Raw genomic sequence first — 57,671 nt, 5'->3', positions numbered from 1 at the left:
TTTTATAAATGAAGTAAGTAATTCATATGTGTATAATGTAGGTATTTCAACAGAATTAGATGCAAAGTTATTTATGAAAGATTCAGAAAGTAAAGGACATCCAGCTCATAGTGGACACCCAGGAGGACATCCAGGTGGACATCCTCATAATTAAAAAGTAAATTCCTAAGTAAATATATAAATCAAGACATAACAAAATGGAGCAGAGTTTTAAACTCTGCTCTATTTAAGTTTAAATGAAAAAATTATAAGAAGACTAGAAAATTATAAGAAGCCTTGATATAATTTTTAGGAAAGTTATAAATTAAAGGAGTTAATAGATGAAATATTACTTAGCACCAATGGAAGGTCTTACAGGCTTTATATATAGAAATGCACATAATAAATACTTTGGAAATATAGATAAATATTTTACCCCATTTATTGTACCTACTAGTAGTAAAAAGCTTAAAACAAAAGAACTTAGAGATGTATTACCAGAAAATAATAAAGATGTAAAAGTAATACCTCAAATTCTTACAAATGATGCAGAAGGATTTATAAACACTGCATATAAATTAAAAGAAATGGGATATGATGAAATAAATTTAAATTTAGGATGTCCATCAGGAACTGTTGTAGCAAAGGGACGAGGTTCGGGATTTCTAGCATTTAGAGAAGAGTTAGATTTATTTTTAGAGAAGGTTTTTACAGAAGTAAAAGATATGAAAATATCTATTAAAACAAGAATTGGAAAAGAAGATGGAAATGAATTTTATGAGTTAATAGAGATATTTAATAAATATAAGTTAGAAGAGTTAATTATTCATCCAAGGACACAAAAGGACTTTTATGGTAATACACCAAATTTAGAAATTTTTGAAGATGGAATAAAATTGAGCACTAATCCTATTTGCTACAATGGAGATATATTTACAGTAGATGATTATAAAGAGTTTACGAAAAGATTTAAGAATATAGATAGAATAATGTTAGGTAGAGGGATTTTAGCAAACCCAGGATTAATAAATGAAATCGAAAAAGAAGAATATATGAATAAAGAGACCTTGAAAAAATTTCATGATGAAATTTTAAATACATATTTAGATGTATTGAAAGATGAAAGAAATACTCTATTTAGAATGAAGGAATTATGGGGATACTTAAATTTCTCCTTTGAAGAAGATAAAAAATATTTGAAAGCTATAAAAAAATCACAAAAAGTCAGAGATTATAATGAAGCTGTAAAAGCTATATTTAGAGAAAAAGAGATATTAAAAGGATCTGGTTTCAATAGATAATAAAATTAAAAAAATCACCTTAGTAAATTTTTAACTAAGGTGATTTTTTTAAGATGAAACTTCACTTACTTCCGAAATTTTATGTGGATGCTTTCCAGAAAATTCTTTTCGGAAAAAGATATACATGCAAGCGCCTAAGATAAATGCAACAAATTCTGTTGATGGCATTGCAATCATTACTCCAGTAAGTCCAAAGAAGTAATGAAGAACTATAACAGCAGGAATTGATAAAATTCCTTGAGTAATAGTAATAATAGCAGTAGGAGTTCCTTTACCAGTAGCTTGAAATACTCCAACAAATAAGCCGGAAATACCATTGAATAGTGAAGCTAAAAGCATAATAGCTAGAAGAAATGAACCTACCTTTATAACATCTAGATTATTAGTAAATAGTTTTAAAATAGGAGTTTTAAATATAAATCCAATTATACAAAAACAGAAAGATACTAATAAAATATACTTAAAACCACCTTTAATAGCAGCATTAAATCTTTTGAAGTTTTTACTAGAATAACTGTGTGCTAGAAGTGGAATTAAACCTAAGAATATTCCCATACTTATAAATTCAGGAACTTGGACAATACGTAAACTAATTCCAATACCAGCTTCAACAGTAGCACCATATTCCATACAGAAATTATTTAAAAGTAATGTAGATACTAACATAAATGACATTTGGATAACTTCAGGAAATCCAATTTTAAAAATTTCAATTCTATCTTTAAAAGAAATTTTTGTGATTTTAAAGAATTTATGTAATTGAATACTTTTAAAATGTAAGTAATACATATAGTACATAGCAGAAACTAAGTTTGCTAAAGACATAGCAACAGCAGCACCAACTAAATCAAAATGAAATACTAATATTAATAATGGATCTAAAATTAAGTTAACTAAAGCACTTATAGCCATACCATACATAGATTCTTTTGTAGCACCTGTACTTCTTACAATTTGTTCAAGTGTGAAGTTTAAAACTACGCAAAAACCTAAAGCTAAACTAGCAATACAATAATTTTTAGTAACAATGAGAGTGGCTCCATTAGCACCTAAAATATGAGCAATTGGATTAATAAAAATTATAGCAATAATTGAAATAAGAATGCTAAACAAAAAGCTAGAATATACAGCATAAGAAGCAATAGATTTAGCTTTATCTTTTTCATTTTTAGCAATTAATCGAGTTATGTAAGTAGATGAACCAACACCAAACATATTACCTATAGTCATTAAAACTAAAAAGACAGGTAAACCTAGAGTAAGGGCTGTTAGCATAGGGACATTTTTTAAAAGTCCAATAAAATAAATATTGATTACGGTATAAACTGTTCCAATAGATAATCCTATAATCATTGGGAGTGATAGACGACGTATAGCTTTGCTAATAGGTGCATCCTTTAATAAATATTCATTTGAATCTTGTGGTTGAGTATTTTCCATAAATATTCTCCTTTGTTTGAAACAAAATAGTTTGATTTATAATAGTTAGAATTCTAACTATTTAGGTAAAAGATAGACATAGCTATCTTGTGAATTAAATGTATTTAAATATTATTATTTATTTTTACTAATATTTTAGTGAGAGTAGAAAGCTCTTCATCAGTAAGAATATCATAAAAGTCAGTTTCAAGATTTTGAAGTATTTCTTTTGCTTCAAAGATTACTTGTTCCCCCTGTGGAGTAAGATAAATATTCTTTTGTCTTTCATTATCTTTAGGAATAAAACGTTCTATATAACCTTTTTTTTCTAAGCCCTGAAGCATACTAGTTATAGTAGCACTTTTTTTATTAAAAGCTTCAGCTATATCTCTTTGGATTAATCCTTCATGTTGATGAGTAGAAATATAATCTAAAGTACTCCCTTGAATGGAATTTAAACCAAGTTTTTTTATATCTTGATCAGCTTTTAATTTTAACTTAAGACCAATAATACGAATTAATCTTAAAGACTCTGCATTTTGAAAATCAGTTTTTCTATCCATGAATAATCACATCCTTGAGTATAAGAATAGCACTAGAAAAAAATAAAGTCAATAGTCTAACAGTTAGAAATCTAACTGTTTTTAAATAAAAGGTTAACTACTAAGAATAGGGTAATTAAACATAAAAAAATAAGAGATTGAAATCAATCTCTTAGTGAAAGTTAAAATATATTACTTTATAGATGCTAAAATTCCGATATATATAGCAATTACAAAAGTAACTAAATAAATAATCCAAAGAATTATATTAAAAACCTTAGCTTTACTAGCAAGTTTTATCTTTTTTCTTTTTAAAATTGGTGTGAAAATCGAATGAATAATTAAAACTATAAGGGATATAAATCCAACACCTTGGTGTACATCCATCATAGCATAGCTAACATTATTGTAAGGGAGATTATGAGAAACCCCGCTCATGTAAAAAAGACCTATGATAAATAATACAAGTGAAAGATGTACAAGACCAACGTTCATTCTACTTGCTAAAGATTTGCTTTGCATATTAAAAACTGAAATAGTATATAAAACAAGAGATACAAGCATTATTATAATTAATGGTATTACAATAGTTTCCATTTAAAATTCCTCCTTAGTTAATAATAATTATTTGTTAATATAAAATATTTTAACATAAGGAGAGTGGAAAAAGAATAAATATTACATGAGTTCACAAAAAATTATTAAAATAGTTCAAGATAAAGTATAATAAGATTAAGGTAGCTAAAAGCATCCTTAGTTTTATTTTATTAAAAATGGAATGTAAAGGGGAAGAGAATGAGGAGAAGAAAAATATTAGGAATAATAATATGTGGAGCATTTTTATTTGTAAGTTGTGGAAATAAAAATATAGAAGAACAGATAAAAGAGATAGAGACCACTACTATAGAAAAAAGAATGCAAAAAACAAATGGGTTTGAAAGTAAAGAATTCAATTTAGGGAAAGAAGTATATAAATCAAAGGGAAATAAGGAAATGCCTTATGAGATTAGAGGAACAATCTCTATGCCAAAGATAGAAGGTAAATCGCCTTTAGTATTTATGATTCATGGTTCACATGATAATGAAAATACAGGAGTAAGGTTTGATACAGGGTTTAAATATATAGCAGATTATTTAGCGGAAAATGGATATATTGCAATTACTTTAGATGTCCAAAATGCATATGTTTGGAAGTATGGAGATAATGATGATAATGAAAAAGTAACCGCAATAGTAGACATGCATTTGAAGAAATTAAAGGAAGCTAATGATGGTAAAAATAATAAATATGAAATAGATTTAAAAGACAAAATAGATTTTGAAAATATAGGATTAATAGGACATTCTAGAGGTGGGGAAACTATCTTTAATATAGCAGATAATTTTAAAAAAGAAGGACAAGAAATAAAATCATTAATAGCAGTAGCACCAACAGCAATAGTTTTAGATAAATCTTATTTAAATACTGATGTGAATACAGGGATAGTTGTACCAGAATATGATGGAGATGTTATAGATTTATCTGGAATTGAAATTTTTGATATATTAACTAGTAAGGAAAGAAAAAATTTAGTTCAGCTTACTTATTTAGAAAAGGCAAATCATAATTATTTTAATAGTAAATTAACGAGAAATGATGCAGAACTATTAGGAGAAATATCTAAAAATCAATTATCAAAAGAAACACAACAAAACTTTTTAAAAAGTTATATTGTAGATTTTTTAGATGCAACAATTAGAGAAGTAAAAGAAAATACAATTTATGATACTGAAAAAGTATCAGTAACAAAAATGTATGGATGTGATGTTAAAACTTTATATACTGATGAAAGAACAGAAGAACTTTTGAATATAAAAGATTTAGATAAAATAAAGGGAGAGAAAGTAGAAGTATTAAATACACAAGATGCAATATTTTTTAAAGATGATAAGAGTAGATTAAATAGCGTAGTAGGAGGAACTAAAGGAGTAGAAATACGAGAGTTACTAACTATAAAATGGGAAGAATTAAATGGAAAAGTATCTTTTACGCCTAATATAGAAAATTTTAAGGAATATAAAAGTATTTCATTTAATATAGTTCAAGATCCATCAGATGAATTAAATAAGAAAAAAGAGAATAAAATATTTAAAGTTCAAATTAAGGATAAAGCAGGAAGAAAAGCTAGTGTAGAATTAAATAATGAAGTTTCAGCTTTAAAATATATAGATGGAAAACTAGAAGATTTAACATTAGAGGGATATGGAGAGTATAAAAATTGGAGTAAAATAACTCCAATAACTGAATTGAGAATTCCTTTAAAAGATTTTGATGGAATAAATTTAGAGAAGATTGAGGAAATTTCATTAATTTTTGATAGAGAAGAACAAGGTTCCATTGATATAAGTAAAATACAATTGAAATAAAATAAATTTAATATACCATTTTCATTTGAAAGTGGTATATTTAAAAAAAATATAGTGGAAAAATAAAAGTAGTATAAAATTTATTGTTTGAAAAGATGTGTAAGTTAACAAAAAAATATAAAAATAATGATATACTAAAATATATAATTAACATATGAAGAAGGAGTGGTAGAATGAAAACTAATTATCATACTCATAATTTTAGATGCAAACATGCTAGTGGAAATGCAGAAGATTATGTTAAAAAGGCAATAGAAGAAGGTTATGATGAAATAGGGTTGTCAGATCATATGTGTCATCCAGGAATGGATTTAGACAATAAATCTAGAATGTATTATGAAGAACTTCCAGGATATTTTAGAGAAGTAAATGAAGCTATTGAGAAGTATGGAGATAAAATATCTATAAAAAGAGGACTTGAATGCGAGTATTTTCCAGGGATAGAATGGCTTTATGAAGAATTAGAGAAAGAGTATAGAGTAGATTATTTAATTTTAGGTGCTCATTTCTTTAAACATAATGAAGAGTGGCTATATGTTGGTTGGGGATTAGATGAAAAAATGTTAGAAGAATATTCAGATTTTGTAGTCCAATCAATGGAAACAGGATACTTTACATATTTAGCTCATCCAGATCTTTTCTTTATAATTTATAAAGAATGGAATGAGTATTCTATAAAAGCTTCAAGAAAGATTTTAGAAGCAGCAGAAAAAATGAACATGCCATTAGAAATAAATATAAATGGCTATAAAAAATCTAAAATAAAAACAAAAAATGGAGATAGATATCCATATCCAGTTAAAGAGTTTTGGGAGTTATCAAAAGAGTATAATGTAAAAAGAATTATTGGTGTAGATGCCCATAATCCTAAAGATTTAGAAGATTTTAATAAAGGATTAGAATTTGCTAAATCTCTAGACTTAGAGGTTATAGAAAAATTAGATTTCTAAAAAAATGTCCATACTTTTCATCGTATGGACATTTTTTTAAAATAACACTTGAAAATGATTATCATTAGCATTATAATAACCGTAAAAGAAAATTTAATAATATCAAGGGGGATTTTATGATGATAAATAAAAGATTATTAGATTTATGTAGTGAATCTAATAAATTTATCTGTCTAACTGTTTTTGCAAATTGGATTTCTGCAATTTGTAATATATTTATAGTCATTTTAATAGGGGGAGTAGTAAATAGCTTAGTAACAATATCAGGTAGTGAAAATATTTTGAAGGAAATAAGGGTGTTTAATAGTTTTACATTACTTCAATGCACTTTGATAATAGGTGCTTTATTAACTTTAAAATATTTATCAAATATTTTGTGTTTAAAATTTTCAAATATTGCATCTTCTAAAGCAAGAGTAAAGCTTAGAGATGCAATCTATAAAAAACTTCTTAAATTAGGTAATAGGTATAGTTCTGTTGAAAGTACTTCTGCAATAGTTCAAGTTTCTGTAGAAGGAGTAGAACAATTAGAGATTTACTTTGGTAAATATGTACCGCAATTAATATATTCTTTATTAGTTCCAATAACATTATTTATTTTTATGAGCTTTATTTCTTTAAAAGCGGCAGTGGTATTTATATTATCAGTACCATTAATTCCAATTTCAATTATTGCAATAATGAAGATTGCAAAAAGGATTTTAAAAGATTATTGGAAATCTTATTCAGACTTAGGAGGAACCTTTTTAGAAAATCTTCAAGGATTAACAACTTTAAAAGTTTTTAATATAGATAAATATAGACATGAAAAAATGAATAAGGAAGCAGAAAATTTTAGAAAAATAACAATGAAAGTTTTAAGTATGCAGTTGAATTCAATAACTATTATGGATTTAGTTGCATTTGGAGGTGCTGCAATAGGTGTAGTTGTAGCTTTATTTGGATTTAAAAATGGAGAAATCCAAATTGGAAGTTTTTTAATAATACTTCTTTTATCATCAGAGTTTTTTATTCCATTAAGACTTCTAGGATCATATTTTCATATTGCAATGAATGGAATGGCAGCAAGTGATAGAATATTTAAAATATTAGATGCAGAAGAAGAAAGTGAATTATTAAAAGAGGATATGGAAGCAGAAGAAATTCTAGTGAAATTAAAAGATGTAAGCTTTAGCTATGATGGTGAAAGAACAGTATTAAAAAATATAGATTTATCCATTGCTAATAGAGGAATAACTGCAATTGTTGGAGAAAGTGGTTCAGGAAAAAGTACAATTGCTTCTCTTATTTTAAATAAGTATAAGGCAACAACAGGAGAAGTTCTAATAAATAATAAAAATATAAATTGGATTAATAGAGAAAGTTTATATAGAAATTTATCAGTAGTGCGCACAAATAGTTATATCTTTAATGGAACAATATTAGATAACTTGAAAATAGGAAAAGAAGATGCAAGTGAAGCTGAAATTATGGAAGCATTAAGAAAAGCAAAATTAGATGAGTTTGTTAATAGTTTAAAAGATGGTCTTTTAACTGATGTAGGACAAGCAGGAAGTTCACTATCAGGAGGACAGAAACAAAGATTGGCTCTTGCAAGAGCTATTTTAGCAGATAGAAAAATGATAATATTTGATGAAGCAACTTCAAATATAGATATAGAGAGTGAAGAGAAAATATGGGAAGCAATCTATGAGCTTGCAGAAGAGAAAAGTGTTCTTGTAATTTCACATAGACTGGCAAATATAAAAAATGCAAAAGAAATTTATGTTTTAAATAAAGGGGAAGTTGAAGAAAAGGGAACACATTTAAGTTTGATGAATAAAGAAAATCTTTACTTCAAGATGGTTAATGTACAAGAGAATTTAGAAGAGATAAGGGCGGTGTGCTAAAAATGGAGAGACAATCAGGTTTTAAAATAATGAAGCGACTGATAGTTGAACTAAAACCATTGGCACCTATAATGGGGATAACTGTATCTTTAGGTGTAATAGGATTTTTAGCAGCTATAGGGATATCAGTATTTGCAGGAGTAGGACTTGGAATATTATTAGGAGAAATAAGTGGAATAGGATTTAAAACAGTAATTATTTTAATGATTATATGTGCTATATTAAGAGGACTTCTTCGATATGGAGAGCAATTATCAGGACATTATATAGCATTTAAAATTTTATATGTAATGAGAGATAAAGTATTTAAAAAGCTTAGAGAATTAGCACCAGCTAAACTTGAGGGAGCAGAAAAAGGAAACTTAATATCTTTAATAACATCAGATATAGAACTTTTAGAAGTATTTTATGCACATACTATAGCACCAATTTTTATAGCATTAATAACAAATTCAATAGTGACAGTAATACTTTATAAAATAAATCCATGGTTTGGCCTAGTAGGATTAATCTTCTTTTTAATTATAGGAGTTGTAATACCATATTTTTCATCAGCACTAGGAGAGAAATCAGGAGTAGAGTATCGAGAAATGTTTTCAGAATGCAATAATTATATATTAGACTCTTTGAGAGGATTAAATGAGATAGTTCTATTTGAAAATGGTAAAAAAAGATTAGATGAGATAAATAATAAGTCAAATAAAATAAATGAAAGTCTAGATGGAATAAAGAAGCATGAGGGAATAATAAGAGCTACAACTGATTTAACTATTATGGTAGGGATATTATCGTTACTAGGAGTAGGAATATATGAGTATAACCTAGGACATATTAATATTATTTCAGTAGTGCTAGGTGTAATTATTATAGCATCTTCCTTTGGACCGGTAGTAGCATTAAGCAATTTATCAAATACATTGCTTCAAACATTTGCCTGTGCACAAAGATTATTTACAGTATTAGATGAAACACCAAAAGTAGTTGAAAATATGGATGGGGATAATGTAAAGGAAAGTTCTATAGAATATGAAAAAGTTTCTTTTAAATATGAGAAAAGAAAAGAAAGCATATTAGAGAATGCTGGAATAAAAATTAGAAAAGGTGAAAAGGTAGCATTAATAGGTGAAAGTGGAATAGGGAAGAGTACATTTGCTAAATTAATAATGAGATTTTGGGATGTAGATTCAGGAGAAATAAGATTAGGAAAAGAAGATATAAAAAGGATAAAAACAGAGAATCTTAGGAATACCCAGACTTTAGTTAGTCAGGAAACATATTTATTTAATGAATCAATACTAGATAATATACGAATTGGGAAATTAAATGCAGCTAAAGAAGAAGTTATAAGTGCAGCTAAGAAGGCATCAATACATCATTTTATTATGAAATTACCAAAGGGATATGACACGAAGGTTGGAGAACTTGGAGGAAATATATCTTCAGGTGAAAAGCAGAGGATTGGGCTTGCTAGAGCATTTTTAAATAATGGAGATATATTAATTTTAGATGAGCCTACTAGTAATTTAGATACATTAAATGAAAGTTTAATATTAAAATCTATAAAAGAAAATAGTGATGATAAAACAATAATTCTTATATCACATAGAAAATCTACAACAGCAATATGCGAAAAAGAAATAAGATTAAAAAACAAGAGAATAGTGTAGAAAAATATGAAGTTTTAAATAAGAAAATTAGGAGGATTTTATGAAACAAATAAAAAAATATATTTATGTTGGAATAGGTTTACTTTCATTTATAGTAGGAGCTATAGGTGTAATATTACCTGTTTTACCAACAACTCCATTTCTTTTATTATCAGGATATTGTTTTGCTAGAGGATCAGAACGATTTAACACATGGTTTTTAAATACAAAAATTTATAAGAAGCATTTAGAAAGTTTTGTAAAAGAGAAGGCTATGACTTTAAAGCAAAAAGTAGTTATACTAGGTATTGCAGATACTATGATTATGATTCCAATAATTTTAATAAATAGTATGCATTTAAGGTTGTTTTTAATAGGGGTAATTATATTTAAGTTTTATTATTTTATATTTAGAATAAAGACTATAAAAATAGATAAGAGAGTAGAATATACAAATATAGAATAATTATAGAAATTAAAAAAGTGCTATCATAATTTTTGTGATAGCACTTTTTTAGTGTGAATTAAATAAAATTGAGCAATTATCTATTATCTATTTTTTCAGGATAAAGATCATGATTAACTAATCTATCAAAAGCAACCTTTTCCCACATAGTTTCTTTCTTTCCGTAATTACAGTAAGGATCTATAGAAATTCCACCTCTTGGTGTAAATTTACCCCATACTTCAATATATTTAGGGTCCATAAGTTTAATTAAGTCTTTCATTATAATATTCATACAGTCTTCATGGAAATCTCCATGATTTCTGAAGCTAAAAAGATATAATTTTAATGATTTACTTTCAACCATTTTTATGCTTGGAACATATGAAATATAAATAGTTGCAAAATCAGGTTGCCCAGTTATAGGACAAAGACTTGTAAATTCAGGGAAGTTGAATTTAACAAAGTAATCATTATCTGGATGTTTATTATCAAAAGATTCTAAAACATCAGGGTCATATGAATATTTATATTTAGTTCCTTGATTTCCAAGTAATGTGATATCTTGTAGTTCCTCTTTATTTCTTCCAGTTGACATTTCTATACCTTCTTTCAAATAATTATTTTTTATATCTATTTAAGAATTCTTTAAATCCATCATTTCTTAATTTGCAAGATGGACATTCACCACATCCATCACCAATAATACCGTTATAGCAAGTTAAAGTTTCATTTTTAACTAAATCTAAAACGCCTAAATCATCAGCAAGTTTCCATGTGTCTGCCTTATCTATCCACATTAGTGGAGTCATGATGTCAAACTCATAATCCATAGAAAGATTTAAAGTTACATTTAATGATTTTATAAATACATCTCTACAATCAGGATAACCACTAAAATCACTTTGAGATACTCCAGTTATAATGTTTCCGGTTCCTCTTTGCTTTGCAAAAACAGCAACAAAGCTTAAGAATAAAAGATTTCTTCCATCAACAAAACTGTTAGGAAGGCTATCATCAGGCTTTTCTTTATCAACAGCTATATCAACTCTAGTAAGAGAGTTTGGAGCCAATTGATTTAAAAGTGTCAAATCTAAAATATGATGTTCAACACCATGAGCTTTACAAATTTCTTTTGCACATTCTAATTCTTTTTTATGTTTTTGTCCGTAGTCAAAAGAAACTGCAATAACTTCTTTAAATCTTTCTTTTGCCCAGAAAAGACAAGTTGTACTATCTTGCCCACCGCTAAAAACAACTACTGCTTTATCATTTTTCATAAATAAGTCTCCTTTATATATAGGATAGAATTATAACTATATTAATTATAAAATTTATCCAAAGTTTTATTAAGTTCTAAATTATAAGCTAAGTAATAACTCTTGTCTTAGATTAAAATCTTCTTTAAATTTACCAGTGAAATAATTTGTTTTTGTAAAGGTACCAGGTTTTTTTATTCCACGAGTTGTCATGCAAGCGTGCTCACCTTTAATAATAACCGCGACATCTGAACTATCAGTAGCAAGTCTTATAACGTCAGAAATATCTTTAGAGATTCTTTCTTGAAGTTGAAGTCTCTTAGAAACAGTTTCAGCTATTCTTGCAATTTTACTAAGACCTATAACTTTTCCATTAGGGATATAGGCAACAGTAACAGTCATATTATACATAAGAGCTAAATGATGTTCACAAAAACTAAAGATTGGAATATCACTTACGATAACCATTTCGTTACTATCTCTTTGAACATAATCTTCCTCAAAACATTTTCCGTGAAGTTTTGCAATTTCTTCATTAGATAGAGTAGTTCCTTCTAGAACTTCCTTTATCATTTTAACAGCTCTCTTAGGAGTCTCTTTAAGGCCTTCACGATTAGGATCTTCTCCTATAAGCTCTAAGAGTTCATATATAAGCTCTTCAGCTCGTTCTTCTTTTTCTTTAGAATTCCAAATATTCATAAGATTATACTCCTTTCATCATTGGATCCCAAATTACTTTATGAATTTGAATTTGAAGTCTAATGTTTTGTAATTTATTTTTAAGTAAAAATTCTACAATTTCCTTTGGATCTATTTTACCAAAAATAGGACTAACAAAAATTTCAGTAGTATTATTTTTTAAGTTAGTACTATTATAGAGTTGGACCATTTTTTCTAAATCAGAAATACTACCAACTACAAATTTGACACAATCAATATCTCTTAAAATATTAAAGTTGTTTATATTCATAAAGCTTTCCATATTACTTGAAGGTGATTTATAATCCACAACAAATGAAACAGAAGGAAAAAGCTCTATATATTTTGTTAAATCTATAGCTCCATTAGTTTCAATACTTATATTAAAACCTTCTTTTAATAATGTATTTAAAAGAAGAGAAGCATTTTCAAAGTTCCAAAGAGGTTCTCCACCAGTTAATGTTACATTTTTAATATCTTTATCTAATTTATTTATGATTTCTTCAATAGACATATCTATGCCATCAGTTTTATTTAAAGCATATTCAGTATCGCAGTAAGAACATCTTAAATTGCAACCTGCAAGGCGAATAAAGTTAGTTAAGTAACCACAACGATTAGCCTCACCATCTATACTTTGAAAAATTTCCACTACCTTCATTATATATGTCCTCCAAAAGTTGCAGAATTATTTGGTGTTTCAAATACTGTTACATAGTGAACAGTAAAATTCTTATCTTTTACTTTGGCAGCTAAAAGATTTTCTATTTCTTCAAAAAAGTATTTAGACATATTTTCAGCAGTACTTCTAAAAGGTACTCTGATAATTTTAAAATTCATGTCTTCACATGCTCTTATAAAATTTTTTTCTTTTTCGTCAGTAGCTTCATTTATATTAGTTAAAATTAAAGCATGATCAAAAGTATTGAAATAATCTTTAATGATAGACTTTATATCAGAAAAATCTATTATCATACCTTCAGAACTACCTTCTTTAATTAAATCTTGGGCTTTAAGTCCATATTTTATTCTCCATCTGTGACCATGAAGATTTCTACACTTACCATTGTGTCCTTTTAAAAAATGGCTTGAATCAAAGCTTTCCTCACATTCTAATAAATAACTCATATTACTATCTCCTTAGTTTTGATTAAATTAAACCAAATATAAGACTAGTTAAAAAGTTATGAATATAAAAAAAGGTAGCATAAATACCACCTTAAATAAAATCATAACAAAATAAAGATATATAGATATATCTAAATTAAATCCTAGTTTTATTTATAGACAGGATGGTTACGAACTGTCTGTTAAGTTATAGAATAATTATATAGCTTAAAATTTTTAAATTCAAGAATAAAATTATTAACATGAGTTAAGAAAAAAGTGCAATTATTCAAGATAATAAAATTTTTGAAAAGGAAAAAATAAAAAAAGCAATAAAGTACTAGAAAAAATAGAAGAATAAAACAAAAAACTGAAAAAATTTCACTATTTAGAAGTCTAATTAATAAATGACTAATAGAATGGTTAAAAAAAACACAAAAAAATAGGAAAATGTTACTAAAAAATAGTTAAGACTAAAATAATCAAAAAAATGTGCAATACTGCAAAATATTTGCTTTTAAGCGAGTAAAATCAATGTATAGAGTAAAGTTCTCTTATTAGCAAGAATAGGAGTAAAAGTTTTTAAATTCCAAAATTATGATATAATCTTAACGAAATTATAAAATGAAGAAAAAGGATGGTGTCCAATGGAAGAAAATATAAATATTTTGGATATTGCAGAAATAATTAAGAAGAGATATAAAATCATAGCAATAACAACTGTTATAGGCTTAATTATTTCTTTAATAATAAGTTTCTTTATAATAACGCCAAAGTATGAAACAAGTGTAAAACTATTTATAGGAAAATCAGAAACAAAAATAAATAGTGGTTATGATAATAATGAAGTCCAAATGTATCAAAATCTATTAAGTACCTATTCAGATGTAATTACAACTAATGATTTAGTTCAACAAGCCTTAAATCAAGGAGGAATTGATTTAACTCCTCAAAAAGTTTTGAAAAATTTACAAGTTACACCAAAAGCAAATACTCAAATCATGGAAATTGATTATAGAGATACAAATCCAGGGAGAGCAGTAAGCGTAATAAATAATATTACAAATTCATTTATTCAAAGATCAAAAATTCTTATACCAAATTCAAATGTTCAAATATTAGAAAAAGCATCATATCCTCAAAAAGCAGTAAGTCCAAATAAAACATTATATGTATTATTAGGAATAATATTGGGAATATTAGTTGGATTAGCTATTATATTTGTTCAAGAAGCTTTAGATAACACATATAGAAGTAAAGAAAATTTAGAAAAAGATTTAGATATCCCTGTAATTGGAATGATTATTGATTATAGTGAAGGTGATCAAAAGGAAAAGCATTCTAGTAGAGCGATTACTAGAGGAAGGAGAAAAAAATAATGTTAATAGTAGAAAAAGATCCCAAATCAGTAGCTGCAGAAAGTTATAGAATGTTAAGAACTAATATAAAATATTCTTCCTTTGATAAAGAGGTAAAAAAAGTACTTTTTACAAGCTCTATTCCAGGAGAAGGAAAAAGTACAACAGCAAGCAATGTTGCATTAGCCTTTGCACAAGAAGAAAAAAAGGTAATCCTTATAGATTGTGATTTAAGAAAATCTAATGTACACAAGGTTTTTAATATTTCAAATAGGAAAGGCTTAACAGATGCTTTATTAAGCAAGGGGCATAATGAAATGTTTATTGTTAAACATAATGAATATTTAGATATACTTCCAGCAGGAGTAGTGCCTCCAAATCCTTCAGAAATGTTAAGTTCAAAAGCTATGGAAAATCTGTTAATAGAATTAGAAGGAAAATATGATGTGATAATTATAGATAGTCCACCAGTAAAGGCAGTTACAGATGCTCAAATCCTTTCAAGATTAGTAGATGGTGTAGTTTTAGTAGTAAGAACAGGATTTGCTAAAAAGGAAAGTGTTAAGGAAACCAAGAAAGAACTTGAGAAAGTTGGAGGAAAGATTATAGGGATTGCATTAAATAGAGTCCAAGATGCTAAAGGAAAATATTATTACTATTATGGATAAAGAGGTGTTTTTTATGTTAGATTTACATTCACATATATTGCCTGGAATCGATGATGGAGCAAAAACATTGGATGAATCTATTAAAATGATAGAAATGGCAGAGAAGGATGGCACAAAAGCAATTGTGGCAACACCTCACTACTGTAGAGGCTATGGCGAAGAAAAGTATGAAAGTGTCAAAAAGAGAGTAGAAGCATTAAGAGAAGAAATTAAAAAGAGAAATTTAAATATAAAAATCCACTATGGACAAGAAGTATATTACTCAGAAAATCTTTTAGATGATTTTGAAAATGGTGCAATAGGAACAATAAATGATAGTAATTACTTATTATTAGAACTTAATATGAAAGAAAGTCAAGAAAGTGTTTTAGATGATATATATGAACTAAAATTACAAGGAATCACTACAATAATTGCCCATCCAGAAAGATACTCCTACTTTCAAAATCATTTAAGAATGGTAAATCGATTTATAGATGAAGGGTGTCTTTTCCAACTTAATATAGGAAGTATTCTAGGGAAGCATGGAGAAAAAGCAAAGATAGCAGCGGAAGAATTATTGAAAAATAATGTTTATAGCTTTATAGGCTCAGATGCTCATAATATGGAGAAGAGAACTACTAAAATTAAGGATGGAATAGAGAAAATAAAAAAAATAAATAATATTTTTATAGAAAATGTAAGTGAAAATTCAAAAAAACTTTTAAAAAATGAAAAAATAGAATTTTTAGGTGAAAGATTTCAACAAAAGAAAAAGAAAAGATTTATTATCTTTTAAATAAAAGGGGGAGAGATAAATGGAAAATAGCAAATATTATGTAGAAGCAAATAAACATATAAGTCTATTATATTTAGCTATAAAAAGAACATTTGATATTATCTCATCTCTAATAGCAATAATTATATTTAGTCCAATATTTATAGTATTAGTGGTATTAGTAAAAAGAGATGGAGGAAATGCTTTTTTCAAACATAATAGAATTGAAAAAAACGGAAAAACAATAGGTATCTATAAATTTAGAAGTATGGTAGTTAACTCTGAGGAGGTTTTTAACAACTTTACAGAAGAACAAAAGAAAGAATATTATACGAATTTTAAACTTGATAATGATCCTAGAATAACAAAAGTAGGAGATTTTTTAAGAAGAACAAGTTTAGATGAGTTACCACAACTTTTTAATATATTAAAAGGGGATATGTCGGTAATTGGTCCAAGACCAATAGTAAAAAAAGAAGTAGAGAAGTATGGAAAATATGCTAAAAAATTATTTAGTGTAACACCAGGCTTAACTGGGTATTGGCAAGCAAATGGAAGAAGTCATACAAGTTATGATGAAAGAATAGAAATGGATATGTATTATATAGATCACGCATCTATTATATTAGATGTTAAAATTTTATTTAAAACAATAATTTCAGTAATAAAAAAAGAGGGAGCTATATAAAAAGAATTTAAGGATTAATAAAGGAGTTAGGGCAATGTCAAATCAAAAAATAGAAATACTAATAGCAGCTCATAAGAAGGCAATTATGCCTAATAATGATATATATTTACCGATACATGTTGGAAGATATGGTAAGGCTGATATAGGTTATTTAGGAGATCATACAGGAAATCATATATCAGATAAAAATGACAATTATTGTGAACTAACAGGTTTATATTGGTATTTGAAAAATAGAAATGACAATGTTGATTTTATAGGATTAAATCATTATAGAAGATATTTTTTACCAGATATAGCTGAGTTTAAAAACTCAGCTATAGTTCGAATGAATATAGAAAAGTTTATGGAAATAGATAAAAAATCAGAAGAATATTTTTTAGATATACTAAAGAAGTATGATGTGATTTTACCTAGAAAAAGAGTATATCCTATAAGTATAAAAGCGCAATATGCGACTATGCATATTAAGGAGCATTTAGTAGATACTTTTGAAATAATATCACGAAAGTATCCAGAATATAGTGAGATAGCAAAGAAATATTTAAATCAAAATAAGAGTTGGTTGTATAATATGTTTATTTTAAATAAAGAACAATATATTAAAATGATGAATTTTATATTTAATGTATTATTTGAACTAGAGAATAGAATAAAAATACCGGATGATAAGCAACAAGCTAGAGTATTTGGCTTTTTATCAGAAAGATTAATAAATATATATATATTGAAAAATAATTTGAAAGTTAAAGAATTACCAGTTGCTTTTATAGGAGATGGGCCGACAGAAATAGAACAATATGAAAAAAAGAGTGTGAAATCAGATAAAATTTTTAAATATGGAAACAGGATGTGGAATTACATATTTTTTGAAAAAAATTTCAAGGTGAAAAAAAGTAAAAGTAAAAAGTAAAGATGTGGAGTGAAATTGATGAAAGAAATATGTTTTATTATTGATAGTATTAAAGGAAGTGGGGGAAGAGAGAGAGTTATTTCATTATTAGCAAATGAATTTGTTCAAGAAAATAGAGTTGAAATTTTAATTTTAGATAATTGTGAAGAGTCATTTTATGAACTTGATAAGAGAATAAAAAAAATTCCATTGAGAAGTAATGGAAAAATAGACATGTTGAAAAAGTTACATAGAATTTTAAAAGTAAATGAAGAAAAAATTTACATTACATTATCAATGAGGTTATTAAATTTATTTGTTGGTATTGCTAGTATTAATACAAAAAGTAAAATAATAGCAACAGAACATTGTGACTATTTTACAACACCTAAATTACTTAGAGGAATGAAAAGAATTTTTTATAAAAACTTTGAATGTGTAGTGACATTAACAATAAAGGATAGAGATATAATTAAACCATGGGTAAAGAACTGTATTCAGATTAATAATCCGTGTAGCTTTAAGAGTGATATAGAAAGTAGTCATGAAAATAATATTATATTAAATATTGGACGGTTAACTGAACAGAAGGGTCAAGATATGCTGATTGATGCATGGAAACTAATTGATAGGAAAAATTGGAAACTGAAAATAGTTGGTGAAGGTGAATTAAAAGGAAGCTTTAACAAGAAAATATCTGAATTAAGTTTGGACAATTCGATTGAGATTATACCACCTACAAAAACTATCGATAAAATATATAAATCAGCAGATTTTTTTGTGCTTAGTTCTAGGTGGGAAGGATTACCGATGGTATTGATAGAAGCTATGGAATTTGGATTACCTTGTGTAAGTTTTGATTGCGAGACAGGACCACGTCAGTTAATTATAGATGGAAAAAATGGCTTTTTAGTTGAGGCAAACAATGTAGAAAAATTAGCAGAAAAAATTAATTGTCTAATAGAAGATAAAGAAAAAATAAAAAAAATGGCTATAGAAGCTAAGTTAAAAGCAAATGAATTTAAAATTGAAAATATTATGCCAAAATGGAATGAGCTGATAGAAAAAATAAAAGAAGGAAAAAAATAGGAGGGTGGAATGGAAATTTATATAAGCGCCCTATTAATATCTTTGGTATTTGCATTTTTAGCAATTACAGCAAAAAGAGTAGAGGGGAATGTAGGAAATGCAAAAATAATTAATACTATTGTATATAAGTTTTTAGCAGTATGTTCATTTTTACCACTATTTTTAGTTTCAGCTGTTAGATATGGTTTAGGAACAGATTATTTTTATAGATATGTACCAGGCTTTTTATCGGTAGAGTCAGGACATAATGGAGGATATGAAATTGGATTTTATCTAATAAATAAAATTGTGGCAATATGTACTTCAAATTATCAATGGTTATTTGTATTAACATCAGTACTTATATGTGGTTTTATATATTTAGCGATATATGAACAATCAGAGTATATACTTTTAAGTATTATTTTATTTGTAATAACAACAACATATTTTATTTCAATGAATGTTGTAAGGCAGAGTGTGGCCGTAGCAATATTTTTATATGCTTTAAAATATGCAATAAATAGAGATATAAAGAAATATTTTATATTTATATTAATAGCAGCATTGATACACATGTCTGCTTTTATATATTTTCCTATTTATTTCTTATTTAATAAAAAGATAAAAACTCACATAATAGTTAGTATAATATCAATTTTATGTATGCCGTTTATCTACGATATATTTATATATATACTAAGTTTTACTAAATATATAGGATATTTTCATACTGCATTTAATAAAGGAGTATTTGATTATTGGTCATTTATAATTAATTTAGGGATTCTTTTATTTGGATATGCATTTTATAAAAAACTGAAAAATGATAGGAAATATATGGTAATGCTTAATTTACAGTTTATAACAGTAGAATTATTATTATTTTCAGCGGTAATTCCTTTAATATCTAGAGCAATTTTATGTTTTACATTTACTCAAATTTTATTTATTCCTTTTTTATTAAGTAAAATAGAAAGTAAGATGATAAGAAATCTTTTGAAACTCGTAGTAGTTGGATTATATGGATTCTATTTAATACACACAATTGTTATAAAAGGATATCAACAAGTACTACCATATCATAGTATATTTGGGTAAGGAGTGAATAATGAATAAAGAGTTAATTAGTATTATAGTACCTATATATAATGTAGAAAATTATTTAGGTAAATGTATAGAAAGTATAATAAGCCAAACATATGAAAATATAGAGATAATATTAGTGAACGATGGATCAACAGATTCAGGATTAGAAATTTGTGAAAAATATGAAAAAAGTGATAAAAGAATAAAGATAGTAGATAAAAAAAATGGAGGCCTATCGGATGCAAGGAATTATGGAATTGATGTAGCAAAAGGTGAATATTTAGTTTTTATTGATAGTGATGATTTTGTTAGTAATGATTATATTGAATATCTATATGAAATGGTGAAAGAACATAACGCTAAAATTTCAGTTTGTAGTTTTTATGAGTATTTTGAAAATGGAGAAAAAAAACCTATAGGAAGTGCAAATGAAAATGAGCCAATAAGGTTATTAAATGATGAAGAAGCTATAGAAACTATATTGTATCAGAAATTATTTGATCATTCTGCATGGGGAAAAATGTATAATAAAGAATTATTCAAAGAAAGACGATTTCCAAAAGGAAAATTATATGAAGATATTGCTATTATGTATGAAATTTTAAATGAGGCAAAAAAAATAGTATTTGGGCCAGAAAGAAAGTATTTTTATTTAATTAGAAAATCATCAATAATGAATGAGAGCTTTAATATAAGAAAAATGGATTTAATAGAGTATACTGATAGAATGATAGAATTTATTGATATGAATTATCCAAATTTAAAAAAAGCAGCAAGAAGAAGAGGTAATATTTCGAATTTTAATATGCTAAGGCAAGTTTTAATGTGTAATGGAAAATATGAAAAAATTGAAGATGAGCTTATAAAGAAAATAAAAGCGAATTCAAAATATGTAGTATTAGATAAAAAAGCAAATAAAAGAGATAAGATAGCTATCTTAGTATTGATGTTGGGTAAAAAGACATTTAGAAAGGTTTGGATTGAGTATAAAAAATAAGTTTAGTGAGGAGCGGAGAATGAAACATGCATATTTGATAATAGCACATAATAATTATGAAATATTGAAGAAAAATATTGAAATATTAGATGGAAAAGATACTAGCTTTTATATTCATATTGACTACAATAGTAAAGAGTTTCCTAAAAATGAAATTGAAAATAAAGTGAAGCTAGGAAAAATAACATTCATTGATAGAAAAAAAATACTGTGGGGAGATATATCACAAGTAGAATGTGAGTTAGATTTATTAGAGCTAGCAATAAAAGGTAAGGCAGATTATTATCATCTTATATCGGGAGTCGATATAAGTATCAAATCAAATGAGGAAATCAATAATTTTTTTGTAGAGAACAATGGGTTTGAATTTATCCATTTTTGTGATGAGAAAGAAAATGAAGAGTATAGCAAGAGGTGTCAAAAATTTTATTATACAAAAAAATTAAGAGGAGGATTTAGAAATTTTAATAAAATTTTTAATAAAGTAAGTATAAAAATACAAAATATTTTTGGATATAGTAGAAATAACAATGTGGTGATTAAGAAGGGATCTAATTGGTTCAGCATAACAGATAAATTAGCAAGAAGAATTGTTCAAGAGAGAGTGTGGATATACAAAACTTTTAAGAATACGCTGTGTCCGGATGAGCATTTTTTACAAAGTATAATTTTCACTAAAAAAATAGAAGTGAAAATTTATAATAAATATGGAGAAGGAGAGATTTCTAATTCACTTAGAGAAATTGACTGGCAAAGAGGAAAACCATATATATATAGATCAAATGATTTTGAACTATTAAAATCTAGTGAGAATATATTTGCAAGAAAATTTGATGAGGAAGTAGATATTGAAATAGTGAACTTATTAGTAAAAAAGATTAAAGAAGAATAGATTAAAAGTTAATTGTGAGAAAAATTAATGCAAAATGAAAAGGAATGATTAAGATGTATAAAAAGATAAGAAAAGCAATAATACCTGCAGCAGGTCTTGGAACAAGATTTTTACCTGCAACTAAAGCGCAACCTAAAGAGATGCTTCCAATAGTTGATAAACCAACTATACAGTATATTATTGAAGAGGCTATAGCATCAGGGATTGAAGAAATCCTTATTATTACAGGAAGAAGTAAAAAATGTATAGAGGATCACTTTGATAGAAGTATAGAATTGGAACTTGAACTTGAAAATGCAGGAAAAGAGAATATGCTTCATATGGTTCAAGATATTTCAAATATGGTGGACATACATTTTATTAGACAAAAAGAACCAAGAGGGCTTGGTCATGCAATAAATTGTGCCAAAGCTTTTGTAGGAGAAGAACCATTTGCAATACTTTTAGGAGATGATATTGTTTATAATGATGAAAAGCCATGTTTAAAACAATTGATTGATTGTTATAACGAATATCATACTTCTGTATTAGGTGTTCAAACTGTACCTCATAACAAAGTAGATAAGTATGGAATAGTTGAAGGAATAGAAATAGAAGATAGAGTAATGAAAGTTAAGGGCTTAGTTGAAAAGCCAAATGTAGATGAAGCGCCATCAAATGTTGCTATTCTTGGAAGATATATAGTAACTCCTAGAATATTTGAAATATTAGCTGAGACACAACCAGGTAAAGGAAATGAAATCCAACTTACAGATGCACTTTTAGAACTTATAAAAAGGGAGGCCATGTACGCATATGACTTTCAAGGAAGAAGATATGATGTTGGAGATAAGCTTGGATTTTTAGAAGCAACTGTGGAGTATGCTTTAAGAAGAGATGAATTAAAAGATGGATTTACAGAATACTTAAAGGGTATATTAAATATTGAAAATAGAAAAGAAGATAAGGAAGAAGAATAGGAGAACAGTATGAAGAAATATGATTACTTAGTAGTAGGAGCAGGACTTTTTGGTGCTACTTTTGCTTATGAAATGAATAAAAAAGGTAAAACATGTCTTGTTATAGATAAGAAATCTCATATAGGTGGAAATGTATATTGCGAAAATGTTCATGGAATAAATGTTCATAAATATGGAGCTCATATATTCCATACAAGCAATAAAGAAGTATGGGATTATGTAAATAGCTTTGTAGAATTTAATAGATATACAAACTCACCAGTAGCAAACTATAAAGGTGAACTTTACAACCTTCCATTTAATATGAATACATTTTATGGATTATGGAAAGTTAAAACACCAGCTGAAGCAAAAGCTAAAATTGAAGAGCAAAAGAAAGAAGCTGGCATAGAGAATCCAAAGAATTTAGAAGAACAAGCTATAAGTTTAGTAGGAAAAGATATTTATGAAAAACTTATAAAAGGATATACAGAGAAGCAATGGGGACAAAAAGCTACAGAACTTCCAAGCTTTATAATAAAAAGACTTCCAGTAAGATTTACATTTGATAACAATTATTTTAATGATAAATATCAAGGAATACCAATAGATGGATACAATAAAATAGTAGAAAAAATGTTAGAGGGAATAGAAGTAAAATTAAATCTAGATTTCTTTGCTAATAAGGAAGAACTTGAAAGTATAGCAGACAAAGTAGTATTTACAGGGATGATAGATGAATACTATGATTATAAATTTGGAACTTTAGAATATAGAAGCTTAAGATTTGAAGATGAAATCTTAGATGAAGAAAATCATCAAGGAAATGCAGTTGTAAATTATACAGAGTATGAGATTCCATATACAAGAATAATTGAACATAAGCATTTTGAAGATTGTAATTCAGAAAAAACTGTTATAACTAAAGAATATCCAGCAACTTGGGAAAAAGGTGATGAGCCATACTATCCAATAAATAATGATAAGAACAATAATCTTTATGCTAAATATAAAGAGCTTGGAGAAAGCGAAGAGAATATTATATTTGGTGGAAGACTTGGACAGTATAAATACTTTGATATGCACAATGTAATAGAATCTGCATTAAATTGTGTACAAGAGGAAGAAAGTAAAAAATAAGGGGATATTATGAAAAAATATTTATTAGAATGTAGAAATAATTATGAAGAGGAAACAAGATTCAATGCGGGGTCTAAGGCAAGGAATGATATTATAAAGATATTAGAACAAATAGATTTTGAGAGTATTATTTTAAATATATCAGAAGAAAAATTAAAAAAAGTTGTACAATCTGTTAAAATAGGAAAAGAGTTAAATAGGATTGAGGAGAATTCTGTTGTAGCAATACAATATCCATTCCAAGGGCGATTTATAACCAAAAAAGTATTAAAAGTATTAGCACAAAAAAAATGTAAAACAATTGCAATTATTCATGATATAGATACATTGAGATATCGTGATTTGGAAGAAAAAAAGTATAAAGAAATTGAATTATTTAATATTTTTGATGTGATTATTTGTCACAATAGATTTATGGGAAAATGGATAAAAGAGAATGGAGTTAAATCTCAGTGTATTAATTTGAATTTGTTTGACTATTTAGTAGATGAACAAAAGCAAATTAAAAAAATGAGTGAAAATATTGTTTTCGCTGGGAATTTATCAGAAAATAAAAGCGGATTCATATATAAATTAAATGATATTAATTTAAATTTATATGGAGCTAATTTAAATAAAAATAAATTAGAACAAAATATAAATTATCTAGGAAAATTTGAACCAGAAAAACTTCCAGGTGAATTAAAAGGAAAGTATGGGCTTATATGGGATGGAGAATCGATAGAATCCTGTGAAGGAGATACAGGAGAGTATTTAAAGTATAACAACCCTCATAAATTGTCATTATATATGGCAGCGGGGATGCCTGTAATAGTATGGGATGAGTCAGCTATAGCAGAATTTGTAAAAAAAGAAAAGATTGGATTTTCCATTGGGAATTTAAATGAAATAAATGAGAAGATAGAAAAAAATGAATGTAAGTATGATGAATATATTATGAATTGTAAAGAGATACAAAGAAAAGTTTTGAATGGCGAGTATATAAAAGAGAGTATAGAAAAGGCAATTCAATATGATGAAGAAAAAGTTAAATAATTTTATTCAATATGGAAGATACATTAAATATTGAGTGAACCAAAGAGTGATTAATACTTAAAACTTATTAAAGGACAAAAAAATGAATGAAAAAAATATAAGTGTGAAAAAAAATCTTGTATATAATGTTGTATATCAAATAGTGACATTACTAATGCCATTAATTACAGTCCCATATATATCTAGAGTATTAGGTGCTAGTGGAATAGGGATATCTAGCTATACTAATTCATTGGCACAATATTTTGTTATATTAGGAACTATAGGAATTAGTTTATATGGGAATAGACAAATTGCATATGTAAGAGATGATAAAAAAAAATTATCGACTACATTTTGGGCTATAACTATATTAAAGACAATAACTACATTAATTGCTTTAGTTGTTTATATTATTGTATTCGGAAGAGAAGCAAATTATAGAGAAGTATTTCTAATTCAAGGAATTAATATTTTAGTAGCAACTTTTGATATATCTTGGTTATTTATGGGCTTAGAAGATTTTAAGAAGACAGTAACAAGAAACTTGATTGTTAGAGTAATAGGTGTAATTTTAATATTTACATTGGTAAAAAATGTAGAAGATGTAGCATTATATGTATTTATAAATGTTGGAACAGCTTTATTAGGAAACTTATCAATGTGGCCATATTTAAAAAATACAGTTACAAAAGTGAAAATAAGTATAAGTGATATTACATGCCATATAAAGCCAGCATTAGTATTGTTTATTCCACAAATTGCAATTCAAATATATGCAGTATTGGATAAATCTATGTTGGGGATGTTATCTAATACAACACAAGTTGGATTGTACCAACAGTCACAAAGTATAGTTAAATTGGTTTTAGGGTTAGTTACGTCATTAGGTGTAGTTATGCTTCCCAGAATGAGCAATATATTTGCTAATGGAGATAATGATAAGCTCAAAAAACATTTAAATAAAAGTTTAATTGGTGTTTCATATATTGCAATACCTATGGCTTTTGGATTAGCAAGTATTTCAGAAAGCTTTGTACCTTGGTTTTTTGGTAGAGGATTTGGTGAGGTAAAATATTTATTAATGATATCAGTTTCAATAGTATTTTTTATAGCTTTAAGTAATGTATTAGGAGTACAATATTTATTGCCAACTAATAGAAATAGAGAATTTACTATTTCAGTTACAGTAGGAGCTATAGTAAATGTAATATTAAATTTTCTATTGATTCCAAAGTATGATGCCTTTGGATCTTGTATAGCAACTGTTATTGCTGAATTTAGTGTAACATTAGTTCAATATATATTTATATATAAAGAAATTGAATTAAGACCATTAATAAAGGCAATTATCAAATATACAATTGCAGGAATAATAATGACAGTAATTGTAATTGTTATTGGAAGATTTATGAAACCTAAAATCATAACAACTTTAATACAGTGTGTAGTAGGAGTAATAATTTATTTTGGAGCATTAATTATTATTAAAGATGAAACTAACAAAATAGTTTTTAAATTTATAAAAGAGAAAATAGAAAAATCTAAGAATTAATAAATATATTACAATTAATATAGAAAAAAGTTATATAATTATTTTATAAAGAAAAATTGCCTTAAAGCTTTTGCTTTAAGGCTTTAACATTAGGAGTAATGAAATGTTAAAAAATAAAGTAGTAAACAGAAGTATAATAGTTTTATTAAGTGTAGTAATCTGTACAGCTATTTCTTGTGGGTATTGTAAATTTATTTATAAACAAAAATATTCAGTTAAAATGAATTTAATGTTTAATCTACATACTAAATATGATTGGAATTCTATAAGTCAAAGGTATGAGAATATAATAAATTTAACTAATACTAAAGAAAAAGAAGAAGGATTTATAAGTAATGCATTAAATGATGCAGGTGTTAATGGAGAAATAAAAAATGTAACAATAGAACCATCAGTTATTTCAAGACAAATAAATATAACTTATAAAGCAAAAAACTTAGATAATGGAATAAAGGTTGTTGAAGCAATTGGAAATTCTATAATTAAACAAAATGGAGAGTATGTACCTACAAAAATGGTCTATTTAAAGAAACAAATAACAGTTAGTGAAGATGACATAAGAATAGATAAAAGACTTGATGTTTTAATTTTTGCAGTTTGTGGTTTAGCTATTGGCTTAGGTATAGTTATGATTATGGAGGGCAAATGGAGATTAGAGAAAAAATAATAAGTATTTTAGAATATCTTTTGGCTATTTGTATTATTATAAATGCAAATACTATATGGAATTTTATGAATTTAAATGTAAGCCAAAATTTATGGATCTATACATTAATAGTTTTATGGGTTCTTGTAATATTATCAATTAAAGAGATTTGTAAGAATAAAAAAAGACTTTTTATTCTTGGAATTGTATTAATTTCAGTAACTCTTTATAATTCTATATTTATTATGGTTAATGGAATGGATAAAGGGGATTTTATTATTGGATTTCTAGGATTATTATTAGGAGTTATTTTATATACATCTGGTAGAATAAATAAAAAGAAACGATATAGTTTAATTTTAAAAGTATCAAATGTTATGGTTATTTTAGCCCTTATATCATTATATTATTATGTAAAAGTAATTATATTGAAAGATATGAAACCTACAAGTGAGATAGTATTTACTTGGGGGGGAGCAAGAGAAATTCCTAATTATAATAATCTATATTATATAACTCAGTATATAGATATAGGAAACCATATATTTGCTAGAAATACAGGGATATTTACAGAAGGACCTATGTATGCTTTCCCATTAAGTATTGCATTAATAGCAGAATTATTCTTTAGAAAAACTAAAGGATGGTTAAATAAAGTTATTATTATAGTGAGTACTGTAATTTTAGTAGTAACTATAATGACAACTTTATCTACTACAGCTATTGGAATAATGGCAGCAGCAATACCACTTAGAATTTTAAGTTTTATTGTAAGCAGTATTAGAAGAAAATCTAAGATAAAAATAGCAATTGGAATAGTTCTATTAATTGTTTTTGCTACTGTTGGTATAATGGTTGGTGGATTCTTCTTAAAGAATAAAGTGAAAAATAGTGCAGATAATCAATATGGGTCATATTCAGTAAGAAAAGATGATTTTAAGGTTGGTTATGAAACATGGAAGAAAAATAAAATAATTGGTTGTGGATTTAACCAATATCAATATGTTCAAGCTAATATGAATTTTATTGGTAGAGGAAACGATATTGGAGGAAGCTCAGGCCTTATGAAGGTTCTTCCAGAAGGTGGATTAATGTTATTTATGGTTTATTTAATACCATTTATCTTAGCTATGCTTTATGGTATTAAAAAACGAAATTTAAATGTTATATTTGCATATATTTTAATTTATATTATATTTGCAGTAACTGCCATTCAATATAGATTCCTAATGATTTATTTCTTAGGATTAGGATTTAGCTATTCATTAAATCTTTTAGATAAGAGAAAGAAAAAATTGAAAGAAGAATAAAATGAAGAGGTCACTTTAAAGGTGATCTCTTTATAATTTTAAGATAAAAATTATAAAAAGTTACAAAAATGTGTACAAAAGTTAATAATGATGATATAATCCAAGATATCATATAGAAACTCGTATAAAATCGGAGATAAGGTCCGAAAGTTTCTACCTGCTAGCCGTAAATTAGCAGACTACGAGGTAAGCTTGTTTTATGTATAAAATTACTTGTAAGCAATGCGCCTCAAATTTATTTTGAGGCGCTTTTTTTTGATTTATAAGAAATTTTTAGTTATTTAATTAAGAGGGACTAGTTAGATAACTAAAAATATACTAAATAAACTTACTCGTTTTAATTTTTTGAAATGGGAGATAAGTAGTAATGAATAATAATGATATTTTCAACAGGAATTTCAACAGGAACTATAGGTGCTTTAATATTAAATAAAGTACTTAAAGAAGAGAAAAAAGAGATAGAGGTGTGTGAAGATGAAAAAATTACAGCGTAAAATATTAGAAGAAGGAAGAGCTATTAATGAAAATGTATTAAAAGTAGATTCTTTCTTAAATCACGGAGTAGATCCAAAGTTAATGTATGAAATTGGAGAAACTTTTAAAGAGTATTTTGAAGATAAGGGAATAACAAAGATATTTACTATAGAAAGCTCAGGGATAGCACCGACTGTTATGACAGCACTTTTAATGGACTTGCCTATGGTAACTTTAAAAAAACAAACATCTAAAATATTAAATGAAGAAGTTTATCAAACTACAGTACATTCATTTACAAAGGATTTAGATTATGAATTAACTTTATCTAAGAAGTTTATAAATAAGGATGATAAAATTTTAATAATAGATGATTTCTTAGCCAATGGAGAAGCAGCATTAGGCGCAATTAGAGTAGTAGAAGAAGCAGGAGCCGAAGTTTCAGGAATTGGGATTGTTATAGAGAAATCATTCCAACCAGGAAGAAAATTATTAGAAGAAAAAGGATATGAAGTTTATTCTTTAGCAAGAATTAAAAGACTTGCAGAAGGGGAAATAGAATTTCTTTAAAAGATATATAGCAAAGAAAGCGTGAGACAGAAAGTTTCACGCTTTATTATTGTGTGCCCAGCATGGGCACGTACTAGTCGGTGAAAGTCCGATATGGGGGTTGATAGTGCCAACCGTTAGCTTAAGACAAGGGTGTCCATCGCGAGGTGGAATCTGAAGGAAGTCGGCAGCAAAACCTTGGTCTGAGGTACACGAATCACATTTGAGGCTTAGCTCTATGGGTGAACTTGCAATACAAAGTGAAGCCCTAAACTATCCGAAATAGAGGAAGTAAATGTGGCAGATATATGAGGTGAAAGTACGTGTTCTTACCTGGGGAGGTCTGATAGATACATCTTAATCTAGATTAAATTCTATAAGATAACCTATATAGTGATATATAACTGAACTATCAGAAGTCAGCAGATGTCATAGTACTTCGCTAAACGCGTTAGCGGAGGAAGGACTGAACGTTAGGAGGTTTACAACTTTGGATAAATCAAAGAAATTACAAAGAAAGCAGAAAACTCAATATAGAGACCAAATGATGGAAGTAGAAGTGGAACTTCAAGGTAAATCAAAGGCGCCGAGTAATTCTAGGGTTTTACTAAATAGGGAAAGCGTAAACGATGAAGCATTTGATAATAGTATGTTACTTGAAGAAGTTCTAGAAAGGAATAATATGCTTTTAGCACTTAAAAGAGTAACTAGCAATAAAGGTAGTCATGGAGTTGACGGAATGAAGACCGATGAACTTCGAGAGCATATTCGAAAACACTGGGGTACAATAAAAGCTAAAATACTAGAAACTAAATACAATCCATCACCAGTAAGAAGAGTAGAAATACCCAAATCTGATGGTGGTGTTAGACTATTAGGGATACCAACTGTACAAGATAGATTAATACAACAAGCAATTGCTCAAGTTTTAACTAAAATCTATGAACCATCATTTTCAGAAAATAGCTTTGGTTTCCGACCTGGTAGAGGGGCAAAGGATGCAATAATTAAATCAAAGCAATATATAAATGAAAGAAATAGATGGGTTATAGATATGGATTTAGAGAAATTCTTCGATAAAGTTAACCATGATATTCTTATGGGAAAACTGGAAAAGAAGATTAAAGATAAACGATTATTATCACTAATAAGAAAATACTTAAAAAGTGGAATTTTTATTAATGGTATCTCTGTAACAAGTGAGGAGGGAACGCCACAAGGTGGCCCTTTAAGTCCGTTATTAGCTAATATAATGCTTGATGAACTTGATAAGGAGCTTGATAAGAGAGGACACAAATTCTGTAGATATGCAGATGATAATAATGTATATGTTAAAAGTCAGAGAGCAGGCATAAGAATAATGAAATCTATGACAAATCTTATAGAGAATAAGCTAAAGCTTAAGGTAAATAAGAATAAAAGTGCAGTAGATATTGTATCTAAGAGAAAATTCTTGGGATTTTCGTTTTACTTTGCGAAAAGTGGAGCAGAAATAAGAATCCATGAAAAATCAATTAAGAGATTTAAAGACAAAATCAAATTTTATACTAATAGGAATAAAGGAATTAGCATGGAATATAGATTGAAGAAATTAAATCAAATAATAATAGGATGGATTAACTATTATAGAATAGCTAACGCGTCGGCGAAGCTAAGGAGACTAGACCAATGGATTAGAAGAAGACTAAGAGCTTGCATATGGAAACAGTGGAAGAAAATTAGTACTAAATACAGAAACCTAGTAAAACTAGGAGTTAACAGATACAAATCACGGGAATATGCAAATACAAGAAAAGGCTACTGGAGAATTTCCAACAGCCCTATCTTAAACAAATCTCTAGATAATAAATATCTAGAATCATTAGGATTTGTTAGTCTAACACAAACATATCAAATGAAATATTAAATTCTAATGAACCGCCGTATACCGAACGGTACGTACGGTGGTGTGAGAGGACGCTAAATAAAATAATTATTTAGCTCCTACTCGATTAGTATTTTGAAAGAAGGTTAGCTTTAGCATTAGACCAAAATTTGAAAGTTGCATCTATATTATATTTTTCAGAAATAGTATCTAATATAAGATCAATTTCTGAAAATACATCTAAAATAGCTTCTTTAGAAAAATCACCACGACCAAGTCTATCAGAGAAAAATAATAGAATGATTTGGTTTAAATCTACTGTATCCATTAATTTAGATAAGTTTCCAAAAGGCAATCTTTTAGAGATATATAAACTATGCATATGAAAAGAGACAAAGTGGATTATATTTTGTTTAGTGGTTTCATTAAAAAATTTAGTAGAGTTTAAAATCTTTTCGGCTTCTTCTTTTCCATAAGTATCATGATTATAAGCAACAATCCTACCATTTTTCAATCTAGTAGCTCGAATTTTACCTATATCATGTAATAAGGCACTCCACATAAGAACTTCTTTATCTATAGCGGATTCTCTAACTAAAGCAGCACTATCAACAACGAGAAGGGTATGGTTTAAGACATTTCCTTCAGGGTGATGGACAGGGCTTTGTTCAATTTTTTCTAATTTAGTAAGTATTTTTAAGGGCGTATTTTTTAAATCATTAAGAATACTTTTTAAATAGATAGATGGTTTAGTATCTTCTAATAAATGAGTATTAATATCTTTAAATAAGTCTTTATCCATAAATAATTTTTAGTGAGAAAGTATAGTATGAGCTAGTGAAAATTATATTTTATATTTAGATAAATGGATAATTCACATTAAGGTATATATTCTCACTAAATGCACCTCCTAATAAATATATATAATATAGTATTAGTAAATTTAGCAGTTATAATCCAATAGAAAAGTTAAAATAAATTTCAAATTTTAAAATATATAGATTATATGGAAATAGGAGTAAGATAGAATAGAGAGATTATTAATGAAAGGAATTAAAAAGAAAGGTGGAGCTAAAATGTTTAGTGAAGTTTTTGGAGAAAAAATAGAAGGATTCTATGATGTCAATCTTAGAGAAGCAATAAGGGCAGTTATTATAAAAGGAGACAAGCTATTAATGATAAAGACCAATAGAGGTGATATAAAGTTCCCTGGTGGAGGTAAAGAAAAGGGAGAAAGTGATGAAGAGACTTTAATAAGAGAGGTTAGAGAAGAGGCAGGATATGATGTTGAAAGAATAATTGAAAAAATGGGGACAGTAACGGAGCAACATTTTGATAAATATGAAAAAGAAAAAATATTTAAAATGGTATCAACATATTATTTATGTGAAGTTAAAGAGGAAAAAAAGCTGCAAAAGTTAGATGAATATGAAAAAAGATTAGGTTTTGAAGCAATTGAAATAGATATAGACGAAGCTATTGAAAGAAATGAGATAGTTATAAATGAAGTAGGAAATGAGGGATGGGTTTTTAGAGAGTGGGTAGTGTTACAAAAGCTGAAAGATGAATATTTAGTAAATAAAGTATAAGAATATTAAAATTTGAAATAAAAAGTATTATAATCTAAGTAAAGGATTACATAAATTTTTTATGGAGATGATGAGTTATGGGGAAAAGATTAAGAAAGCTTATAGAAGAAAGAGAAAAACTTTACTTAAAGGTGTTATTACTTGTGGAAGAAGGGGCTGGAAGCGAGGAAATATCTCATATTAATAGAGAAATAGAAGCATTAAATGCACAAATAGAATTAGAATAATTAGTATTTGAAAAATAAATTTAAGAACTCGTCTTTAGGCGAGTTCCTTAGATTTTATAGAAAAATAAATTTTTTAAATAAATATTGGGAAAAATAGAGACACTAAATAGAAATAAGATAAATAATTAAAGATTAGTTAATGAAAAAAAGAAAAGTGTGATGAAAATCACAGTTAATTTTTGGGGAATTAGATATCGTATAATTATAGAGATAGATAAAAATTTATCAAAGATTTATTAAATGAAAGTAGGTATTCGTATGAAGAAAGTACAGTCAACTTGTAATTATTGCTCTATTGCATGTAATTTAGATTTTTATGTTGAGGATGAAAAGGTAGTTAAAATAATTCCAACTAAAGAACATCCTATAAATAATGGATTTAGTTGTATTAAAGGATTAAGTTTAGATAAACAAAATACTTTATTTAAAACACATGGACCTCAAATTAAGAATAAAGATGGAATGATGGAAACTGTTTCTTGGGATACTGCTTTTGATGAAACAGCTAAGAGAATTAAAGACGTTCAAGAGAAGTATGGAAAAGAAAGTTTTGCCTTTATAAGTACAGGACAGCTTGATACTACAGAAATGGCTCTTATAGGGCATATTGGTAGAACTTATTTAGGTGGAAATGGAGATGGAAATACTAGACTTTGTATGGCTACATCAGTAGTTGCACATAAGCAAAGTTTTGGGTTTGATGCACCACCATATGCATTAAAGGATTTAGAACTTTCAGATACAATATTTTTAATTGGAGCAAATCCAGTAGTAGCACATCCTATTATATGGGGAAAAATAAAAGATAATAAAGAAGCAAAAGTTATTGTTGTAGATCCAAGAAAATCTGAAACAGCAAAGAATGCAGATATTTGGGTAGATATAAAACCAAAAGCTGATTTAACTCTTCTTTATACAATAGCAAACACGATAATAGAAAAAGATTATATAGATAAAGAATTTATAAAAGAACATGTAGATGGATTCGAAGATTTCAAAGAGTTTGTTAAGAAGTTTACATTAGATAATGTTTTTGAAGAAACAGGAATAAGTAAGGAACGAGTTTTAGAACTAGTAGACTTAATACATAATGGGAAAAAGGTTTCTTTCTGGTGGACTATGGGAGTAAACCAAAGTTATCAAGCAGTTAGAACAGCTCAAGCTATAATAAATTTAGCACTTATAACAGGAAACATAGGAAAACCAGGAACAGGAGCAAATTCTATTACAGGTCAATGTAATGCAATGGGTTCAAGATTATTTAGTAATACAACAGGACTTTATGGTGGAGGAGACTACACTAATGAAGCAGAAAGAGAAAAGGTTGCTAATGCTTTAAGAATAGATAAAGAAATGCTTCCTACTAAACCAACTATTCCTTACAATGTAATAATTGAAAAGGCAATAAAGGGAGAAATTAAGGCTCTTTGGATAGTTGCAACAAACCCAATTCATTCATGGACTAACAATGAAACATTTAAAAAGGCTGTAGAAAACTTAGATTTATTTATAGTTCAAGATATATATGATGATACAGACAGTGCAGTTTATGCAGATATAATGTTACCTTCTACATCAACTCTTAAAAAAGAAGGGTTTTTAATAAATACTGAAAGAAGATTAACAGGTCTTCAACCAGTCCTTAAAAAGTTAGAAAATGAAAGAGATGACTATGATATTTTCTTAGGTGTAGGAAAAGCATTAGGAATGGGAAATACTTTAGAGGTATGGGAAACTAAAGAAAGTGCATTTAATGTTTTAAAAGCATGTACTAAAGGATTACCTTGTGAGTTTACTGGAGTTAATTACGAAGATTTAATGACTTCAAAGGGAATTCAATGGCCATTTAAAGAAGGAGAAAAATTAGAGTCAAATGAAAGAAGACTTTATGAAGATGGAAACTTCTTTACACAGAATAAAAAAGCAAAAATGCTATTTGAAGAAGTAGCAGAAAACCCAGTAGAAACTACAAAAGAGTATCCATTTACTTTAAATACAGGAAGAGGAACAGTTGGGCAATGGCATACTCAAACTAGAACTAGAGAAATAGCATTTACAAATCATGTTGTAGAAGATGAAGCTTATGTTTATATCAATAATGATGATGCAAGCATTTTAGGAATAAAAACTAATGATTATGTAAATCTAAAATCAATAAATGGAGAAAAATCAAAATTCTTAGTTAAAGTAACAAAGGATGTTAAGAAGGGTGAATTATATGCACCACTTCACTATATAGAAACAAATAAATTAACTCCATCAGTATTTGATACGTATTCAAAAGAACCATCATATAAGACATGTGCAGTTAATATAGAAGTTATAAAATAAGATTTCTAGTTTATACGTACAATTAAATTTTAAAGATTGGGGATAAGATTATGAAAAGAATTAAAATAGATAGAAATAAGTGTATAGGATGTTTAACTTGTACATCAGCTTGTATTGTTTCACATGATTCAGAAGAAACAAGAAGTAGAGTAGTTATAGATAGTGAAGGGAAATATGCACCAATATTTTGCAGACATTGTGAAAAGCCAGAATGTGTATTTACTTGTATGACAGGTGCAATGCATAAAGATAAAGAAACTGGATATGTTCTTTATGATAGCAAGAGATGTGCTAGTTGTTATATGTGTATAATGGCTTGTCCATACGGCGTTTTAAAAGCAGATGATAGAAGCAAAAAAGAAATAATGAAATGCGATATGTGTGTTTCAACTAAAGAAAATACACCTCAATGTGTAGCAAAATGTCCAATGCAAGCAATAACACTTGGGGAGGTAGAAGAATAATGAGATATGTTGTAATAGGAGCTTCAGCAGCAGGAATAAGTGGAGCAAAAACATTAAGAGAATTAGATGAAAATGCAGAAATAGTTTTAATTTCTAAAGATGAAAATGTATATTCAAGATGTATTCTTCATCACTATATAGAGGGAATAAGAAATGTTAAGCAATTAGATTTTTCAGAAGATAATTTCATGGAAAAATATGATATAAACTGGATGAAAGGGATCCATGTTTTAAAACTAGATTCAGAAAATAAAGTTTTAGAATTAAGTAATGGTGAAAATCTATCTTATGATAAAGTTTTAATAGCAAGTGGTGCTTCATCATTTATTCCTCCAGTAGAGAATTTAAGAACTGCAAATCACGTTGTAGGCCTTAGAAATTTAGAGGATGCTGAAGAAATCGTAAATAGAGGGAAAGTTGCACAAAGTGCTGTAGTTTTAGGTGCAGGACTTGTTGGAATAGATGCAGTTTCAGGACTTATGGATTACGATTTAGAGTTAAGTTTAGTTGAAATGGGAGATAGAATACTTCCTCTTCAATTAGATAAGTATGCAGCAAGTCAATATGAAGAAAGATTTGCAAAAAAAGGTGTTAACTTAAAGCTTGGAGTAGCTGCTCAAAAGTTAATAGTTGATGAAAATAATAATCCAAAAGGATTACTATTAAATACAGGAGAAGAGGTTCCTTGTGAGTTAGTAGTAGTTGCAACAGGAGTTAGATCAAATGTAAGTTTCTTAGAGGGAAGTGGAGTAGAGTGCGATAAGTTTGGACTTATTATTTCACCAAAGGGAAAAACAAATGTAAAAGATATATATGGTGCTGGAGATGTAACAGGAAGAAATCCAATTTGGCCAACAGCAGTTAAAGAAGGAATAATTGCAGCATCTAATATGCTTGGAATAGAAAAAGAAATGACTGATTTCTTTGGAAGCAAAAATACAATGAATTTTGTAGGGTTAGCAACTTTATCTTTAGGAACAGTAAATTTAAATGATGAAAATAAAGATGAGTATGAAATTGAAGAAGAAACAGATGAAAATGGATATAGAAAGATACTTCATAAAGATGGAAAGATTTATGGAGCGTTAATTCAAGGAGATCTTTCTTATGCTGGAGTATTAACTCAATTAATCAAAGAAAGAATAGATATTTCAAAAGTCAAGAAACCATTGTTTGAAATAGATTATTCAGATTTCTTTAATGTATCAGAAAACTTTGAATATACTTACTAAAATTAAGGATGCAGTTTTGCATCCTTTTTAGTCTATATATTGACATAAAAAAAAATTATGTATAGGATGGAGATATATAATTTAAAGAAAAAGGTGATGAGTTATGTTTAAAATGGATGAAGGTTTAGGACTTTTAATGAATGTAATAGATAAATTAATGATAAATACTTTTAATAGAAAAATAAAAGAAAAAGGAATAAATATTACTTTTGAACAATATACAATACTTACAATGCTTTGGGATAATGAAAATTTATGCCAATATAATTTAGCAGAACTTACTAATAGAGATCAAGCTAGTACATCAAGATTAATTAATACATTAATAAAAAATGAACTTATAGTAAGGGAAACATCAGAAAAAGATAAGAGAGTAAAAAATATAAAGCTAACAGCAAAAGGAGAAGAGATAAAAGATACTGTAAAAAGTGTTGTAAAGGAATCTTTTAATGATGCAGTTAAAGATGTTACAAGTGAAGAAATGAATGAGGGAATGAATTTCTTAAATAAATTGAGAATAAATTTAAGTGAAAAATAAAGAAATTGCATGATTGCAATCTCTTTATTTTAAATTAAGCTAAGATTTGAGAGAGTTCTTTAGCACTATTATGTATAGTATCTTCACTTAAAGCATGAGTTTCATATAAGACATAAGTTGGTAAGAATTTCATACCAGTAAAGTTTGCCATAGCTTGATATGGTCTAGTTAATTCATCAATAGAAAAGTTTTGATATCCTCCAGCTCTATATGCAGAATCTTTACCACCGGCAGAAATTGCAAGCATAAATTCTTTTCCATTAAGTTTAGTACCATTTGGCCCATGTGAAAAACCAAAAGATAAAACATTATCTTGCCATTCTTTTAAAAGAGAAGGTGCTGCATACCAGAGAAAAGGAAATTGATAAACAATTCTGTCATGGGCTAATAATAAAGCCTGTTCTTCTTCAATATTGAACTTTCCATCTTTAGAAACTTTATAAAGTTCATGGATTGTAATATTATCATTTTTAGATAATGTTTCTCCCCATATTTTATTTACCTTTGAATTGCTCATATCTGGATGAGCTATAATTACTAATGTTTTCATTGTAAATCCCCCTATAATTTATATTAATACTTGCACATGCAAGTTGTTTATGAGATTAGTATACAACATTATACTTGCATATGCAAGTATAAATATAAAGGGAATTAATGGGAAATATTTTTAAAAGTGAAGACGACTATAAAATAATGTATTATAATAATATATATATAAATAATTAAGGAGGAATTTTTATGACAGTTAAAATGTTACACACATGCATAAGAGTAAAAGATTTAGAAGCATCGTTAAAATTCTATAAAGATGGATTAGGGTTAGTTGAAACAAGTAGAAAAGATTTTCCAGATTATAAATTCACATTAGTATATTTATCTAATGTACAAGGTGGATATGAAATAGAATTAACTTATAATTATGATATAGAAAAACCATATGAGCTAGGAAATGGATATAGCCATATAGCGATTGGGATAGAAGATTTAGAAGGATTTAGAGAAAAACATATAGCTTTAGGATATGAAGTAACTGATTTAAAAGGATTACCAGGAGAAAAGCCAAAGTATTATTTTGTAACTGATCCAGATGGATATAAGGTGGAAGTAATTAGATGTTAGAAAGAACTGATTTATTCAGTTCTTTTTTTAATTCTCTTAATATTTAATAAAAGGGTAATTTGGGATATAATAGAAGTGTAATAAAAAGAAAAGGAATGAGAGCATATGGAGGAAACAAAAACTAAAAATAAATATGAAATATTAGATTTATTCTTAAATAATAATTCAGATTTAATATATATTAGTGATGTTGAAACACATGAGATTATTTATGTAAATAATAATATAGAAGAGATGTTTAAAGAGCAGAAACTAATAGGGGAAAAATGCCACAAAGTATTTCAAAATTTAGATAAACTTTGTTATTTTTGTACAAATGAAAAAATAAAAGATGATATATCAGGTAATTTTTATGAGTCAGAATTTTATAATGAAAAATTAAATAAAAAATTTAAACTTAAAGATAAAATGATAGATTGGTTTGATGGTAGAAGAGTACGCTTAGAAATTGCAAGTAGCTTAAGTGAAGAGGTTATTAACTTGGATTTAAGTAGAGTAATTAATTATGAAAATGCATTAGAAGATATTTTAAATGATTTTGAAAAAGGTGTAGACTTTACAAAATTAGTAGAGAAAGTTTTATATTTAATTGGTGAATATACAGGAGCATCAAGGGTATATATTTTTAATATTGATTTATTTCAAGATTATATAAGTAATGTTTATGAATGGTGTGCAAAAGATGTAACACCACAAATAGAAAATTTGAAATGTATTCCATGTAGTAGTATTCCATGGTGGATGGACAAGCTTCTTAAAGATGAGCATATATTTATACCAGATGTAGAAAAAATGCCGGAAGAAGCTATAAATGAACAAAAAATACTAGAAAATCAAGAAATAAAATCTGCAATTGTTATTCCACTTAAAGTATTTGATCAATTATATGGATTTATAGGAATTGATAATGTATTAGAAGAATCAATTTGGAATGAAAATGAAGTAGAAACTCTTATGAGTTTTGTTAATGTTATTTCGAAAATAATGGAGAGTAATTATAAATATAAAGATAGTGAAGAAATAACTCAAAAATATAATACTATTTTTGATGCGACAGTGAAGCCAACAATTATAGTAAATGAGTGGAGAAAAATAATTATATATAATAATGAGTTAGCTGAATTCCTTGAGATAGAAGAAAATATAAATGGGACACTGATAGATAAGTACATAGAAGAAATTGATTTAGAAAGTAGTAATAATAAGGAATTTACAGTTTTAGTAAATGGAAAAGAAAAGAATATTGTAGTAACAATAAAAAAATTAACTAATATAAATCAATATGTAATAACTTTATTTGATGTAACTGAAAGAAAAAATGCAGAAAAAGAATTAAGAGAGCTTGGTTATAAAGACAAATTAACTAATTTATATAATAGAAATAAGTATATTGAAGATATTGCAGAAATAGGCGAAAAAGGAATAGGAAATATAGGAATAGTTATAAGTGATATAGATGGATTAAAATTTATAAATGATTCTTTAGGTCATGATTTTGGAGATGAAGTAATAAGAAAGTTTGCTAGAATATTAAAAGATTATGATAACGAAGAAACATTGGTATATAGGTTTGGCGGAGATGAGTTTATTATCATTATAAAGGGAGTAACTAAAGAAAAAATTATAGAGATTAGTGAGGATATTAGAAATAAAATAAGTTTAGCAAATGAATATGGAGAAGAGAAATATATAAGCGCATCTATAGGAATAGCATATGGGGAAAGCAAAGGAATAAATGAATTATTAAGAGAAGCAGATGTAAATATGTATAGGGAAAAAGTGAAAAATAATAGATGTGTAATAGATGAGATAGTTAAAGGATTCGAAAAAGCATTAGAGACAAAAGATTATGGGATGTTGAATCATGGAACAAGAATGGAAGAGTATGCATTGTTAATTGCAGAAAAATTAAATTTAAGTAGTAGGAGAAAGGATAGATTAAAACTATTGTGTAAATTCCATGATATAGGAAAGATAGCAATTGAAAATAATATCTTATTTAAACCTGGAAAACTTACATTTGAAGAATTTAATATAGTAAAACAACATTCTGAAATAGGATATAGAATAGCTAGAAATTCATCATTACTAGAAACTATAAGTGACTTTATATTAAAGCATCATGAAAGATTTGATGGAAACGGATATCCATTAGGAATAAAGGGAAAAGAAATACCATTAGAATGTAGGATTGTAGCTTTAGTAGATACCTTTGATGTAATAATAAACGAACGTCCATATAAAAAGGCAGCAACTTTAGATGTAGCTATAGAAGAAATAAAAAGATGTATGGGAACACAGTTTGATCCGAGAATAGCAAAAATATTTATTGAGATATTAGAAAAAGAGAAAAAATTACAATCTTTAGATATTAAAAGGAAAAAATTAAGTTGAAAATTAGAAGATAGGTAGTATTTAAAGATATATCTAATAAATAGATAAAAAAATAAATAGATAAAAACGGAGTGTTAATAGCTTGCTTGTATTTATAAGATAAAAACCCTCATATTTTGCTGAAAGATGGAATGTAATTTTAATTTAAGAAATTAAAAATGAATAATATTATAAATATATTAACAAATGTTTAAAAATGTAGAAAAGTATAAAAAATAGGATAATTTAGGTGTATTATAGTAACATATGTAAGGAATATAGAAAAATGTAATGTTGGAAAACACTATATTTTTAGTTAATAAAAAATAGTACTTTGATAAAAAGGCTATAGATAGATTAGGGGAGTTTTTAATTATGAAAAAAAAGTTATTAGCAGTAGTTATATTTACTATAACAACGATTACACCTATGTTTACAATTAGTGCATTTGCAGACACAATGAGCCAAGTGCAAGCAAGTAAAGCACAACAAGAGCAACAAGCACAGCAAGCTCAACAGCAATTAGAGAAATTAGATAACCAAATTCAGAACTCAATGATTCAAGCGAATCAATTAGATGGAAAAATAAATGAAGCAAATGCAAATATTAAATCATATCAAGATCAGATATCACAAACACAAACTAAATTAGAGCAAAGTAAAGTTAAAATGGACCAAGAGATTGCAGGACTTTATAAATCAGGATATGCAAATAATGGATTATTAGCATATTTAAATGCACTTTTCTCAGGAAATAGTTTTTCACAAATTGTAACTAATTTAGAAGATGTTTATAGCATAAATCAATCAAACCAAAAAACATTAAATCAAATAAAAGCACAAGAAGATCAATTAAAAAGTGAACAAGCTAGTTTACAAAGTAATGTTCAAACATTAGAAAATTCAAAAACAGCAGTAGCTAAAAACTTAAATGATCAAAATGATGCTAAAAATAAAGAGCAAGGAATATTAAGCCAAGCTCAAAACCAAGTTGCGAAGTTATCACAACAAGAAATACAAATACAACAAGCACAAGTACAAGCTGCTTTAAAAGCTGACCAAGCAAAAGCAGAAGCTGCTGCAAAAGCTGCAGCTGCAAGTAAAGCTGCTGCAGAAGCAAAAGCAGAAGCAAGTTCAAATTCAGCAGCAAAAGCAAGTACAAGCACTAGTGCACCAGCAAAAGCAAGCACAAGTTCATCATCAAATACTAGCTCGAACTCAAGTTCAAAATCAAGTTCAAATTCATCTCAAACTATGACAGTTACAACTGCAAATGGAAATGAACAAGAAAGTGTTGGAAATACACAATATGTACCAAACAATTCACAAGCTAGTGGAAGTGCACAAGCTATAATTTCTTATGGAGAACAATTTATAGGAGTTCCTTATGTTTGGGGAGGAGAAAGTCCAAGTGGATTTGACTGTTCAGGATTAATGCAATATATCTTTGGACATAACGGAGTAAGTCTTCCAAGAACATCAGAAGCTCAACAAGAATGTGGAACACCAGTTGCAAAAGGAAACTTACAACCAGGAGATTTAGTATTCTGGGGAGAACCAGCTTACCACGTTGCTGTATACATTGGTAATGGACAAATTCTAGTTGCACCTCATACAGGAGCATATGTAACAGTTATGAATTTATATCCATACACTAATGCTAGAAGAGTATTATAATAAAAATTAATATAAAAATAGAGGGACTGCTTTTTAGCAGTTCCTTTTTTGCATGTTAATAAAAATTTTATTGTAATAGGTTTAAGTTTTTACTAGTTAGCTAAATAATGGTACGTTGAGTTATTTGAAAAAAAGGATTGGAATATTAGATAAATAAAACTAATAGTATAAATAGAAAAGATTAAAATGAGGGGAAATATGAAAAAAAAGATATTTAGTCTAGTATTTATACTAATAATTATAGTAAGTAGTTTTGTAGGGTGTGGAAATACAAAAGAGAAAGAAGGAAGTAAATTGAAAATTGCAGCTTTAAAAGGACCAACAGCTATGGGAATGGTAAAGCTTATAGAGGAAGATAAATATGATATAGAAATTTTAGGTTCGCCAGATGAAATAATGCCAAAGATTATAAAGGGAGATATAGAAATAGCATCAATTCCAGCAAATTTAGGAGCTAATTTATATAATAAGACAAATGGAGAAATAGAAGTTCTAGCTATTAATACCTTAGGGGTTCTATATTTAGTTAATAATGGTGACGCTGTAAAGGGGATTAAAGATTTAGAAGGGAAAACTATCTATTCAAGTGGAAAGGGAGCTACACCAGAGTATGTATTAGATTATATTTTAGAAAAAAATAATTTAAAAGATAAGGTGAATATAGAGTATAAATCAGAACATACAGAATGTTTAAGTGCTATATTAAAGAATAAAGATGGAATAGCTATGTTACCTGAACCTTTTGTAACAGGAGCAAGATTACAAAATAAAAATATAAATGTTGTATTAGATATAAATGAAGAGTGGAAGAAAATTTCAAATGGAAACGCACTTATAACTGGAGTTTTAGTAGGGAAAAAAGGAGTATTAGAAGAACGAAAAGAAGAGGTTTTAAATTTAATAGATGAATATAAAGCTTCAGTAGATTTTACAAATAATAATGTGGAAGAAGCAGCTATATTGATAGAAAAAAATAATATAGTAAAGAAAGAAATAGCAGTTAAAGGGATAGAAAATTGTAATATAGTATGTATTACTGGGGATGAAATGAAGGAGAAATTATCTAGTTATTTAGAGATATTAAATGATAAAAATCCTAAGTCAATAGGAGGAAAATTACCAAATGAAGATTTTTACTTTATTAAATAAGAATAAATGGAAAATAGGCGGAATATTATTTTGGATTTTTATTTGGGAATTATTTAGTTATGTAATAGGAGAGGAGATACTTTTTGTATCTCCTATTTCTACTTTTAAAAGACTTTTAGAATTAATAGTTATGAAAGACTTTTGTGGAACAGTATTTTTCTCTTTTTCTAGAATTGCATTAGGATTTACATTAGCTTTTGTAATTGGAATATTTTTAAGTATCCTCTCTTGGAATAAGAAATTTATAAGGATATTAATAGAACCATTAATCACATTAATACAAGTAGTTCCAGTTGCATCATTTATTATAATAAGTTTAATTTGGATAGATTCTAAGAATTTATCTATATTTATTTCATTTCTAATGGTGTGTCCTATTATTTATAGAAATACCTTAAATGGAATAGAGAATACAGATAAGGAATTATTAGAAATGGCAGATGTGTTTAAGATATCAAAAGAAAAGAAGGTTAAGTATATTTATGCTCAAAGTGTAAAGCCATTCTTAATTTCAGCTTGTACAGTTTCTTTAGGCTTATGTTTTAAGGCAGGAATAGCAGCGGAGGTTATAGGGATACCTAATGGGTCTTTAGGTGAAAAGATATATGAATCAAAGATATATTTATACACTGGAGATTTATTTGCATGGACAATAGTAATAGTATTGATAAGTGTAATATTTCAAAGGCTATTTTTAAAAGTATTGAATTTAACTTTTTTTAAAATGGAGAATGGATAAATGGATATAGTATTAAAAAATATAAGTAAATATTTTGGGGAAAAGGAAGTTTTGAAAAACTTAGATTTAACTATAGAGAAAGGGAAAGTTACGGGTATAACAGGTGAATCTGGAGTGGGGAAAACAAGTTTATTAAAAATACTTATGGGAATAGATAGGGGATTTACAGGTGAAGTTTTAGGAATAGAAGATAAAAGGATTAGTGTAGTTTTTCAGGAAAATAGATTATGCGAAAATTTAACTGTAAAAATGAATATAAGGATAATAAATGAAAAAATAAGTGATAGTGAAATGGATAGATGTTTAAATAGATTAGGACTAAAAGAGGCATTGAATATAAAAGTATCTGATTTAAGTGGAGGAATGAAAAGACGGGTAGCAATTTTAAGAGCTTTATTAAATCCCTTTGATATGCTTATTTTAGATGAACCTTTTAAGGGATTAGATAGTAAAAATAAAAGGAAAACAGTAGAGTTTTTAAAATCGAAAATAAAAGGGAAAGAGGTTATTATAGTAACACATGATAAGTTAGATGGTGAACTTTTTGAAGATGTAAACTGGATAGAGTTATAAAAAATGGCTGCTTAGAGGCAGCCATTAACCTTTTAATATAAGACATTATATGAAAATAAAATTATTTCCAAGCTTGATAATAAGGGTTATATTTAATTTCTTCACCAATTGTAGTGCTATCCATATGATCTGGATGAACATTTAAATTTGGATCTAAATTATTTAATAGATAAAGAATACTGTTTCTCATATCGTGGACATTTCCTGTATTAAAATCAGTTCTACCTACTGAATTTTTAAATAATGTATCTCCAGTAAATAAATCATTCTCAAATTTATAGCAAACACCACCAATAGTATGACCAGGAGTAAAGAAAACTTCTATTTTTTTATCTACAAAAGGAATAGAATCTCCTTCGTTTAAAGGAATAATTTCTCTACCTTCTAAAGAGTAGTTTCTTTTTAAGCCTCTTTCAGTATACATATGTTCATAGTGATTTTTAAATAAAGGATATTCCTTTGAAGAAAGATATATAGGAACATTATAAACGTCTAAAGCACTCATATGATCAAGATGACTATGAGTTAATAGAATTCCTAATACTTCTAAATTATTATCCTCTACAAATTTTTGAATTTTTTCTTTTTCATATCCAGGATCAACGATAAAACATTTACCCTTATAATCTATAACATAAGAGTTTATTTCAATAAATTTATCCTTATAAATTTCACCAGCAACTACTATTTTTTTCATAATAAATCCTCCTTAGATTAAAAGAATACAAATTACATGAGTAAATTATATTACTAAGAAGGTAGAATATCAAATAAATTAGAAATATAAGGATATTAGCTAATAAATATTATGTAGAAAAATAAAGAGGTTTCAGGAGGAAAAGAAGATATAAAAAAGGGATTGATACATAAAAAGCATATTCTGGTATATATTATTATGAATTAATAAATAAGGTGATAATATTGGAAAAGTGCAAGATTTATTACTTAGGAAAAAGAGAAGTAAAAGAGGATGTAGATGGTGAAAGTCGAGAAGGTAATTTCTATTTAATAAAAAGAAAAAAAGAAGATATAAAAACTATAAATCATCATATTTTACTTTTAGATACATCTTTAAGTATGGAAAATGAAATAGAAGGGTTAAAGAAGGGCGTAAAGGAAACTTTAAATGCTTTAAAGGGAGGAAGATGTAATTATGTATCTATAATTACTTATTCAGGACATGACAAAGGGAGAAGGATATTAAATGGAGTCAAATGCGATAAAGCATCTTATGAGATGGGAGAAGTTTTTAAAAGAGTAGATGAAGAAATATTAGTGCAAAAGGGGAATGTAATATCAGAGCCTTTAGAAACAGCAATAGAGATAACAAAAAGACTTGCTCCTTACTGTAATAAGAATCATATAATACTATTTACAGATGGAAGGATTGAAACTACTAAGTGGAGTATAGAAGAAGAAAAAGAAAGAATATTAGGATTAGCTGAAATATGTAGAGAAAAAAATATATATTTTAATAGTATTGGATTTGGGCAGTATTATGATAGAGTATTTTTAAAAAAATTAATAAGAAAAGTTGGAGCAGGAAGTATATATCATATAGATAAAATAAAGGATTATTATAAAGCTGCAATGGACTTTTCAAAAGGGATAAATAATAGAAGTCTTTTAAAAGTGAATATAGAAAATAAAGAATATTTTAGTTTGAATACTTATAGTATGGAAAGTGAAGGGGAATTAAAGATAAGTTATGATGCAGATGAAGCCATAATATGTGTTTTTAATGAAGAACTGAAAATAAAAGAAAAAGTAATTAATGCTAAAAGATATAAAAAAGAAGGAGAAAGAGCTTATGAAAAGTTTTTATACTCCTTAAGTTTATATCATTTAATGAATGAAGACTTAGAAAAGGCAGAATATTTAATATCTCAAACAGGAGATATAGAAATTTATAATAAGATAAATAATTGTTATTCATTTATAGAATTAGGTGGAGCTATGAATGATTTAAAGGAAGTAATAGAGGATGAAAGTAAGAGGTTTAAGAAGGGCAAACAAGAGATAAGAATAGAAAAAATTGAGAATGAAAAGATATGCCTTTTAGAAGTACTGAAAAAAATAATGGATGATAAGGGTTCAAAACTTTTATGGGAGTATAGTTATAAATATAATAGGATTGGAAGGAAAAAAGAATTAATTGAAAATAGATATAAATTTATAAGACCAGAGTTAGGATATGGAAAGGTAACAGATATAGAAATAGGGAAGAAGAAGCTTAATGTGGGACTAAGAGTAAAAGTAGAAGGACATGTTATGGATAAGAACACTAATTTAAAGTTAGATAGTCATATATTTAGGGGATATAACCTAATTTTAAATGGAAATATAAATACAGAAGTTATATGGTGTATTTTATCAAAGGAATTGAAAAAGCTTTTTAGAAAAGAGAAGATAATAAAAGAAGTAAATAAATATGGGGAAAATGAAATAATAGTTTTAGATTTGAAGAAGATAAGAACTACAAATAAGAGAGTATTAAAATCTTTAAATGCAGAGGAAATAAGAAATTATCTTTATGAAATAGAAAAATTAAAGTGTAAAATTGGAATAGTAAATGAGAGGTTAAAACGGTTAAGGTTAGAGAGCAAGATAGGAAGAAGATCTTCATTATCCTTAAAAGAAAAGGTGAGAAGAGATTATAAAGTAGACTTAGGTGGGTTATATAGACCAATTGATGAATTTAAAGATAAGAAAGTGGCTTGTGAAACATATGAAGCTACGGTTTTAGAATGGAAAATAGAGAAGTTTCCTAAAAAGAAAGAAGTGGAAGAGGCAAAGGAATATTATAAAAAATTTAGAGAATTAAGTTTAGAAGAAGAGATAGAAATACTAGAAGAAGAATTTATGCGAATGAAGAGAGAAAAAGAAGGGATGGAGTATAAAGTAAATATAGTTAGATTATCCTGTGGGTTAATGAAAAAATCACCATTTATTTGGGATGAGGAAAAAGAAAAGGAAAAAAGAGAGATGGATAGAGAGTTTGGAGTAAATAATATTATTGATGGAAAAGTTAATATCTTAACTAAAAAAATAAATGGAATAAATTTAAGACAAGATAGATATGGAGTAATAACAAAGCATGATTAAATAGGATTATAAATATATAAAATTTATTGACAACAGGCTTTAAGCTAAGGAAAAAGAGCTTTTTCAGAGTTGAAGAAGTTCTTTTATTTCTATATGAAGTACTAGAAAATAAAAAGAAGGGAAAGATAAAATAAGAACAAAGGGTCATAAAATATTAAAAATATTATTCATTGACTTAGAGTTAACTCTAAGAGGTATACTATATTAAGAAACACACTAAGGAGGAAGATTTATGAATTTACAAGTTTTAAATAAAATAAATGGACCTAAGGATGTAAAAGGTCTTAATAATGAAGAACTTAATGTTTTAGCAAAAGAAATTAGAGAAACATTAATAGATACAATTAGTACAAAGGGTGGACATTTTGGTCCAAACCTAGGAGTAGTAGAAATGACTATTGCTATGCACTATGTATTTAATTCACCAATAGATAAAATAGTTTATGATATATCTCACCAAGCGTATGTACATAAAATGCTTACAGGAAGAAAAGAGTATTATATAGATAAAGATAGAATGAAAGAAATTAAAGGATATACTTCACAATATGAAAGTGAACATGATTTCTTTACAATAGGACATACTTCAACTTCAGTTAGTTTAGCTTGTGGTTTAGCTAAAGCTAGAGATGTAAAAGGAGAAGAAGGAAATATAATTGCACTTATAGGAGATGGTTCTTTAAGTGGTGGAGAAGCTTATGAAGGTTTAAACAATGCAGCTGCTTCAGAAAAAAATATTATTATTGTTGTAAATGATAATAATATGTCTATAGCAGAAAACTACGGAGGACTTTATAAGAACTTAAAACTTCTTAGAGATACAGAAGGTAAAGCAGAGAATAACTTCTTTACTACATTAGGATTTGAATATCACTTCGTTAAAGATGGACATAACATCCAAGAATTAATAGAAGCATTTAAAGAAATAAAAGATACTAAAGTACCAGTAGTACTTCATGTTAGTACAACAAAAGGTAAGGGATATGAAATAGCTGAAAAGAATAAAGAATCTTTCCACTATGCTATGCCTTTTGATGTAGAAACAGGAAAACCAAAAATGCAAATGCCAGAAAGTTATGCACAATTAGCAGGAAAGCTTTTATTAGAGAAAGCTAAAAAAGATAGTAGAATAGTTGCAATAACAGCAGGAACTCCTTCATTCTTAGGATTAATTCCTTTTAGAGAACAACTTAAAGATCAATATGTAGATGTTGGTATAGCAGAAGAACATGCAGTAGCATTTGCATCAGCTATGGCATTTGCAGGTGGAAAACCAGTTGCTTCATTTGCAAGTACATTTATTCAAAGAACATATGACCAATTATCACATGACTTAGCTATAAATGATAATTCAGCATTATTAATGGTTTATAATGGTGGAATAACAGGAGCTGACGTAACTCACCACGGAATATTTGATATACCTTTAATTTCAAATATCCCAAATATAGTTTACTTAGCACCAACTAATAAAGAAGAATTCTTAGCTATGATGGAGTGGGGAATAGAACAAGATGGACACCCAGTAGCTATAAAAGTTCCAGTAGGACCAGTAGTATCAAAAGGAATAGAAGTTAAAGCTGATTTCAGTAACTTAAATAAATTCCAAATGGTTCAAAGTGGTGAAGAGGTTGCAGTTTTAGGACTTGGAGCATTCTATGGACTAGGAGAAAAATTAGTAGAAAAATTAGAAAAAGAATTAAATATTAAAGCTACACTTATAAATCCAAGATTCATAAGTGGAATAGATAAAGAAATGTTAGAAGACTTAATGAAAAATCATAAAGTAGTTATAACATTAGAAGATGGAATTTTAGAAGGTGGATTTGGAGAAAAAGTTTCAAGATTCTACAGTGATAAAGAAATGAAAGTATTAAACTTTGGAGCTGAAAAAGAATTTACAGATGGAGTTCCAGTTGCAGAACTTTATAACAGATATCACTTAACTGATGAATTAATAGTAGAAGATATTAAAAAAGCTTTAAATAAATAATAGAAATGAAGAAGTGCTAATTTTATTAGCACTTCTTTTAATATGCAAGAAAGGATAAAATTTCAAAATAATTTTAATAATATGTAGAATTCTAAGAATTATTATTATATAATAATATAAGTTAATATATTGATTTAGGGGGAGATATAATATGAAAAAACTTTTCAATGCGTCAATGCTTTACTTAGTTTTTGGACTTTGTGCAGGTGTATTCTACAGAGAGTTTACAGTACTTAATGATTTTACAGGAAAAACTCAATTAAAGGTAGCACATGTTCACATTCTAGTTTTAGGATTCTTAATGTTTTTAATGCTTACTTTATTTGAAAAAGTATTTAAAATAAGTGAAAGTAAATGGTTTAATAAATTCTTTATAGTATATAATGTAGGTGCATTATGGTCTATGATAATGTTTCTAGTTATTGGTGTAGCACAAGTTAAAGGAATTACACCAGGAGGAGCATTAAATGGAATTGTAGGACTTGGACATATCGTTATAACAGTAGGATTTGTCTTCTTATTCTTAATGTTAAAAGAAAGAATACTTAAAGATGAAAATTCTATAAAAAAAGAAAAGAAATTAGCAAAAGCATAAAATAGAAAACCTGTCCATTTTGAGGACAGGTTTATTTTTTATATTGTAATATTATTTTTTAACTACAATATGTAGGTGCTCAGTAGCATCTCTATATTGAGGAGATTCACAAGTTTCAGCAGAAACTTGAAGTAAGTTATTATATGCTATAGGATTTGAACTGAAAAGCTCATTAATTTTTAAGGATAAACCAGATAAGAAGCCTTCAGCACCAGCATAAGATAAAACTTTGAAGTTAGTCTTTTTTACTTCATTTAAAGCATCTTCAGGAGTTGTAGTGTAAAGTTCAGTAAAACTTTCTTCATGGCTAAACTCTTGTGATTTTAAATAAGGGTAAATATTATTAATATCTTCAAATTCATTACTAAACTCTGTAACGCCTGCCTTTAATATACCAAAGGAATTAATATAAGCAATAATAGCAACTCCATTTGGTTTTAATATTCTATAAGTTTCATTAAGAATTTTTTCTCTAGAAGAACTATCTAAAACATGATATAAAGGACCCATTAAAAGAACAGCGTGGAAAGAATTACTAGGAAGAATATGAAGATTTAAAGCATTTTCACAAATATAAGATTCTGCTTTTAAATTTTCTTTTTCTATAGTCTCTTTAGCTAAATCTAATTCTTTATTTGAAAGTTCAAATAGAGTGACTTTATAACCTTTCTTTAATAACTGGATAGAATATCTTCCAGGACCAGATCCGATATCGGCAATATGACCTTCTTTAGGGAAATATTTATCTATTAAATAGAGTGTACTAAGAAATTCAACTTTGCTATAAGGATTAGCAAGCCTGTCCCACTCTCTTTCATAATTTTCATTATAATACTCTTTAACTTTGTTACTCATAAATTATCACACCTCTCAATTTTATTATACCAAAAAATGTAATTAAATGTATTTGAAAGTAAGAGATATATAATAGGAAAATACTAATGAAGAGTTATAATAAAAGTACAGAATATAAGAAATTATATATGAGATAAGCTAAAATGAGTTTTTATTAAATTATATAAAAGATAGTAGAAGGATGTGTAAAAGAATGGAATTTAAGAATATAGCTGTTTTAGGAACTGGAACTATGGGAAGTACAATAGGAACTATTTGTTTAAAGATGGGGTTTGAATGTACTATTTATGGAAGAAGTGAAGGAAGTTTAAATAAGGCAAAAGAGTTTATAGAAAAAGAATTAATGTATGAAAAAGAAAAAATGAACAATTTAAAGTTAGTAAAGTCTTTTGAAGACTTAGAGAATTGTGATTTTGTAATAGAAGCTTTAGCTGAAGATTTAGAAATAAAAAGAAAAATATTCAATGAATTAGATGAGAGAATGAGAGATGAGGTAGTACTAGCGTCAACTACATCAGGACTTTTACCAACAGATATAGCAAAAAATATGAAACATAAAGAAAGATTTATTATAGCTCATTTTTGGAATCCGGCTCATTTAATTCCTTTGGTAGAGGTAGTTCCAGGAGAAGGAACTTCAAAGGAAACTATAGAGAAGACTATGGAAGTTTTAAATAGACTTAATAAGAAACCTATTCCAATGGAGAAAGAATGCAAAGGCTTTATAGGTAATAGAATTCAGCTTGCAATGCTTAGAGAGGCTATGTATATAGTTGAACAAGGATATGCAACTATAGAAAATGTAGATAAAGCTGTGGAATATAGTATAGGGAGAAGGCTTCCAGTTACAGGAACATTAAAAAGTTGTGACTTAGGTGGAACCGATATATTTAAAAATGTATCAAGCTATTTATTCCAAGATTTGTGTGATTATAAAGAAGAATCAAAAACTTTAAAAGATTTAGTGGAAGAAGGAAAGCTAGGAAGTAAAAGTGGAGAAGGATTCTATAAATGGGATAGTGAAAATTTAGAAAAAGTAAATCAAAAGAGAAATGAAGTTTTGAATTATTTTAATAATCAAGATAAAATAAGAGATTAAAGTAAGGGACTATAGATTAGAGAATAAAAATATATAAACTATGGTATAATTTTAAATAAAGATAGTAAGTAGGTGAGAGGTATGAAATTAATAATTTATCATGGAAGTGATAAGAGGATAGATAATCCAAGATATGATGGTGGGAGAAAATTTAGTGATTTTGGAATAGGTTTTTATGCGACTACTAATATTGAAATGGCAAAAAGTTGGTCAACTAGGAAAATAGATAAGAAGGCTTTAGTGAATAAATATATATTGAATACTGAAGGATTAGAATCATTAACTTTTGATTTAGATATAAATTGGATACTGTTCATTGCTCATAATAGAGGTCTTATTGATAATAAAGAGCTTAAGAAATTTTTAGAAGAAAAATATAAAGATTTAAATAAATATGATGTAATACTAGGGCCTACAGCGGATGATAGAATGTTTGATACTATGAATATGTTTTTTGAAAATACAATAACTATAGAACATTGTATTCAATCTTTAAACTCTATGGATTTGGATATTCAATATAATTTAAGAAGTAAAAAAGCTATTGAAGCTATAAAATTTATTGAAAGTATAGAGTTAGATAAAGAATATTACTCTAGTGAAATAAAATTAAAGAAAACAATAATGAAAGAAAAAATGAAATTCATTAGAAAAAAGTACGGAAGTGTAGGAAAATATTTTGATGAGTTAGAAAAGGAGGATGCAATTGAAGGATTCAGTAATAGCTTGTAGACATTTAGGAAGATTTTTCAAAATATCTATTGACTATGATTTAGAGCCTATTGATTTTGTAATAAAAGCTTTAGAAAGTAATTATAAAATAGGTATAGAAGAATATAGAGGACAATGGTATTCTCAAAGTCCTTATTATTATATGGAAGAATTTTTAGAGGAAAATTATATAAGAAGAGTTAAGTATAAAGAAGAAGATAAAGAATACGAAAAGGAAAGAATGTATTGGCTTGGATATTGTTTGCAAGATTGGAGCAATAGAACTATATTAAATGGAAAAGATATAAGTGAGCATTGGGGAAGAGAAGGTATAGAGCAAATATATTCTCATTATAAAATATATCATACAGTAGATCCTCTATATGTTTTAGAAGATAGTATTGATATAAATGATATAAAGTTAGATTTTGAAAAGATTTTAACTAATAAATAGAAAGCTATAAGAATTTGTGGATTCTTATAGCTTTTTATTTTTATAAAATTTTATATTTTAAATTAAGGTTATTTTACTGTCCAAATTTTACTCTAGGAACAGCGATTATAGATAAAACTATAATAACTATTGAAAGAATTACTACTAAGACTGTGGCATAAAAAGGATTTATGCCCCAAAGCATTCCTATAATTGCACTTCCTATGAAACCACCTATGTATGTAAAAGCATTTACGATTCCATTTAATGAACCTCTAAATTGTGGGTTTGCAATTTGATTTGTTATAGTAGGAACTAGGTTTACAAGTACAAAGTATGCAGTAAATGAGAAAATACTAGCAAGTATAAGTAGAGGTAAACTTTTATGTGAAATCAATATAATTAAGTTTCCTAATATAAATAATACTCCAGCAAAAAGTGAAACTTCTTTTGTATAAGATTTTTTTATAAGTTTTACTGAAAGTTTCATTGTAATAAGTCCAATTAGCATTGAAGGAGTAAAAATCATCCAAAGATTTACCTCACCTACAAGCTTGTCTGCATATTCTGGTAAAATTATAAAATCTCCCATAAACATAAATAATGTTAAAAATCCAATAAAGCAGAATCCTAAAAATTTAGGGCTTTTTAATTTAGAGAATAAATAAGCTCTAGATTCCTTAGCAATTTCTTGTACTTCCTCATGAGAAAGCTTAACTTTTTTTGTATCTCTATCATCTTTTAATAAAAATAATATAGCGAAAAATACTATAATAACTAGAACCGTTGCAATTCCATAAAGTTCATGAACATTCCAAAGCATTATAAGTAGTGGTCCGCCACCTAAGGCAACTGCTGAAAATGATGATGTAATAAGAGAGCTAAGCCCCATTGCATCAGCACGTTTTTCATCGCCTACAGTTTTAGAAATCCAGGAATAAACACCTGCTGTTATTGCTCCAGTTCCTTGAAGGAATCTAGAAAAGATAAACATATAAGCATTTGAGGATAAAGCTGATAATAAAAGTCCAAATATAAGAACAAAAAGGCCTATTAAAATCATTCTTTTATTTCCGTGTTCATCACACCATTTTCCAAAAGGAACTTGGAAAAAAGCTTGAGTTAAACTAAAAGCTCCTAAAGCGATTCCACTTAAAGCAATAGTTCCAAATTTTAAGCTTATAGTATAGTTTGCAATAAAGGGAGCAACGATACTCATTCCTAAACTTCTAATTCCTAGTGCAACAGATAAAATAACTATAAAGGTTAATTGTCTGCTGTCTAATTTTGTTTCCATTTTAAAACCTCATCTCGAATTTAATTAATACTTTAGCATTATAGCAATAATTGGAGAATATACAAGAGATAGAGTATTAACAAAGATGGAATAAATTAAAAAAAGAAGTTGAAAATAAAAAGAATAAATGGTATTATTTGTAATTAATATGTGGGTGAAAAGGGGGAAAGGACTTATGTTAAGAAGGTTTGTTAAATATTATAAACCCTATAAGAAATTGTTTATACTTGATTTATTAGCAGCATTTGTAGTTGCATTATGTGATTTAATTTATCCAATGATAAGCAGAAATATTATAGATGATGTAGTGCAGAATAAAGATGGAAGAATGCTTTTGGTTTTTGGAATAACATTATTAAGTATTTTTATATTAAAAGCAGGGCTTAATTATTTTATGCAATATTATGGTCATATTTTAGGGGTTAATATGCAGGGAGATATGAGAGAGGAAGTTTTTGATCATCTTCAAAAGTTGCCTAACTCATATTTTAATGATAATAAGATTGGAGTTATAATGTCTAGAATTATAAATGATCTTATGGAAGTTTCAGAGCTTGCACATCATGGACCAGAAGATTTATTTATTTCAGTTATTCTTTTAATAGGTTCATTTTTTATATTAATAGGAATTAATGTAGAGCTAACTTTAATAATATTTGCAATATTACCGCTTGTAATTATTTTTGCAATTTTTAAAAGAAAAAAGATGAGTGCGAAATTTTTAGAGTCAAGGGTGGCTGTAGGAGATGTTAATGCAAGCTTAGAAAATAGTATATCTGGAGTTAGAGTAACAAAGGCTTTTTGTAATCATAAGATTGAAAAAGAGAAATTTAAAAAGGATAATAGAGTATTTAAAAAATCTAGAAATGAAGCTCTTAGAGCTATGTCAGAATTTTTCACAGGAATACTTTTTGGCATAGATATTTTAGAACTTGTAGTTTTAATAGTGGGAGGATACTTCACGTATATAGGAAGAATAACCTTAGGAGATTTTGCAGCATATCTTTTATATGTAAAAATGTTTATTCAGCCTATTAAAAAGCTTGTAAACTTTACTGAGCAATTTGAACTTGGAAGAACAGGTTTTATAAGATTTTTAGAAATAATGGATGTAGAAAGGGAGATAGAGGCGGAAAATCCTATACATCTTAAAAATGTCCAAGGTCATATAAATATAAAAAATGTTTCTTTTACTTATGAAGATAAAAAGAAAGTCTTTAAAGATTTAAGTTTAACTATTGAAAAAGGAAAAACCGTAGCTTTAGTAGGACCATCAGGTGGTGGAAAAACTACTCTTTGTAATTTAATACCTAGATTTTTTGATTATGATAATGGAAGTATAGAAATTGATGGTGTAGATATAAATAAGGTTTCATTAAATTCTTTAAGAAGAAATATAGGAATAGTAGCTCAAGATGTATTTTTATTTACAGGAACTATAAAAGAAAATATATTAGTAGGAAAAGCAGATGCTACAGATGAAGAAGTAATAGAAGCTTGTAAGAAAGCTAGAATACATGAATTTATAGAAGAATTATCAGAAGGATATGAAACATTTATAGGGGAAAGAGGAGTTAAATTATCAGGAGGTCAAAAACAAAGAATATCAATAGCAAGAATATTCCTTAAAAATCCTCCAATAATTATACTAGATGAAGCAACATCGGCTTTAGATAATATAACAGAAAAACAAATACAGGATTCTTTAGAAGAACTAAGTAAGGATAGAACTAATATAGTAGTAGCTCATAGATTAACAACTATAAAAAATGCTGATGAAATAATTGTTTTAACGGAAAATGGTATTGAAGAAAGAGGAAATCATAGGGAGTTATTAATTAAAGGTGGAATATATGCAAGCCTCAATAAATAGCTGGAGTTTTAAAGGGAAATCAATCGGTACAAAAATAAAAAATAAAAATTAAAACTAAAATCCAAACCCCGTGGCACGGAACAGCTAATAGCTAGTCCGTTTGCCCGGCAGACTGTGTAAAAACTAATATTTATACTAATCTAAGTATAAATATT

56 protein-coding genes and 1 riboswitch (1 of these 57 running past the window's edge) are annotated in these 57,671 nt (G+C 27.3%); of the genes, 43 read left to right on the top strand and 13 right to left on the bottom strand.

The window, feature by feature from the left end; genetic code table 11:
* A protein-coding gene (locus Q0W06_RS08090) for a biliverdin-producing heme oxygenase (RefSeq protein ID WP_297633659.1) crosses the window boundary here: on the top strand, positions 1–154 show its 3' portion. Its footprint begins 554 nt before the window's first position; the window shows 154 of its 708 coding nt (coding positions 555–708); its start codon lies off the left edge, out of view; the stop codon is at positions 152–154.
* Between the two features lie 166 nt (positions 155–320).
* Entirely contained in the window at positions 321–1,280 is a 960-nt protein-coding gene (locus Q0W06_RS08085; RefSeq protein WP_297633657.1) for a tRNA-dihydrouridine synthase, read from the top strand.
* 48 nt (positions 1,281–1,328) lie between these two features.
* Here the strand turns inward: Q0W06_RS08085 and Q0W06_RS08080 are convergent, their stop codons facing one another.
* The 3 genes from Q0W06_RS08080 to Q0W06_RS08070 all read right to left on the bottom strand — a co-directional run bounded on the left by Q0W06_RS08080 (position 1,329) and on the right by Q0W06_RS08070 (position 3,838).
* Entirely contained in the window at positions 1,329–2,720 is a 1,392-nt protein-coding gene (locus Q0W06_RS08080) for an MATE family efflux transporter (protein WP_297633655.1), read from the bottom strand.
* A gap of 104 nt (positions 2,721–2,824) precedes the next feature.
* The gene (locus Q0W06_RS08075) at positions 2,825–3,262 is read right to left on the bottom strand and encodes a MarR family transcriptional regulator (RefSeq protein WP_297633653.1); all 438 of its coding nucleotides are present in this window, start codon (positions 3,260–3,262) and stop codon (positions 2,825–2,827) included.
* A gap of 171 nt (positions 3,263–3,433) precedes the next feature.
* Positions 3,434–3,838, bottom strand: coding sequence for a hypothetical protein (locus tag Q0W06_RS08070; RefSeq protein WP_297633651.1), 405 nt, complete (start codon positions 3,836–3,838; stop codon positions 3,434–3,436).
* Positions 3,839–4,036: 198 nt separating this feature from the next.
* On the opposite strand from Q0W06_RS08070, the gene Q0W06_RS08065 reads away from it, so the two are divergent.
* From Q0W06_RS08065 to Q0W06_RS08045, 5 genes are all read left to right on the top strand, one after another.
* The gene (locus Q0W06_RS08065) at positions 4,037–5,647 is read left to right on the top strand and encodes an alpha/beta hydrolase (protein WP_297633649.1); all 1,611 of its coding nucleotides are present in this window, start codon (positions 4,037–4,039) and stop codon (positions 5,645–5,647) included.
* Between the two features lie 173 nt (positions 5,648–5,820).
* Positions 5,821–6,597, top strand: a complete 777-nt coding sequence (locus Q0W06_RS08060; RefSeq protein ID WP_297633647.1) for a histidinol-phosphatase — start codon at positions 5,821–5,823, stop codon at positions 6,595–6,597.
* 116 nt (positions 6,598–6,713) lie between these two features.
* A complete protein-coding gene (locus Q0W06_RS08055; RefSeq protein WP_297633645.1) occupies positions 6,714–8,486 on the top strand; it encodes an ABC transporter ATP-binding protein/permease in 1,773 nt (590 codons plus the stop codon).
* Positions 8,487–8,488: 2 nt separating this feature from the next.
* Positions 8,489–10,153, top strand: a complete 1,665-nt coding sequence (locus Q0W06_RS08050) for an ABC transporter ATP-binding protein (protein WP_297633643.1) — start codon at positions 8,489–8,491, stop codon at positions 10,151–10,153.
* 40 nt (positions 10,154–10,193) lie between these two features.
* Positions 10,194–10,598, top strand: a complete 405-nt coding sequence (locus Q0W06_RS08045; RefSeq protein ID WP_297633641.1) for a YbaN family protein — start codon at positions 10,194–10,196, stop codon at positions 10,596–10,598.
* 76 nt (positions 10,599–10,674) lie between these two features.
* Here Q0W06_RS08045 and queF read toward each other — a convergent pair whose 3' ends face one another.
* The 5 genes from queF to Q0W06_RS08020 all read right to left on the bottom strand — a co-directional run bounded on the left by queF (position 10,675) and on the right by Q0W06_RS08020 (position 13,663).
* A complete protein-coding gene (gene queF, locus Q0W06_RS08040; protein ID WP_297633639.1) occupies positions 10,675–11,175 on the bottom strand; it encodes a preQ(1) synthase in 501 nt (166 codons plus the stop codon).
* Positions 11,176–11,197: 22 nt separating this feature from the next.
* Positions 11,198–11,857, bottom strand: coding sequence for a 7-cyano-7-deazaguanine synthase QueC (gene queC, locus Q0W06_RS08035; protein ID WP_297633638.1), 660 nt, complete (start codon positions 11,855–11,857; stop codon positions 11,198–11,200).
* A gap of 81 nt (positions 11,858–11,938) precedes the next feature.
* Positions 11,939–12,535 carry a GTP cyclohydrolase I FolE gene (folE, locus tag Q0W06_RS08030; RefSeq protein WP_297633636.1) on the bottom strand — a complete coding sequence of 199 codons (597 nt, stop codon included), beginning with the start codon at positions 12,533–12,535 and terminating at the stop codon, positions 11,939–11,941.
* 4 nt (positions 12,536–12,539) lie between these two features.
* Positions 12,540–13,196, bottom strand: a complete 657-nt coding sequence (gene queE / locus Q0W06_RS08025) for a putative 7-carboxy-7-deazaguanine synthase QueE (protein WP_297633634.1) — start codon at positions 13,194–13,196, stop codon at positions 12,540–12,542.
* Complete coding sequence (locus Q0W06_RS08020) at positions 13,196–13,663, bottom strand: 6-carboxytetrahydropterin synthase (protein WP_297633632.1); 468 nt, start codon at positions 13,661–13,663, stop codon at positions 13,196–13,198. The genes queE and Q0W06_RS08020 overlap by 1 nt, the downstream gene beginning before the upstream one ends.
* Positions 13,664–14,289: 626 nt before the next feature.
* On the opposite strand from Q0W06_RS08020, the gene Q0W06_RS08015 reads away from it, so the two are divergent.
* The 17 genes from Q0W06_RS08015 to ltrA all read left to right on the top strand — a co-directional run bounded on the left by Q0W06_RS08015 (position 14,290) and on the right by ltrA (position 31,583).
* A complete protein-coding gene (locus Q0W06_RS08015) occupies positions 14,290–15,021 on the top strand; it encodes a Wzz/FepE/Etk N-terminal domain-containing protein (protein WP_297633630.1) in 732 nt (243 codons plus the stop codon).
* Complete coding sequence (locus Q0W06_RS08010; RefSeq protein WP_297633629.1) at positions 15,021–15,668, top strand: CpsD/CapB family tyrosine-protein kinase; 648 nt, start codon at positions 15,021–15,023, stop codon at positions 15,666–15,668. The genes Q0W06_RS08015 and Q0W06_RS08010 overlap by 1 nt, the downstream gene beginning before the upstream one ends.
* Positions 15,669–15,681: 13 nt before the next feature.
* Positions 15,682–16,446: a CpsB/CapC family capsule biosynthesis tyrosine phosphatase gene (locus Q0W06_RS08005; protein ID WP_297633627.1), complete on the top strand. Its 765-nt coding sequence runs from the start codon at positions 15,682–15,684 to the stop codon at positions 16,444–16,446.
* A gap of 19 nt (positions 16,447–16,465) precedes the next feature.
* Entirely contained in the window at positions 16,466–17,113 is a 648-nt protein-coding gene (locus Q0W06_RS08000) for a sugar transferase (RefSeq protein WP_297633625.1), read from the top strand.
* 34 nt (positions 17,114–17,147) lie between these two features.
* A complete protein-coding gene (locus Q0W06_RS07995; RefSeq protein WP_297633623.1) occupies positions 17,148–18,026 on the top strand; it encodes a DUF4422 domain-containing protein in 879 nt (292 codons plus the stop codon).
* Positions 18,027–18,044: 18 nt separating this feature from the next.
* Positions 18,045–19,094, top strand: coding sequence for a glycosyltransferase family 4 protein (locus Q0W06_RS07990; protein ID WP_297633621.1), 1,050 nt, complete (start codon positions 18,045–18,047; stop codon positions 19,092–19,094).
* A gap of 9 nt (positions 19,095–19,103) precedes the next feature.
* Entirely contained in the window at positions 19,104–20,174 is a 1,071-nt protein-coding gene (locus Q0W06_RS07985; protein WP_297633619.1) for an EpsG family protein, read from the top strand.
* A gap of 10 nt (positions 20,175–20,184) precedes the next feature.
* The gene (locus tag Q0W06_RS07980) at positions 20,185–21,159 is read left to right on the top strand and encodes a glycosyltransferase (RefSeq protein WP_297633617.1); all 975 of its coding nucleotides are present in this window, start codon (positions 20,185–20,187) and stop codon (positions 21,157–21,159) included.
* A gap of 19 nt (positions 21,160–21,178) precedes the next feature.
* The gene (locus Q0W06_RS07975) at positions 21,179–22,051 is read left to right on the top strand and encodes a beta-1,6-N-acetylglucosaminyltransferase (RefSeq protein WP_297633615.1); all 873 of its coding nucleotides are present in this window, start codon (positions 21,179–21,181) and stop codon (positions 22,049–22,051) included.
* A gap of 53 nt (positions 22,052–22,104) precedes the next feature.
* Complete coding sequence (gene galU / locus Q0W06_RS07970; protein ID WP_297633613.1) at positions 22,105–23,010, top strand: UTP--glucose-1-phosphate uridylyltransferase GalU; 906 nt, start codon at positions 22,105–22,107, stop codon at positions 23,008–23,010.
* Positions 23,011–23,019: 9 nt separating this feature from the next.
* Positions 23,020–24,129: a UDP-galactopyranose mutase gene (gene glf / locus Q0W06_RS07965; protein WP_297633611.1), complete on the top strand. Its 1,110-nt coding sequence runs from the start codon at positions 23,020–23,022 to the stop codon at positions 24,127–24,129.
* A 9-nt stretch (positions 24,130–24,138) separates the two neighbouring features.
* Positions 24,139–25,164: a hypothetical protein gene (locus Q0W06_RS07960; protein ID WP_297633609.1), complete on the top strand. Its 1,026-nt coding sequence runs from the start codon at positions 24,139–24,141 to the stop codon at positions 25,162–25,164.
* Between the two features lie 82 nt (positions 25,165–25,246).
* A complete protein-coding gene (locus Q0W06_RS07955; protein ID WP_297633607.1) occupies positions 25,247–26,698 on the top strand; it encodes a flippase in 1,452 nt (483 codons plus the stop codon).
* Between the two features lie 103 nt (positions 26,699–26,801).
* Positions 26,802–27,365: a hypothetical protein gene (locus tag Q0W06_RS07950; protein ID WP_297633605.1), complete on the top strand. Its 564-nt coding sequence runs from the start codon at positions 26,802–26,804 to the stop codon at positions 27,363–27,365.
* Positions 27,344–28,654, top strand: a complete 1,311-nt coding sequence (locus Q0W06_RS07945) for an O-antigen ligase family protein (protein ID WP_297633603.1) — start codon at positions 27,344–27,346, stop codon at positions 28,652–28,654. The genes Q0W06_RS07950 and Q0W06_RS07945 overlap by 22 nt, the downstream gene beginning before the upstream one ends.
* 100 nt (positions 28,655–28,754) lie before the next feature.
* Positions 28,755–28,856, top strand: a riboswitch (purine riboswitch).
* 272 nt (positions 28,857–29,128) lie between these two features.
* On the top strand, positions 29,129–29,698 hold the full coding sequence (locus Q0W06_RS07940; protein ID WP_297633601.1) for a xanthine phosphoribosyltransferase: 570 nt from the start codon (positions 29,129–29,131) through the stop codon (positions 29,696–29,698).
* Positions 29,699–30,167: 469 nt separating this feature from the next.
* Positions 30,168–31,583: a group II intron reverse transcriptase/maturase gene (gene ltrA, locus Q0W06_RS07935; protein ID WP_297633600.1), complete on the top strand. Its 1,416-nt coding sequence runs from the start codon at positions 30,168–30,170 to the stop codon at positions 31,581–31,583.
* An 85-nt stretch (positions 31,584–31,668) separates the two neighbouring features.
* Here ltrA and Q0W06_RS07930 read toward each other — a convergent pair whose 3' ends face one another.
* A complete protein-coding gene (locus Q0W06_RS07930; RefSeq protein WP_297633598.1) occupies positions 31,669–32,343 on the bottom strand; it encodes an HDIG domain-containing metalloprotein in 675 nt (224 codons plus the stop codon).
* 241 nt (positions 32,344–32,584) lie between these two features.
* On the opposite strand from Q0W06_RS07930, the gene Q0W06_RS07925 reads away from it, so the two are divergent.
* The 6 genes from Q0W06_RS07925 (at position 32,585) to Q0W06_RS07900 (ending at position 37,922) form a co-directional block, all read left to right on the top strand.
* Positions 32,585–33,130, top strand: coding sequence for an NUDIX domain-containing protein (locus Q0W06_RS07925; RefSeq protein ID WP_297633596.1), 546 nt, complete (start codon positions 32,585–32,587; stop codon positions 33,128–33,130).
* A 77-nt stretch (positions 33,131–33,207) separates the two neighbouring features.
* The gene (locus Q0W06_RS07920; RefSeq protein WP_297633594.1) at positions 33,208–33,357 is read left to right on the top strand and encodes a hypothetical protein; all 150 of its coding nucleotides are present in this window, start codon (positions 33,208–33,210) and stop codon (positions 33,355–33,357) included.
* Between the two features lie 258 nt (positions 33,358–33,615).
* Entirely contained in the window at positions 33,616–35,688 is a 2,073-nt protein-coding gene (locus Q0W06_RS07915) for a molybdopterin-dependent oxidoreductase (RefSeq protein ID WP_297633592.1), read from the top strand.
* A gap of 50 nt (positions 35,689–35,738) precedes the next feature.
* A complete protein-coding gene (locus tag Q0W06_RS07910) occupies positions 35,739–36,152 on the top strand; it encodes a 4Fe-4S dicluster domain-containing protein (RefSeq protein ID WP_297633590.1) in 414 nt (137 codons plus the stop codon).
* Complete coding sequence (locus Q0W06_RS07905; protein WP_297633588.1) at positions 36,152–37,384, top strand: NAD(P)/FAD-dependent oxidoreductase; 1,233 nt, start codon at positions 36,152–36,154, stop codon at positions 37,382–37,384. Before Q0W06_RS07910 ends, Q0W06_RS07905 begins: the two co-directional genes overlap by 1 nt.
* Positions 37,385–37,487: 103 nt before the next feature.
* Entirely contained in the window at positions 37,488–37,922 is a 435-nt protein-coding gene (locus Q0W06_RS07900; RefSeq protein ID WP_297633586.1) for a MarR family transcriptional regulator, read from the top strand.
* A gap of 34 nt (positions 37,923–37,956) precedes the next feature.
* Here Q0W06_RS07900 and Q0W06_RS07895 read toward each other — a convergent pair whose 3' ends face one another.
* Complete coding sequence (locus Q0W06_RS07895; protein WP_297633584.1) at positions 37,957–38,472, bottom strand: NAD(P)H-dependent oxidoreductase; 516 nt, start codon at positions 38,470–38,472, stop codon at positions 37,957–37,959.
* Positions 38,473–38,663: 191 nt separating this feature from the next.
* Between Q0W06_RS07895 and Q0W06_RS07890 the strand changes: the two genes are divergently transcribed.
* The 6 genes from Q0W06_RS07890 (at position 38,664) to Q0W06_RS07865 (ending at position 45,555) form a co-directional block, all read left to right on the top strand.
* Positions 38,664–39,044, top strand: a complete 381-nt coding sequence (locus tag Q0W06_RS07890; protein WP_297633581.1) for a VOC family protein — start codon at positions 38,664–38,666, stop codon at positions 39,042–39,044.
* Between the two features lie 105 nt (positions 39,045–39,149).
* Entirely contained in the window at positions 39,150–41,438 is a 2,289-nt protein-coding gene (locus Q0W06_RS07885) for an HD family phosphohydrolase (protein WP_297633579.1), read from the top strand.
* A 354-nt stretch (positions 41,439–41,792) separates the two neighbouring features.
* Positions 41,793–43,094, top strand: a complete 1,302-nt coding sequence (locus Q0W06_RS07880) for a C40 family peptidase (RefSeq protein WP_297633577.1) — start codon at positions 41,793–41,795, stop codon at positions 43,092–43,094.
* A 198-nt stretch (positions 43,095–43,292) separates the two neighbouring features.
* Positions 43,293–44,243 (top strand): ABC transporter substrate-binding protein, encoded by a 951-nt coding sequence (locus Q0W06_RS07875; protein ID WP_297633575.1) that lies wholly within the window; start codon positions 43,293–43,295, stop codon positions 44,241–44,243.
* Complete coding sequence (locus Q0W06_RS07870) at positions 44,218–44,982, top strand: ABC transporter permease subunit (protein WP_297633573.1); 765 nt, start codon at positions 44,218–44,220, stop codon at positions 44,980–44,982. Before Q0W06_RS07875 ends, Q0W06_RS07870 begins: the two co-directional genes overlap by 26 nt.
* The gene (locus tag Q0W06_RS07865) at positions 44,983–45,555 is read left to right on the top strand and encodes an ATP-binding cassette domain-containing protein (protein WP_297633571.1); all 573 of its coding nucleotides are present in this window, start codon (positions 44,983–44,985) and stop codon (positions 45,553–45,555) included.
* A 61-nt stretch (positions 45,556–45,616) separates the two neighbouring features.
* Here Q0W06_RS07865 and Q0W06_RS07860 read toward each other — a convergent pair whose 3' ends face one another.
* A complete protein-coding gene (locus Q0W06_RS07860) occupies positions 45,617–46,252 on the bottom strand; it encodes an MBL fold metallo-hydrolase (RefSeq protein ID WP_297633569.1) in 636 nt (211 codons plus the stop codon).
* A gap of 224 nt (positions 46,253–46,476) precedes the next feature.
* On the opposite strand from Q0W06_RS07860, the gene Q0W06_RS07855 reads away from it, so the two are divergent.
* The 3 genes from Q0W06_RS07855 to Q0W06_RS07845 all read left to right on the top strand — a co-directional run bounded on the left by Q0W06_RS07855 (position 46,477) and on the right by Q0W06_RS07845 (position 51,248).
* Entirely contained in the window at positions 46,477–48,660 is a 2,184-nt protein-coding gene (locus tag Q0W06_RS07855; protein ID WP_297633567.1) for a vWA domain-containing protein, read from the top strand.
* A gap of 232 nt (positions 48,661–48,892) precedes the next feature.
* Positions 48,893–50,653, top strand: a complete 1,761-nt coding sequence (locus Q0W06_RS07850) for a 1-deoxy-D-xylulose-5-phosphate synthase (protein WP_297633565.1) — start codon at positions 48,893–48,895, stop codon at positions 50,651–50,653.
* 151 nt (positions 50,654–50,804) lie between these two features.
* Positions 50,805–51,248 carry a DUF2871 domain-containing protein gene (locus tag Q0W06_RS07845; protein WP_297633563.1) on the top strand — a complete coding sequence of 148 codons (444 nt, stop codon included), beginning with the start codon at positions 50,805–50,807 and terminating at the stop codon, positions 51,246–51,248.
* Positions 51,249–51,299: 51 nt separating this feature from the next.
* Here Q0W06_RS07845 and Q0W06_RS07840 read toward each other — a convergent pair whose 3' ends face one another.
* A complete protein-coding gene (locus tag Q0W06_RS07840) occupies positions 51,300–52,103 on the bottom strand; it encodes a class I SAM-dependent methyltransferase (RefSeq protein WP_297633561.1) in 804 nt (267 codons plus the stop codon).
* Between the two features lie 193 nt (positions 52,104–52,296).
* Here Q0W06_RS07840 and Q0W06_RS07835 point away from each other — a divergent pair, with 193 nt between their 5' ends.
* The 3 genes from Q0W06_RS07835 to Q0W06_RS07825 all read left to right on the top strand — a co-directional run bounded on the left by Q0W06_RS07835 (position 52,297) and on the right by Q0W06_RS07825 (position 54,367).
* Complete coding sequence (locus Q0W06_RS07835) at positions 52,297–53,202, top strand: 3-hydroxyacyl-CoA dehydrogenase family protein (RefSeq protein ID WP_297633559.1); 906 nt, start codon at positions 52,297–52,299, stop codon at positions 53,200–53,202.
* Between the two features lie 81 nt (positions 53,203–53,283).
* Positions 53,284–53,934, top strand: coding sequence for a DUF3990 domain-containing protein (locus Q0W06_RS07830; protein WP_297633557.1), 651 nt, complete (start codon positions 53,284–53,286; stop codon positions 53,932–53,934).
* Positions 53,909–54,367, top strand: a complete 459-nt coding sequence (locus Q0W06_RS07825; protein ID WP_297633555.1) for a hypothetical protein — start codon at positions 53,909–53,911, stop codon at positions 54,365–54,367. Before Q0W06_RS07830 ends, Q0W06_RS07825 begins: the two co-directional genes overlap by 26 nt.
* A gap of 73 nt (positions 54,368–54,440) precedes the next feature.
* Here the strand turns inward: Q0W06_RS07825 and Q0W06_RS07820 are convergent, their stop codons facing one another.
* Positions 54,441–55,643, bottom strand: a complete 1,203-nt coding sequence (locus tag Q0W06_RS07820; protein ID WP_297633553.1) for an MFS transporter — start codon at positions 55,641–55,643, stop codon at positions 54,441–54,443.
* Between the two features lie 175 nt (positions 55,644–55,818).
* Between Q0W06_RS07820 and Q0W06_RS07815 the strand changes: the two genes are divergently transcribed.
* Positions 55,819–57,516, top strand: coding sequence for an ABC transporter ATP-binding protein (locus tag Q0W06_RS07815; RefSeq protein ID WP_297633551.1), 1,698 nt, complete (start codon positions 55,819–55,821; stop codon positions 57,514–57,516).
* Positions 57,517–57,671 lie beyond the last annotated feature (155 nt).

The sequence above is a fragment of the uncultured Clostridium sp. genome, assembly GCF_947072515.1.
Taxonomy (GTDB): domain Bacteria; phylum Bacillota; class Clostridia; order Clostridiales; family Clostridiaceae; genus Clostridium.
Note: the sequence above shows the minus strand (reverse complement) of the source record. Positions and strands in the feature narration are given on the sequence as shown.

What these genes read in the sequence shown, in the direction of transcription:
- Q0W06_RS07850 (WP_297633565.1), top strand. Translation starts at nt 48,893, where the DNA reads ATGAATTTACAAGTTTTAAATAAAATAAATGGACCTAAGGATGTAAAA.
- Q0W06_RS07905 (WP_297633588.1), top strand. Translation starts at nt 36,152, where the DNA reads ATGAGATATGTTGTAATAGGAGCTTCAGCAGCAGGAATAAGTGGAGCA.
- Q0W06_RS07845 (WP_297633563.1), top strand. Translation starts at nt 50,805, where the DNA reads ATGAAAAAACTTTTCAATGCGTCAATGCTTTACTTAGTTTTTGGACTT.
- Q0W06_RS08065 (WP_297633649.1), top strand. Translation starts at nt 4,037, where the DNA reads ATGAGGAGAAGAAAAATATTAGGAATAATAATATGTGGAGCATTTTTA.
- Q0W06_RS07925 (WP_297633596.1), top strand. Translation starts at nt 32,585, where the DNA reads ATGAAAGGAATTAAAAAGAAAGGTGGAGCTAAAATGTTTAGTGAAGTT.
- Q0W06_RS07895 (WP_297633584.1), bottom strand. Translation starts at nt 38,472, where the DNA reads ATGAAAACATTAGTAATTATAGCTCATCCAGATATGAGCAATTCAAAG.
- queE (WP_297633634.1), bottom strand. Translation starts at nt 13,196, where the DNA reads ATGAAGGTAGTGGAAATTTTTCAAAGTATAGATGGTGAGGCTAATCGT.
- Q0W06_RS07820 (WP_297633553.1), bottom strand. Translation starts at nt 55,643, where the DNA reads ATGGAAACAAAATTAGACAGCAGACAATTAACCTTTATAGTTATTTTA.
- Q0W06_RS07910 (WP_297633590.1), top strand. Translation starts at nt 35,739, where the DNA reads ATGAAAAGAATTAAAATAGATAGAAATAAGTGTATAGGATGTTTAACT.
- Q0W06_RS08000 (WP_297633625.1), top strand. Translation starts at nt 16,466, where the DNA reads ATGGAAAATAGCAAATATTATGTAGAAGCAAATAAACATATAAGTCTA.
- galU (WP_297633613.1), top strand. Translation starts at nt 22,105, where the DNA reads ATGTATAAAAAGATAAGAAAAGCAATAATACCTGCAGCAGGTCTTGGA.
- Q0W06_RS07985 (WP_297633619.1), top strand. Translation starts at nt 19,104, where the DNA reads ATGGAAATTTATATAAGCGCCCTATTAATATCTTTGGTATTTGCATTT.
- Q0W06_RS07930 (WP_297633598.1), bottom strand. Translation starts at nt 32,343, where the DNA reads ATGGATAAAGACTTATTTAAAGATATTAATACTCATTTATTAGAAGAT.
- Q0W06_RS07815 (WP_297633551.1), top strand. Translation starts at nt 55,819, where the DNA reads ATGTTAAGAAGGTTTGTTAAATATTATAAACCCTATAAGAAATTGTTT.
- queC (WP_297633638.1), bottom strand. Translation starts at nt 11,857, where the DNA reads ATGAAAAATGATAAAGCAGTAGTTGTTTTTAGCGGTGGGCAAGATAGT.
- Q0W06_RS08045 (WP_297633641.1), top strand. Translation starts at nt 10,194, where the DNA reads ATGAAACAAATAAAAAAATATATTTATGTTGGAATAGGTTTACTTTCA.
- queF (WP_297633639.1), bottom strand. Translation starts at nt 11,175, where the DNA reads ATGTCAACTGGAAGAAATAAAGAGGAACTACAAGATATCACATTACTT.
- Q0W06_RS07860 (WP_297633569.1), bottom strand. Translation starts at nt 46,252, where the DNA reads ATGAAAAAAATAGTAGTTGCTGGTGAAATTTATAAGGATAAATTTATT.
- Q0W06_RS07995 (WP_297633623.1), top strand. Translation starts at nt 17,148, where the DNA reads ATGTCAAATCAAAAAATAGAAATACTAATAGCAGCTCATAAGAAGGCA.
- Q0W06_RS07840 (WP_297633561.1), bottom strand. Translation starts at nt 52,103, where the DNA reads ATGAGTAACAAAGTTAAAGAGTATTATAATGAAAATTATGAAAGAGAG.
- Q0W06_RS08010 (WP_297633629.1), top strand. Translation starts at nt 15,021, where the DNA reads ATGTTAATAGTAGAAAAAGATCCCAAATCAGTAGCTGCAGAAAGTTAT.
- Q0W06_RS08070 (WP_297633651.1), bottom strand. Translation starts at nt 3,838, where the DNA reads ATGGAAACTATTGTAATACCATTAATTATAATAATGCTTGTATCTCTT.
- Q0W06_RS07975 (WP_297633615.1), top strand. Translation starts at nt 21,179, where the DNA reads ATGAAACATGCATATTTGATAATAGCACATAATAATTATGAAATATTG.
- Q0W06_RS07960 (WP_297633609.1), top strand. Translation starts at nt 24,139, where the DNA reads ATGAAAAAATATTTATTAGAATGTAGAAATAATTATGAAGAGGAAACA.
- Q0W06_RS07900 (WP_297633586.1), top strand. Translation starts at nt 37,488, where the DNA reads ATGTTTAAAATGGATGAAGGTTTAGGACTTTTAATGAATGTAATAGAT.
- Q0W06_RS07880 (WP_297633577.1), top strand. Translation starts at nt 41,793, where the DNA reads ATGAAAAAAAAGTTATTAGCAGTAGTTATATTTACTATAACAACGATT.
- folE (WP_297633636.1), bottom strand. Translation starts at nt 12,535, where the DNA reads ATGAATATTTGGAATTCTAAAGAAAAAGAAGAACGAGCTGAAGAGCTT.
- Q0W06_RS07945 (WP_297633603.1), top strand. Translation starts at nt 27,344, where the DNA reads ATGGAGATTAGAGAAAAAATAATAAGTATTTTAGAATATCTTTTGGCT.
- Q0W06_RS08075 (WP_297633653.1), bottom strand. Translation starts at nt 3,262, where the DNA reads ATGGATAGAAAAACTGATTTTCAAAATGCAGAGTCTTTAAGATTAATT.
- Q0W06_RS07830 (WP_297633557.1), top strand. Translation starts at nt 53,284, where the DNA reads ATGAAATTAATAATTTATCATGGAAGTGATAAGAGGATAGATAATCCA.
- Q0W06_RS07920 (WP_297633594.1), top strand. Translation starts at nt 33,208, where the DNA reads ATGGGGAAAAGATTAAGAAAGCTTATAGAAGAAAGAGAAAAACTTTAC.
- Q0W06_RS08020 (WP_297633632.1), bottom strand. Translation starts at nt 13,663, where the DNA reads ATGAGTTATTTATTAGAATGTGAGGAAAGCTTTGATTCAAGCCATTTT.
- Q0W06_RS08055 (WP_297633645.1), top strand. Translation starts at nt 6,714, where the DNA reads ATGATGATAAATAAAAGATTATTAGATTTATGTAGTGAATCTAATAAA.
- Q0W06_RS07950 (WP_297633605.1), top strand. Translation starts at nt 26,802, where the DNA reads ATGTTAAAAAATAAAGTAGTAAACAGAAGTATAATAGTTTTATTAAGT.
- Q0W06_RS07980 (WP_297633617.1), top strand. Translation starts at nt 20,185, where the DNA reads ATGAATAAAGAGTTAATTAGTATTATAGTACCTATATATAATGTAGAA.
- Q0W06_RS08085 (WP_297633657.1), top strand. Translation starts at nt 321, where the DNA reads ATGAAATATTACTTAGCACCAATGGAAGGTCTTACAGGCTTTATATAT.
- Q0W06_RS07865 (WP_297633571.1), top strand. Translation starts at nt 44,983, where the DNA reads ATGGATATAGTATTAAAAAATATAAGTAAATATTTTGGGGAAAAGGAA.
- Q0W06_RS07890 (WP_297633581.1), top strand. Translation starts at nt 38,664, where the DNA reads ATGACAGTTAAAATGTTACACACATGCATAAGAGTAAAAGATTTAGAA.
- Q0W06_RS08080 (WP_297633655.1), bottom strand. Translation starts at nt 2,720, where the DNA reads ATGGAAAATACTCAACCACAAGATTCAAATGAATATTTATTAAAGGAT.
- Q0W06_RS07875 (WP_297633575.1), top strand. Translation starts at nt 43,293, where the DNA reads ATGAAAAAAAAGATATTTAGTCTAGTATTTATACTAATAATTATAGTA.
- Q0W06_RS08050 (WP_297633643.1), top strand. Translation starts at nt 8,489, where the DNA reads ATGGAGAGACAATCAGGTTTTAAAATAATGAAGCGACTGATAGTTGAA.
- Q0W06_RS07870 (WP_297633573.1), top strand. Translation starts at nt 44,218, where the DNA reads ATGAAGATTTTTACTTTATTAAATAAGAATAAATGGAAAATAGGCGGA.
- Q0W06_RS08060 (WP_297633647.1), top strand. Translation starts at nt 5,821, where the DNA reads ATGAAAACTAATTATCATACTCATAATTTTAGATGCAAACATGCTAGT.
- glf (WP_297633611.1), top strand. Translation starts at nt 23,020, where the DNA reads ATGAAGAAATATGATTACTTAGTAGTAGGAGCAGGACTTTTTGGTGCT.
- Q0W06_RS07885 (WP_297633579.1), top strand. Translation starts at nt 39,150, where the DNA reads ATGGAGGAAACAAAAACTAAAAATAAATATGAAATATTAGATTTATTC.
- Q0W06_RS07835 (WP_297633559.1), top strand. Translation starts at nt 52,297, where the DNA reads ATGGAATTTAAGAATATAGCTGTTTTAGGAACTGGAACTATGGGAAGT.
- Q0W06_RS08015 (WP_297633630.1), top strand. Translation starts at nt 14,290, where the DNA reads ATGGAAGAAAATATAAATATTTTGGATATTGCAGAAATAATTAAGAAG.
- Q0W06_RS07915 (WP_297633592.1), top strand. Translation starts at nt 33,616, where the DNA reads ATGAAGAAAGTACAGTCAACTTGTAATTATTGCTCTATTGCATGTAAT.
- Q0W06_RS07940 (WP_297633601.1), top strand. Translation starts at nt 29,129, where the DNA reads ATGAAAAAATTACAGCGTAAAATATTAGAAGAAGGAAGAGCTATTAAT.
- Q0W06_RS08005 (WP_297633627.1), top strand. Translation starts at nt 15,682, where the DNA reads ATGTTAGATTTACATTCACATATATTGCCTGGAATCGATGATGGAGCA.
- Q0W06_RS07955 (WP_297633607.1), top strand. Translation starts at nt 25,247, where the DNA reads ATGAATGAAAAAAATATAAGTGTGAAAAAAAATCTTGTATATAATGTT.
- Q0W06_RS07990 (WP_297633621.1), top strand. Translation starts at nt 18,045, where the DNA reads ATGAAAGAAATATGTTTTATTATTGATAGTATTAAAGGAAGTGGGGGA.